Genomic DNA, 57,671 nt, shown 5'->3' with positions numbered 1-57,671 from the left:
AAAAAAGAACATTTAAAATACGATATATATTATAGCAACATTAGTATGGAGGTGGGGAGCTTATGCCAGACATGAGTTTAACATACGAAGAGATGGAAAAAGAAGTAAAAAGACATGAGACTGTAGCTAAAATAGTACAGATGATAGAAGATGACAGTGATTTTGAGATAGTAGCTGGAAAAATACTAAAGTATATGGGAGAGTATCTTGACGTTACAAATGTATGTATCTATCAGCCACAGGGAAAGTGTGAGATGAGTGGATTTACAATACAATGGAGTCCTGATAGTAAGTATGAGATGAATAATGATGCTAAGTATAGCAGATATTTTGGATCACATATATTGTCAGGATGTGCTTGTGATTCTGATGATGATATTAAGTCGTATGTAACTGTGCCAGTAATGATTAATGATAAATGTGCAATGTATCTGTTTGTTGCAGACAAGGAGAAATATATTCAATTTGATGATAAAACTATAGGAGTTATAAAAGATATATCAAAGATTGTTCAAAATATTGCACAGAGAAAAGTTACAAGGAATTCACTGTTCAGATCTTATGGTGCACTTACAGATATACTTGATAATATGGGCTGTGGAGTAATGGTTATAGACAAAGATACTAAGAAAGTTCTATTCACTAATCGTGTAGCAGAAGAATCAATTGATTCGCAGTCAATTACAAGAGAATGTCTTGACAGAATGTATTATGATGGTCAAATGGAGACTAAGATAGAAAAGTTCGATGCTGTAACAGGTGCATGGTATGAGGTGAAACTTGTTGATATAACATGGGTAGATGGACGAAGAGTAAGTCTGTGCACAATTATAGACATAACACAGATTAAGAAAAACCAGCAGAAGATAGAATTTCAGGCTAATAACGACTTCCTTACCGGATTGTGTAACAGAAGAAAATGTGAGAATGATCTTACAGAACTTATTAGAAAAAAAGGCAGCGGCGCACTTATGTTTTTGGATCTTGATGATTTTAAACATATAAATGATGGTCTTGGACATCAATATGGTGATATATTATTAAAACAGATAGCGACAGGATTAAGACATATATCAGGAATCGAGGATACTTGTTATAGGATGGGTGGAGATGAATTCGTTATAATTGTGAGACCGGAAGAGAAAAGCAGGATCAATCAGATAGCAGGTGATATTCTTGTAATGTTCAATAAACCATGGTATCTGTATGAAGCAGAATACTATTGTACTATGAGTATGGGAATTGTTGAATTTCCGGAGAATGGAACAGATGTACACGAACTTATCAAAAAAGCGGATATAGCAATGTATGATGCAAAAAAAGCGGGCAAAAACAGATATGCTTATTATCTTGAAAAAAAGGATAAATCTTCATATAGCAGACTTGATATAGAGAATTCGATGCGTACAGCAATAGCAACTAACTGCAGAGAATTTGAAGTATATTATCAGCCAATTATAGATAATAAGACAGAAAAGTGCATAGGATGTGAAGCACTTGTAAGATGGAATTCAAGAACACTTGGATTTATGACACCAGATACTTTTATTCCGCTTGCAGAATATCTTGGACTTATAACTAATATAGGCGATTATGTTTTTGAAAAAGCATGTATAAAATGTAAAGAATGGAATGAGATGGGATATGAAGACTTCAAAGTCAACGTTAACTTGTCAGTTGTACAGCTTTTACAGAATAATGTAGTCGAGAATATAAGAAAAATCGTCAGACGTGTTGGAATAAAACCGGAAAATTTGGTTCTTGAGATAACAGAGACTCTGGCAATTAATGATATGCAAAAGATAATGAAGATAATTAATCAGATAAAAGCTATGGGAATAAAGATTGCACTTGATGATTTTGGTACAGGATATTCTTCGCTTAATTATATCAAACAGCTATCTCTTGATATAATAAAAGTAGATCAGACATTTATAAAAGATATTACACAAGATGATTATGCAAGAGCATTCTTAAAACTTGTAAGCGATTTATCAAAAACGATAGGTGTTGTTGTCTGCGTTGAAGGAGTAGAAAATAAAGAACAAAAAGAACTTTTAAAACAGATGGATATAGAACTTATACAGGGATATTATTATGGAATGCCTATGCCTGCAGAAAAGTTTGAGAAGAAATTTCTGCATATATCAAAGCTGCAAAAGTAAGTTAGAATATATCAAAGCTAGCGAAGCAAGTGCGAATGTACCAAAGTAAGTTAAAATATACCAAAGTAAGTCAGAACATACTTATAAATAATCTGAGAAATCTTAAGTGATAGATGTATCAAAGCTACAAAGAGCCAAAAGTTTAAGTGTAACATAAAAACTTTTGGCTCTTCTTGGCTCATATATTGATATTGGTCAATATTGTAGTGCTACTACATATAGTAATTAATATTATGTTGTTTTGATAAAAGTCTGACCACACTTTGGACAGCGTATCTGAATACGACCTTTTCCTTTTGGAACACGAATAGTCTGATGACATCCGGGGCAATTATAGAAACGGTGAGTATTTCTCTGAGAGAAACGTGTCTTAATAGTATTGGTATTTTTTAAAAATGGTGCATTTTTTAAAAATGGTACAAACACATTATTGAATTTTTGATTTTCAAGGCTTCTTCTATATGTATCTTTTGAGAGAACCCTAAAGAGAATCACAACAAGAATTATAAGAGAAAAAGTGTAGATAATCGAACTGTGTGTAAAAGTGAATAGTATAAGCAGTATGAAGTATAAAAAGAAAAGCGCATGATTAAGACTATCCATACCATATCTTCCATTAAAAAAATTCCTTAAGTAGTCTTTCATAATTATGTAACCTCCTGTCAATAAAATATATAGCAAAGTATACCACTATTAGAACGAATGTAAAGAAAAATATTATAAAAAATATCTAAAATATGTTAACAAAATTTGAAGAATATGTTATAATGTAACAGTGGTAGGGAATTTTTTATACATAAAGGAGAGAATGTATTATGGCAAACAGAATCGTACTTAATGAGACTTCATATCATGGAGCAGGAGCAATTAATGAAATCGCAGGTGAGGTTAAGACAAGAGGCTTTAAAAAAGCTTTTGTATGTTCAGATCCAGATCTTGTAAAATTTGGTGTTACAGGTAAAGTAATAAAAGTTCTTGAAGATAATAATCTTGAATATGAACTTTATTCAAATATTAAACCAAATCCAACAATTGAGAATGTTCAGACAGGTGTTGAAGCTTTTAAGAATTCAAAAGCAGATTATCTTATAGCTATTGGTGGTGGTTCATCAATGGATACAGCAAAAGCTATCGGTATTATTATTAATAATCCTGAATTTGCTGATGTAAGAAGTCTTGAAGGTGTTGCACCAACTAAGAATAAATGTGTACCAATTATTGCAGTACCAACAACAGCAGGTACAGCGGCAGAAGTTACTATTAATTATGTAATTACAGATGTTGAGAAGAATAGAAAATTCGTATGTGTAGATACACATGATATCCCTGTAGTTGCGATTATTGACCCTGACATGATGTCAAGTATGCCAAAGGGACTTACAGCAGCAACAGGTATGGATGCACTTACACATGCAATTGAAGGATTTACAACAAAAGCAGCATGGGAAATGACAGATATGTTCCATTTAAAAGCAATTGAAATTATCTCTAATTCACTTAGAGGTGCAGTTGCCAATACACCAGAAGGAAGAGAAGGAATGGCTCTTGGTCAGTACATTGCCGGAATGGGATTCTCTAATGTAGGTCTTGGTATTGTACATTCAATGGCACATCCACTTGGTGCAGTATATGATACACCACATGGAGTAGCTAATGCTATAATTCTTCCAACAGTAATGGAATATAATGCACCATATACAGGAGATAAATACAAATTTATCGCACAGGCTATGGGTGTTGAAGGCGTAGAGAATATGTCACAGGAAGAATATAGAAAAGCAGCAGTAGATGCAGTAAGAAAGCTTTCTCAGGATGTAGGTATTCCAGCTAATCTTAAAGAGATTGTAAAACCAGAGGATGTAGATTTCCTTGCACAGTCAGCATATGATGACGCATGCAGACCTGGTAATCCAAGAGATACAAGCGTAGAAGAGATTAAAGAGTTATATCTTTCATTAATGTAATTAATGAAGATATAATTAATAAGTTTTGACAATTAAAGGTGTGAATAAAGACATCTGTAGAGTATAATAAAGACATTAGGCGAACTATTATATATTTATTTGAAGAGTATTAGATTGTAACAATAAAGCGGGTATATACTATTGAGTATGTATCCGCTGTTTTAAAATATCTGCTTCTGAAGCATATGTATATGCCATTTCCTGCGGAGATAATGCTTTAAACCTATCGAATTCGATAGGTTTAAAATTTGGATTGTGAATTTGTTCCCACAAGCCCCAAAATGAAATTATCGTCTTGTTCCATTCTTATTAAAATTCTTTTTTAATGCTATTTCTGTTGGGAGAATAGACCCAATTAAAGGAACAAGTTGAACACCACAGATAATTCCTCCTATACTCCCAACACAATCTTCATTTTTTCCAATCACTAAAAGCATTAATATTACTGTTATTGGCAACATAACCATTCCACAGACATACCAGACTTTACCACAATATTTATGAGCAAATTCCCATGTGTCTTTGTTCTTCATAGACATCGAAGTTCGATATCCAAATACTGAATTTATTTCCTTTGGAGCCTTTTTCATAAAATATCTTCCAAAACCAATCATCGTAAATGGAAGAAGTAAATCCATAATCAACATAAAAATCCAAAAACCCATTGTAAACCTCCGTTACTACAACTTCAAGTTTGTCTCTTTCTTCTCAATTATACATCAACAAATATTATTGTAAAGTGCATTTTGGATTATACTGTTTTATAAAATTTTCTTTCCCTTGTTTTTCCTTTATCAGAGTTCGTAAACACTCATGGGACAATATAATACAAGGGAAACAATAATGGAAAGCTCACCTGCGACAAACTTAGCGTTTTCAAGGGCTTGAGAGATATTTGATAATAAAATGTAACAATTATTAAATCCCCTAGAATATATGAAATCTCAATTCCGGTTTGCAAAAAAAGACAATAATGTATTCAATTATTCTTATTATAGCTAATGTAATTAGTAAATAGAGCATAAGATTATATCAAGAGTCTGTTAGTATATAATCTTATATTGTGTTTATGCATCTTATAAAACAATAGTATTTTTAATATACTATATTGCAATGAATAATAGTATGTGATACAATATACCCAAGATAAAGAACAAGTGGAGGTGAGACAATGAATGCACAGTTTAAAAAAGGAGCACTTGAGATATGTGTATTATCTCAGCTTAAGACCGGTGACAAATATGGTTATGAGCTTACGGAGAACATATCAAAAGAGATGTCAATAGCTACAGGAACATTGTATCCAATTCTTAGAAAACTAAAAGAAGATAATTACGTGGAAACTTATCTTGTAGAATCAGAAGCAGGACCGGCAAGAAAGTACTATCATCTTACAGAGTCAGGATGTAAGTATGAAGAAGAAGTCAGAAAAGAGTGGGATGAATTTGTACAAGCTGTAGGAAGAATTATTGGATAACTCTGTACATGAATTATAATCACATTAAAGATATGAGATACATTTACTAATTGATATTCACTATATTAATCTTAAAGATACTGTGATTATAATGGAATATCTATCGGGAAAGGATGGAAGTTAGTATGAATAAAGAAGTATATATGCAGGAACTTAGAGAAAAGTTATCAAGTGTTGAGGAAACAATTAGAGATGAGATAATCGCAGATTATGAAGAACATTTCTATGAAGGAAGTATGGATGGAAGAAGTGAACAGGACATAATTAACGAACTTGGAAATATTGATGACATGATAGAAGGGCTTAAAGATGCCGGAGTATGGAATAATATAGATAATAATAGGCATAACACTAATGATAGGAATGAATATGCGGATAATATTAATCTTAATGAAGAAAAACATGAAGATAAATGTAGTAGTGGAATGAAAAATGACAGAAGTGAAAGCTCTAAAGAATCTTATGCAGATAGCAAAGAATATGAGGATACTAAAGATGTAGATATTGAATCTATGTGTAAGAAGATTGTTGTAGATGCAGGTAATGCAGATTTACATATAATGCATGGCAGTCAGGCAGGTACAACAGTAAGATACAAAGCCGCAGTACAACCGAAACAGGCAGGATTTTATCATTATGAGCAAGATGGTGTTTTGTATGTTGGAATTTCAAGAAAAGAGAGTTATAAGAGATTATCTTTTTTTGGTAAATTATTAACAGCAGGTACTAGAGAAAGTATAGAGATTAATGTTGCAAACGATGTAAGTGAGTTAGAGATAAAAGCTATAAGTGGCGATGTATACATGAATAATGTTGATATTGATGATATTAGTATAAAAGCTATAACCGGCGATATACAGATGAATGATATGATATCAGCTTATGTTAATATTGAGACAGCAAGTGGAGATATGGAACTTGAGAGAGTTAAGAGTTGTAACTTGAAGATAAAAGCAGCAAGTGGAGATATAGAACTTAGAGATTATATAGCAGATAATATTGAGATATCAACTCAAAGTGGCGACATTGAATGTAGCAATATATTAGCTAATCAGAATATGAGCTTATTTACTGCAAGTGGTGATATAGATATGGAAGAAGTGACATATAATCTTGGCGAATTCAAAACAGGAAGTGGAGATATAGAGATTAGAAGAGAATATAGAGAATCTGATAATAATAGCAATACAAAGTGCAAGACAGGAAGTGGAGACGTAGAACTTGATATGCACAGATGTAGTGGGATAAAGCTTGATATAATGACTGGTTCAGGTGATGCTGATGTATGGTGGAATAACCAGTCTAATAATGATATTAGAAATGGCAGTTATACATTCGGAGATGGCAGATATGATGTGACTGTGATAACAGGAAGTGGAGATGTAGATATAAAAAACTAATTATTGATAAATTGTGAATATGTTCGGTTAATCATAATGTTAACTAGAATGTTAGAGAAGTATTAGACCAATTTAACGGCTTAGATATTAAAATGTGATAGTGGAAAAAATACTTGATTATATAATATTAGTAAGTATAATAAAATATGATATATTCTAGAAAAATATGATAAATAATGAAAAGGGTTAAATATGATATATTCTAGAAATATATATGATAAATAATGAGAATAGCTAAATATGATATATTCTAGAAATATATATGATAAATAATGAAAAGGGTTAAATATGATATATTCTAAGAATATTGATAGCAAATAATGAAAAGAGTTAATATGGAGAAATAATAACATGGATAGAAAAGTTAATTATCAGAAAGAACTTGATAAGACAATAGATAAGATTACAAGAGAAGGAGTTATACCTACACTTTTTTTACATAGCTGTTGTGCTCCGTGTTCGAGTTATGTACTTAAGTATCTGTCAGATTATTTTAAGATAACAATATTCTATTACAATCCTAATATCTCGCCGGAAGATGAGTATAGAGAACGAGTAAGAGAGCAGATTAGGCTTATTAATGAGATGCCGGTTAAGAATAAGGTAGAATTCATGGAAGGAAGATATGAGCCGGAAGTATTCTATGAGATGGCAAAAGGGATGGAAGATATTCCAGAAGGTGGAGAGAGATGTTTTAAGTGCTATGAACTAAGACTTAGAGAAGCAGCAGTTATTGCAAAAGATAGAGGATTTGACTATTTCACAACTACTCTTTCAATAAGTCCACTTAAGAATGCAGCTAAACTTAATGAGATAGGATTAAAACTTGAGAAAGAATATAATATCAAGTATCTTTTATCTGATTTTAAGAAAAAAGAGGGATATAAGCAGTCTGTTGAATTATCAAAAGAATATAATCTATACAGACAGAATTATTGTGGTTGTGCATTTTCAAAAAGAGAGGCACTTTTAAGAGAAGAAACAGTCAATAATTCAAAAAAATAAACTTGGTTAAAATTAGGAAGAATTTGGCTGTTTTTGAGTAGAAAAATTTCTAAAATACATTTATTATATCTACAAGAGATTAAAGAATATATTAGTAGATTATAATATGTATTATATGGAGGTTTTGATATGGAACATAGTAAAAAATATGCATGGACATGGAGAGTAAAAGAAGAATGCCTTGAGGAATATGTTAAGATGCATAATAATCCATGGCCTGAGATAATGGAAGAGCATACAAAAGCAGGATATAGAAATTATTCAATATTCCAAAATGGCAACCAGTTCTTTTATTGTTTTGAATGTGATGATATTGACTATGCCAATAAGTATATTGCCAACAGTGAAGCGTGTCAGCGATGGAATGCGATTACATCTAAGATGGTAGAAGGCTCATTTGATTTTAATGAAGAAGAACCTATAAAGTTTATGCCGGAAGTATTCTATCTAAAATAGTATTCTGGATTTTTAGATTATATATGAATGATTTAGAATGATGATGGATATATATTAATGATGATAAATATATATGAATGATTCAGAATGATGATGAATATATATGAATACACAAGAATTAATGATATCTAATGGTATAAATAAAGATGGTTAGAATAAGCTAATAATCATGTTTTGAAGGTATATAAAAATTAATAAAAAGATAAAAACAGGAATGACGTTTCTAAGTATTATTAGAAATATCATTCCTGTTTTTATGTATAGCATATAAGTTAGTTATATTATATATTTAACTAACTTATATGCTATTAGTATTTGCTTATTTGTTAATTTATCATTTATTACAATTATATAGTATTACAGATTTTATCTACCATGTTATAAACTTTTATCCGTAATATAGTTTTCTTAATTGTTTTTACCAAATTCTGAAAGTTCAAGACCTGGGTTACGATCAAGAACCATATTAACACTCCAGCTATTAATAAAGAGAAGAAGTGGATTGCCTTTAAGATCTTTAATCTTCTTCATATCAGATGTTCCTACAAGACGGTTTAAGTTAACATCTGTAGAAGTGATCCATCTTATATGTTCGTAAGGAAGTGGTTCAAGTCTTATCTCAACACCATATTCATTCTCAAGTCTGAATTTTAATACATCAAACTGAAGAACACCAACAACACCTACGATAATCTCTTCCATACCAGTATTGAATTCCTGGAATATCTGAATAGCACCTTCTTGTGCAATCTGGTTAATACCTTTAACGAACTGCTTACGTTTCATAGTATCTAATTGACGGACTCTTGCAAAATGTTCAGGTGCAAAAGTAGGAATACCTTCATATTCAAATTTTTTATTAGATACGCAAAGAGTATCACCGATAGAGAAGATACCAGGATCAAATACACCGATTATATCACCGGCATAGGCTTCTTCAACAATCTTTCTATCCTGTGCCATAAGCTGTTGTGGCTGAGAGAGACGAATCTTTCTTCCACCTTGTACATGATATACTTCCATACCGGCATTGAACTTACCTGAGCATATTCTCATGAATGCAATACGATCTCTGTGAGCCTTGTTCATATTAGCCTGAATCTTAAATACGAATGCAGAAAAATCTTCCTTGAAAGGATCAATAATGCCTTCATTAGAGCTTCTTGGAAGTGGTGAAGTTGTCATCTTAAGGAAATGCTTAAGGAATGTTTCAACACCGAAGTTAGTTAAGGCTGAACCAAAAAATACAGGACTTAGATTACCGGCACTTACTTCATCCATATCGAATGGAGCAGAAGCACCATCAAGTAATTCAACATCTTCCATAAGCTTGTCATAAAAAGCACTTCCGATTTCATCTTTTATAGAAGGATCATCAATACTTACATTATGAGTCTCAACTTCTTTTTGTCCGTTCATTGCAGCTTTAAAAGTCATGACATGTTTTTCATTACGATCATATACACCTTTGAATTCTTTACCACATCCGATTGGCCAGTTGATAGGGCATGTCGCAATACCAAGTACACTTTCAATCTCATCCATAAGTTCAAAAGGATCATTAGCTTCACGATCCATCTTATTGATGAATGTGAAGATAGGAATGTGACGCATTACGCAGACTTTGAAAAGTTTGATAGTCTGTTTTTCAACACCCTTTGAAGCATCAATAACCATTACTGCAGAGTCAGCAGCCATAAGAGTACGGTAAGTATCTTCTGAGAAATCTTCATGTCCTGGAGTGTCAAGAATGTTAATGCAGTAATCATCGTAGTTAAACTGTAATACAGAAGAAGTAACAGAGATACCTCTTTCTTTTTCAATTTCCATCCAGTCAGAAACAGCATGTTTGGCTGTCTTTTTGCCTTTTACTGAACCAGCAAGATTAATCGCACCTCCGTAGAGAAGAAACTTCTCAGTAAGAGTAGTCTTACCGGCATCGGGATGAGATATAATTGCAAATGTTCGTCTTTTCTTTATTTCACTGGTTATATCAGCCATAGTAAATCCTCCATTATATATAAAATAAATTAATAACTGCTTATACTAATCAATCATTTGTCCTAAACTAAACTAGTTTATAGTATATCAGATATTTTGTCAATATCGCATGAAGAAAATCTTTGTATATTACATAGTGAAAATGCTATATGAATGAATAATGAGGATGAGTAGAAAGTGACTTTTATGGTGAAAAGTATGTAGAAAAATTAACTAAAAAAATATAAAGAAAATATGTAAGAAATAAAGAAAATATGTCGAATATATTAATATAAAAGTTGTGGTCGTGAATGGGGGAATGAAGATGAACGATAAGAAGAAAATGTTCGCATTACTGCTTGTTGCAGTATATGGAATATTGTTTGTGTATGGGAAAGCAAATGAAAGTATTGAAACAGGAACAATGTCAAAAGTTCATAACCGTTATAGTGAAGTGTCAAGCAGCATGATTAGTGAAGCACAAGAAACAAGACCGACACAAGATAAAGAGGTAATGTATGGGGGTACATTATCAGATAGATATAATGTAGATATAAGTGGATATCTTATGGAAGGCAGAGTACAATGTGATTCACAGGAAGAATTTACTAATATTCTTAGGCAGGAACTCATTAAAAAGACAGAAAATATAGAGATATTTTATGCAGGAGAAGAGAATCTAAAGCCTTTTTTAGAGATTGATGCCAAGGAATATGGAATAGATTCAGCGAGCTGTTCATATATACATATGGATAAGATGACCGGAGTTGTTTTTAATATAACTTATGAAATATTGCAATGAATAGCATAGGAATAGCATAACGTTCTAAGGATATTAGAATGTTTGAGTCTTGTTCGGGTTAGAATAGAATGCTTGAGTCTTATTCAGATTAGAATAGGTCAGAATAGAATATGGTAAAGTGCATACAAAAAAATGTTGTCATATTTTTTATATGTGTTATAATATACGAAGTTGATTGCACAAAGGAGAGCTGTCCATTATAGGGCAGCTTTTCTAAGGTTGACGAGTATAAGAGATATGGAGAAAGAATATGTGTGGATTTGCAGGATTTGTAGATACAAATAAAGATAAAGAAAATATACTGACTAATATGTTACAGACAATAGTTCATCGTGGACCAGACAGTGAAGGAACATATCTTGATGGTGATGTAGCATTAGGTTTTCGCCGTCTAAGTATTATTGACCTCGCAGACGGAAGCCAGCCTTTATATAATGAAGATAAGAGTCTTGTACTATTATTTAACGGAGAGATATATAATTATCAGATATTAAGAGAAGAACTTATAAAAGACGGACATGTCTTTAAGACAAAGACAGATTCAGAAGTACTTATTCATGGATATGAAAAATATGGAGAAAAGTTACTTGATAAATTAAGAGGAATGTTTGCATTTGTAATATGGGATGTTAATAAGAAAAAATTATTCATAGCAAGAGATTTCTTTGGAATTAAGCCAATGTATTATGCAAAAATGAATGATACATTCCTATTTGGTTCAGAGATAAAATCATTTCTTGAACATCCGGGATTTAAGAAAGAACTTAATGAAGATATGTTAGAATACTATCTTTCATTCCAGTTCGTTCCAGGAAGCGATACTATGTTTAAGAATGTATATGCACTTCCACCAGCTCATTATCTTACTTATGAGAATGGTAAAGTTGAAGTTACAAGATATTGGGAGCCAGAGTTTAATCCTGATGAATCAAAGAGCTATGAACAATGTGTTGAAGATATAACTAAGATGATGGAAGAATCAGTATCATTCCACAAAATTGCCGACGTTGAAGTAGGTTCATATCTTTCAAGTGGTGTTGATTCAAGTTATCTTGCATGTATGTCAAAAGTAGATAAGACTTTTACAGTAGGTTTTAATAATAATGGTTATAATGAGATATCTTATGCTAAAGAATTATCAGCAGAGATAGGAATTAAGAATTATAGCAAAGTAATTACACCAGAAGAATATTGGAGTGCATTTGGAACAATACAGTATCATATGGATACTCCACTTGCAGATCCTTCAATTGTACCTCTTTATTATCTTGCAAAAGAAGCATCTAAGCAGGTAAAAGTTGTATTCTCAGGTGAAGGTGCAGATGAACTTTTTGGTGGATATAATATATATAGAGAGCCTCTTGAATATACTGGATTTAATAAAGTACCATTATTCTTAAGAAAAGGAATGGCAAAGATTGCAGAATGTTTCCCTGATGTTAAAGGTTCATCATTCTTAATAAGACATTCAAAGAGTCTTGAAGAGAGATATATTGGTAATGCAAATATATTTAGTGAAAAAGAGAAGAAGAAAGTATTAAAAGCACCAGTTAAATCTAATAATATGGCAATAACAGCACCTATCTTTGCAAAAGTTAAAGACAAAGATCCTGTTAATAAGATGCAATTTGTTGATATTAACTTATGGCTGGTTAATGATATTCTTCTTAAAGCAGATAAGATGGGTATGGCTAACTCACTTGAGATACGAGTTCCATATCTTGATAAGGAAGTTATGAAAGTTGCGGCTACTCTTCCATTATCAGCAAGAGTAAGTGGCGAGACAACTAAGAAAGCTTTTAGACAGGCTGCATTAAAAGTATTACCACCTAAGACAGCAACTAAGAAGAAGTTAGGATTCCCTACACCTATTAAAGTATGGCTGCAGGAAGATAAATATTATAACATAGTTAAAGAGAAGTTTAATTCAGATGTAGCAAAACAGTATTTTAATACAGATTATCTTAATAAGATTCTTGATAAATGCAAGAATAACAAAGGTAATTATGCAAGAAGAGTATGGACAGTATATACATTCCTTGTATGGTATGATGAATATTTCGTTAAGAGGTAATAGTATATGATGGTGATATTGTTTGGTATCATGGCATTGTTAAGTGTGGCATATTATATTGTATGTATGTTATATGCCGGAATAAAGTCATCATTCATAACATTTTGGCTTATGATGGCAGTGGTATTTGCAATATTTGCAATTATTGAGCATATGAAGTTGAAAAGTGCAATTTTTATAATTATATATAGAATTGCAAAATGTATGCTTGCACTTGGACTGGCAGTGATTATTATATTATCTGGTATGGTAGTAAGATATATGAATGAGACACCGCAAGAGAAACTTGATTATATAATTGTACTTGGAGCACAAGTGCGTGGAGACAGAATAACAAAGAGCCTTAAGCAGAGACTTGATAGTGCATATGAATATGCGATAGCCAATAATGATACAATAATAATTGTATCCGGTGGTAAAGGACCTGGTGAGAATCTCACAGAAGCAGCTGCTATGAAGAATTATCTTGAACAACGAGGTATAGATAGCAATAGAATTATTATGGAAGATAAGTCAACATCGACGAAAGAGAATCTTGATTATTCTAAGGCTGTTATGAAGAGTGACAGTGATTCTGTAGGAATAGTTACTAATGGTTTTCATGTATTTCGTGCAATTAAGATTGCTAAAAAATGCGGATTTAATAATGTAAGTGGTATAGCAGCACCTACTAATAGAATATTATGGATGAATTATGTAGTTCGAGAATGCTTTGCACTTGTAAAAGAAGCATTAGTCGGTAATATATAAGATACAGGCAGTATATAGAAATAAGCTGTAGCATTAAAAGCTTTTTGATGCTACAGCTTATTCTTTGTATTAGGCTTTTTGATAAGACTAATGGTGGTTCGCATGAATATAATGTTTTATAGCATCGCACTGTGCTTTAGTAATGTCAATGCCATCTTTATATAATGCTTCAATCTTATTTAGATCTTTTTCAACACGACTGAATCCTTTTGTAGAAGTTGGAGTTATAACATATACTTTTCCTTCTTTTTCAAGTTCGAAGAGATGATTGAGTGCGGCATTGTAATTATCAGCACGATCAAGCATAGCTTTGCAGAAATTAGGATATTTTCTGTATTTTCTGGTAGCAATTTTAACTGTTGAATCAGTAGATTTAAGATAACCTCGTTCTCTTGTAAGAACTACAATAAGTTTGTCGCATCCGTCAGCAAGTGCTTTTTCATAAGGGATAGAATCGGATATACCACCATCCATGTATGATTTGCCATTAATATTAATGATAGGAAACATTAATGGTAATGCACAGGTAGCACGAAGAATACGATGAGTATGATCCTTACGGTCAACAGGAAGATATTCTGCTTTACCGGTTTCAACGTTGGTTACAACTGCATAGAATTCACCCGGATACTGTTCAAAAGCTTTATAATCTAAAGGAACTAATTTGTTAGGAATCGTATCATATACATAATCGAGTCCAAAGTAAGATCTGTTCTTAGGGTTAAGAAGATTATTAAGTCCCATATATTTTTTATCAAGAGTATAATGTGTGATTATATCGTAGTTACGTCCAATCTGTCCGGATGCGTATGATACACCGTAAGATGCACCTGCTGATACACCTATTATATAATCTGCCATAATGTTAAGTTCAAGTAAAGCATCCATAACACCACATGAGAATGTAGTTCTCAATGCTCCACCTTCAAATACTATTCCAAGTTTCATGATATAACCTCCAGTAATATATATTTAGAAGAAGTATTAATTAGTTAAAAATATGTTTTAATTTAAGTGTTTCAATACGTCTTTTTCTTCTGTTGATAAAAGCACCAAATTTATTATATAGCCAGTAACCACCGATGCCAAGCTTCTCAATAATAATGTTAACATTTTTGTGAAGACTTTCCATAATATGGCTGCCTGCTTTTGTCTGCCATCGTTTTTTAACAGCATATATAAGATCATCATTGCAATGAATCTTTTCTTCAAATTCAGTAAATGCACTTCCAATAACTGACATACGATGTGCATCAGAACCGGCAAAAAATGTCTTGTTCAGTTTTTTGGCAAGTTCTGATGCTTTTTGATTAGCAAGTGGTTTAGCACATGAGTTAAATATTTCTATAAAATCAAAACGATGAAGAGATTCAGGACTCTTTTTGTATGCACTTGTATTCATATATGCGTAATACCCGGTGTCGTATGGATGTGCAGGACCAAGTATACCACCAAGGCTATGAACCAGTTTTTCGAGTTCGTTAAGAGTCATTCCTCTAAGTTCAAGAAGTTTACAATGGATATTATCAGGTAAAATGGCTATAAAATGTCCACCATCACTTGTGTCATATTCAATACCTTTAAGAACAGTAAAAGGTCTCTTTAATGAGAGTTTAGAAGAGATTTCTTTCCATCTCTCATAACCTTTGTATGAATTATGATCAGTAACTAACATTCCGTCAAAACCTTTGTTTATAAGTGTTTTAATATAAGTTTCTATATCAACTTTTGCATCGATAGAACCTTCTTTGGTATGGCAATGCATATCAAATTTCATAAAAAGCTCCTCCTTATCAAATGGGTTATTTTGATTGCTAATGTAAAGCCGGGATTATTTTCAACGATAATATTATATACCTTTATTTTTTGACAAGCAAATTAAAAAGATGAATAATATATAAAATAATAGGGTGATTAATCAGTACTAATGCTAAAATATAAGCTTGAAATAATGAAAAATGCCGATTAAATGCTTAGCTTTGAAGATTAATATAGACAAAATGACAAAAAAGTTATATGCTAAAAAGAGATTTTTTACAGAATGATTATAAAAAAATTATAAATGCAATTAAAGAAAAAGAGGGGGAAGTTTTATGGCTCTGACTATAATACTTGATATAATACTTGCTATTTTGATAATTTTATTAGTTGTGATGCTTTGGTTAGCAAGCTATATAAACAGGAATAACAGATTTATGGTTCCTAAGGAAGAAAAATATGGTGTGGATATTGGACTTAAAGCACTTATAATATATCAGCCGTCTAAACATAATACAACATACAATATGGTTATGGCAGCAGTTGATGTGTTTGTGAAGAATGGATATGAGGTTACTGTTAATTATCCTAATAAAGGAGTTACATATAATATGTCTGATTATGACATAATTTTATTTGGCTCACCTGTATATTGTGGTGCAGTTTCAAAGAGCCTTTTGTTCTACCTTGAACATTGCATATTTGCAAAGAATAAGATTGGCATATTCTTAACAGGTACATCAGAAGCATCAATAGCAGATTTTGAAGAGATTGATAAGAGAATAGATAACGAAAAAGCAGATGTGAGAAAGATAAAGCTTGGAAAAGGAGAAGAGGAGAATATGCGTAAGTTTGTCAGTGAGATTATTGGATAAAAGAGTATAATTTCATAGCATATACAAATGTTATAGTATATACAAATTTCGCAACATATACAAATGTTATAGTATATGCCAATGTTACAGCATATACAAATATTACAATATATACAAATGTTACAAGACTAAATTCAAAATGAATATCGTAATGCAAAAAAAGACGTAAAAGAATGCAAATTACGTCCTTTTTTTATGCAATATTACTATGTATAATGAAGGAAAGTTGCAAAACATATTGAAATATCTTTATTAGTATTAATAAGAGAACCATGGTTATGTTTTGCAAAATAATAAATATAATACTATAGATAGTCAGGGGGACTAAGATGGAAAAGTATTATTTAGCAGTGGATATTGGAGCATCGAGTGGGCGACATATCCTTGGACACATGGAGAATGGTAAGATTATTCTTGAGGAGATATATAGATTTGAGAACAAACTTATTAATAAAAAAGGGCATTTGTGCTGGGATTTTGAACATCTCTTTAGAGAGATTGTTAATGGAATGAGAGAATGTAAAAAAGTTGGAAAAGTACCTGTGACTATGGGAATAGATACATGGGGTGTTGATTTTGTATTACTTGATGAGAATGATGAAGTGTTAGGAGATACAGTAGCATACAGAGATTCGAGGACAAACGGGGTGGACTTAGAATTATACAAGGTTATATCAGAGAATGAGTTGTATGAGAGAACAGGAATTCAAAAAGCTATATTTAATTCGATATACCAGCTTTATGCGATTAAACTTAGCAATCCAGAGTATATAGAGAGGGCAAAATCTTTTCTTATGGTTCCGGAGTATTTTAACTTCTTACTAACAGGAGTTAAGAAAAATGAGTATACCAATGCAACAACAGGTCAGCTTGTTAATGCAAAGACGAAAGACTGGGATGATGAGATAATTAAACGTCTTGGATTAAACAGAGAGATGTTTGGTAAACTTAATCTGCCAAAGGCGGAAGTTGGAACGTTGACAGATGCAATCAAACAGGAAGTCGGCTATGATCTTACAGTCATACTTCCGGCAACACATGATACCGGTTCAGCAGTTATGGCAGTTCCTTCAGAAGATGAAGATTTTATATTCTTAAGTTCAGGAACATGGTCATTAATGGGAATTGAGAGAAGTGAAGCTGATTGCTCAAAAGAGAGTAAAAAATATAATTTTACTAACGAGGGTGGATATGATTACAGATTCCGTTTCCTAAAGAATATCATGGGATTATGGATGTTACAGTCTGTAAGACGTGAACAAAAAGTAAAATACAGTTTTCCGGAACTGATTAGTATGGCTCAGGAGGCAAAAGATTTTAAATCAGTTGTAGATGTTAATGACCAGAGCTTTTTAGCACCGGTTAATATGGCAGATGCTATTAAAGAGTATTGTAAGAATACTAAACAGGAAGTGCCAAAAGAACTTTCTGAAGTGCTTGCGGTAATCTATAATTCTTTAGCAAAGAGCTATGCAGATACAGTTAAAGAGATAGAAGAGGTTACAGGAAAGACATATTCGAAACTTCATATTGTTGGTGGTGGATGTCAGGATCAATATCTTAATATACTTACTAAGAAGTATACTAATAAAAGAGTATTCGCAGGTCCGGTAGAAGGAACAGCACTTGGCAATATAATGTCTCAACTTTTAAAAGCGGGAGAATATGGCTCACTTATGGAAGCAAGAAGAGCAGTAGCAAGGTCATTTGATATAAGGGAAATATAGGAGGATTAGAGAATGTACGATATAACAAAAGGCTATGAATTGGCAAAAGAATATTATGCACAATATGGAATTGATGTTGATAAAGCAATAAAGATAGCGGATTCAACACCGATATCAATGCACTGTTGGCAAGGTGATGATGTAGCTGGTCTTGAGAAAAAAGATGATGCCGCATTATCAGGAGGTATTCAGACAACAGGTAATTATCCTGGTAAGGCTACTAATGGTGAAGAATTAAGAAAAGATATCGAAGAAGCTATGAAGTTCATACCAGGCGAATTAAAACTTAATCTTCATGCAAGCTATCTTGAAGCAGATACATTTGTTGACAGAGATGCAATAAGACCTGAACATTTTGAAAAATGGGCAGATTGGGCTGTAGAAAAAGGAATAGGACTTGATTTTAATCCTACATATTTTTCACATCCAAAGAGTGAACATGGAACATTATCATCAGCTGATGAAGAAGTAAGACAGTTTTGGATAAGACATGGTATTGCATGTAGAAAGATTGGTGAATATTTTGCAAACAGAACAGGTAAACCATGCGTAATTAATCATTGGACACCAGATGGAGATAAGGAGTTCCCGATTGATACAATAGGACCAAGACTAAGATTAAAAGACAGTTATGACAGAGTATTTGAAGCTACAAAAGATGTAAAAGGTGTAATTGATGGTATTGAATCAAAAGTATTCGGTATCGGTCTTGAAAGTTATACAGTAGGTTCACATGAATTCTGCATGGGATATGTGATGAAAGCTAATAAAGATCATATCATTATGACACTTGATACAGGCCATTATCATCCAACTGAAGTAGTATCAGCAAAATTGGCTGCAATATATACTTTTAGCAACAATGTTCTTCTTCATGTATCAAGACCTGTAAGATGGGATTCAGATCATGTAGTAAGTTTTGATGATGAGACAAGAGCAATAATGTCCGAACTTGTAAAACTTGGTAAATTACAGGATACATTCATTGCGACTGATTTCTTCGATGCTTCAATTAACAGAATTGCAGCATGGGTAATTGGCATGAGAAATACAAGAAAGGCTATTCTTGAAGCTTTGCTACAGCCGGTTGATGAGATGAAGAAGATTGAAGCTGCAGGTGATGTAAGTGCAAGACTTGCATTTAAGGAAGAATTCAAAGCAGCACCATTCTCACTTGTATGGGATTATTACTGTGCTAAGAATAACAAAGGCGTTGGTCTTGAATGGCTTGATGAAGTAAAAGAATATGAAAAAGATGTTCTTTTAAAAAGATAAAAAAGAGATAAAATACAAAAGTGATAAACAAAATGCAAAAATGTAAAGACAGCAAATAAAAGTAAGAAAATGAAATACTAATAAGCTAGATGGAAAATAATATACAGCTAGAAGATAAAATGTAATGTAAGAACAAAAGATAAAATCTAAGACAAAAACAAAAGACAAAAAGGCAATAGACCTAAAAGATAATTATAATTTTACCCTACCACACACAAGAGGCAGCCGGAAGAATTTATACAATGTATAGATACTCCGGTTGCTTTTATCTTCATTAACAGAAGAAAAAGTAAAATTTAATGGTAAAATTAAAGTAGTAAAATCGAATTTAAACATTTAAAGCGATTTAGAGAGGAGCAATTTAGAGATTAAAAAAATGAGCATTAAAAAAATGATTAAAAAAATAAATAAAAAAGTGTTGACAATACATGTTTGATAGTGTATCATATCACTTGTGTTCAGCGGACACGATATGCGCGAGTGGCTCAGCGGTGGAGCACCTCCTTGCCAAGGAGGGGGTCGCGGGTTCGATTCCCGTCTCGCGCTTTTTTTATATTTGAATATAAGAGCAGGTAAGTGTAAGATGATAAGTAATATTTTGTAGGACATCTATAGAATATGGCGCAGATTATATTACCTGCTTTTTTAGTATCATTTGCATTTGGTGATAGTATAGTTGAATGTCAATAGTATATTAAAACGTGTTAGAATGATTGGAGATATTTATGTGAAAAATGATAATGTGGGGTGAAGTAATTGAAGAAAAAAATATTCAATATAATACAGATAGGTGATAAGAGTAATACAATAAGCAGATGTTTTAATATATTTATAACCACACTTGGAAGAGCAATGGCTATATGTATCGCATATCTCGGCGTAGGTGTTGTAGCGATACCTACTGGTATTATAAGTGCAGGTTTTTCTATATTCTTAGTATTGCGTGATGATTTGTCAGTTCTTCCACAGAGAGATACAGTTCTTAAGATGAGAGATATAATAATTATCAGAGCGAATGAAAACTAATACATATATAATCATAAAAAGGCAGGCCAAATAACGTATTGATGGCTTGATAATCACTAACATAGTGCAAAACATTAAACAAAGTGCTTGCAATATACATAAATAATGAGTAACATATATGTTAAGAATTTTTTGCGAACATAAGGGAGGAATTGTCGGAATGATAAATCAGGAATATAAGAAGTTGTTGAATGGCAAATCTGTAATCAGAATGCAGAGTGAATTTGCTACAGAGCGAGGAAAAGAGATTGGATATGAGAATGTATTTGATTACAGTCTTGGTAATCCAAGTGTACCAGTACATGAAGATTTTACAAAAGTACTTATAGATATGCTTGAGAATGAAGATCCGGTAGCGATACATGGATATAGTCCATCGCTTGGCAATACACTTGTAAGAGAAAGAGTTGCAAAGAGTCTTAAAGAGAGATTTGGGCTTGATTATGAGACTAAGCATATATTTATGACATCAGGTGCAGCAGGTGCGATTGCACATGCAGTAAGAGGTGTTACAAAACCCGGTGATGAAGTTATTACATTTGCACCTTATTTTCCTGAATATAATCAGTATATTAACCAGACAGGAGCAAAACTTGTAGTAGTACCAGCTAATACTACAGATTTTCAGATTAACTTTGAACTATTTGAAGAAGCACTTAATCCTAATGTACAGGCTGTGCTTATTAATACGCCTAACAATCCATCAGGAATTGTATATTCAACAGATACAATTAAGAAACTTGCGGATATACTTAGAGTAAAAGAAAAAGAATATGGACATGATATATTCCTTATAAGTGATGAACCATACAGAGAGATTATATTTGAAGGAGCAGATGCACCTTATGTAAGTGCTTTTTATGATAATAGCATATCATGTTACTCATTCTCTAAGAGCCTTAGTCTTCCTGGAGAACGTATAGGATATGTTGCAATTAATCCAAAAGCAACAGATGCAGACATATTTGCAATTATATGTAGTCAGATTAGTCGTGGTATAGGTCATAACTGTCCTGCATCAAGTATACAGCTTGCAGTTTCAAAAGTTCTTGATAAGACAAGTGATCTGTCTGTATATGAGACTAATATGAATCTTATATATAATAAACTTGTTGAATTAGGATTTGAAGTTGTAAAACCAGGTGGAACATTCTATATCTTCCCTAAAGCATTAGAAGAAGATGCTAACGAATTCTGCATGAAAGCCAGAAAATATGATTTGATTCTTGTACCAAGTGACAGCTTTGGAGTAAAAGGATATTTTAGAATGGCATATTGTATAGATACAGAAAAAGTTGAGAGAAGTCTTGTTGCACTCGAGAAATTTGTAAAAGAAGAATATGGAAGATAGAGAATCTTAGAATTATATTTTGAATAAAATCAGATGCTTCTAATATACAAAATAATGTGAGTATATTAGAAGTGTCTTTTTTTGATTTTTTTCGTATTTAAAGGCATTCATTTGTAAAATATAGTGGGTATACAATTATCTCATTGGATTTAAATAAGCAGGGTTATCTATACACTGATCAAATCGTATATTATCTATGTCCTGACTAAGTGGGATCGTCTATAGAATATGAAAAATAGATTATAATTAATGAAAGTATCACAGAAAAATTGACATAAAAAAACATATAAATAAAAGTTTGAAATATAAAAAATGTAAGCAAAATGTAAGCACTTACATAAAAATATACCAATATAAATACTTAAAAATAACCAAATCAAGCCAAAAAGAGTACTGGATTAAGAAAAACTGGTACTCGAATCATGTATACAATCACAAAAACAATTTAGTTTATTACATAAATTAAAGAAAAAATTTAAAAAATGTTTATAAAAAATTCACAAAAACCCATATTTAAACTTGTGTGTAATGCCAAATTTGTTAAAAGTATACAAAAAGTGATTGACTAATTATAATAAATGTAGCATAATTTACTTGTCTTGAAAGTACTTACATTAAAAATACTCATATTTGAATATGATTATTTTTAAGTAGTACATAAATCAAAAAGACAAGGAGGAAATATAATGAAGCTTAGAAGAAAGGAAAGACGCTTTCTTGCCATTATACTTGCATTAGTAATGGTAGTAGGAATGATTCCTGCTAATAAGATTACAGCTTATGCAGGTGAAGTGGTATCAAAAGTATGGAATTTCCGTGGAGGCCAGGATGGAGCTTTTGCTGAGACAGTAGAAGGAACAACTGGTGAATTTGACGGAATTATTATTGATGCGACAAGTGGCAAGTGTAGTGCAAGAACACAGGGAGACACACAGATTAATGCAGGAACAGTACTTAACATACCAGTAAGTGGTAAAGGGACAGTTACAGTTAAGACATATCCTGGTTATCATGGTTATGAGATTAATGGTATGGCAGCAGATGCTGATGACTACACATATACTTACGAGGGAAGCGCAGGTTATGTGACATTAACAGCAACAAGCCAGATGTATCTTTATGAAGTAGCAACACTTTGTGAAGAATCTGATGAGGTAACAACTGAACCTGGTGGGGAAGCTGGAGAAGAAGTAGCCAAAGAAGATAAGATAGATGTCTGGGATCTTGGTGCCGAACAGTTAGATGAGACAAAATATAATAATCTTTTAACAGAAGATATTATTAATGGCTTCTATGAAGGAGTTGCAGCAGGAACAAAGGGAGCAAAACTTCCATCATTCACAGTATATGATGAAGATGGTAATGAAGATTTCTTATTCAATGATGGTGGATATTCATCAACACACAGATTAAGAACAACTAATGCGAATCTTACTCATTATGATGATAAGTCATTAACATTTGGTGGAGTAACTTATACAGGATATATCTATTCTAATAAGTCAGCAACATCAGATGTATATGTAGGAATAAGATTACAGAAGAATGATATTCTTACACTTTGTGTAAGCTCTAACAGTGGTGCTTCTAATATATGTGTTGAATCACCAAGTGGTAAAGTTGATTCACAGGTATATGACAGAAGCGAAAAAGGAACAGTTTTAAATTTCTATGCTTCAGAAGACGGAATATATAAAGTTTATTCATCTAATGAAAAACTATTACTTGCAAGAGCATACAGAGAACATACTAAAACAGTAGAAGTTACAGGTACAGTAACAGCGCCATCAACACTTTCTAATTGTGAGATAGCATTTGAGAATGCTAAGACAGGTGAAGTTACAACAGCTAAAGCAGTAGATGGTAAATATACAGTTTCATTAAATGAACAGTATGATTATAATGTTTCACTTGTTAATGCTAATGGATATGTTATTGCAAGTGATAAGACTCTTGCGATTGCAAAGAATGCAAAAGATGTAACATTTGATGTAGCAGTTAATGCAGTAGAACTTGTTACAGTAACAGGTAAAGTTACAGGACTTGACAGTGATGCGCTTGCAAAACTTGAAGTTACATTAGAATCAGATAATATATATATACCTTCATTCGTACTTGATGGAGATACATATACAGCAGTCCTTGAAAAAGGTGTTGAATATAAGATTGTTGCAAGCAATGTTAATGATTATGAATTTGCAGATACATCAGTACTATCAGCAGAGACAGATAAGACAATCGATATTAACTTTAAAGAAAAAACAAAATATGATGTAACACTTAATCTTGAAGGTGTTGATAATAACACAGTTTCAGAAATTACATTCACTAATTTAAATGAAGATGGATATGTATATACATTTACATCAACAGACAATATCTCATTAAGAGATGGCGTATACAAAGTAGTAATTACAAAAGACGGTTATACACAGAAACTTACATCTAACTTAAAAGTTAATGGAAGTGCAGTTACAAAAACAGTTAAATTTGAAAAAATCACAGAACCTGTTGTTCTTGAATATAAATCAGAGATTACAGTAGGTAAAAATGGTGATTATACAACAATCAATGATGCTCTTGATGCAATAAGAGCAATGGATAGAACAGATGATGAGAGAGTAACAGTTTATATCGAACCAGGCAACTATGAAGAGATGATAGTTGTAGATGTTGACAATGTAACTCTTAAGAACGCAAGCGAGAATCCAAGCCTTGAAGTTATTAATAAAGGTGTTGATATCGCTGATAATGCAGTAAGAATCACATCTTACTACGGACATGGTTATTATTACTACAGTATGGGAAGTGACTGCAAATATGATGAAGAAGTATTAGCAGTTAACAAAGAAAATGGATATTATTCATATGCTAATCCAGGTTCAGGTACAACTAATGGAAGTTATTGGAATGCAACAGCAGTTATCAAAGCTGATGGATTCAGTGCCGATGGAATCATCTTTGAGAACTCATACAACCAGTATATTTCAGAAAAAGAAGCAAATGATATTGTTGTTGAAGGTGCAGGAAGCAAAGGAGACAGAAACTCATTACCAGCAGGTTCAACAGCAGTTCAGGACAAATCATATGTAGAAAGAGCAGCAGCTCTTGCAGTAACAGATAATGTAAAGAAAGCTTCATTTGATAATTGTAAATTTATCGGAAGACAGGATACATTATATGGCGGTAAGAATTCAACAGTAGCATTCAACCAGTGTGATATTCTTGGTGCGACAGATTATATCTTTGGTGGAATGACAGCAGTATTCTTTAAATGTAACCTTGTATTAAATACAAGTGATTCAGCTAATGATGTTGCATATATTACAGCAGCACAGCAGGCTTCAGGAAGAGGATACCTGATGTATAACTGTAATATTACATCAACAACTCCAGGCGTTGATACAGCATCAACAAAAGTATCAAAAGCAGGATATTTTGGAAGACCATGGAGTGCTAATACTTCAGAAGTTGTATATTATTATACAGTAATAGGTGAAGACTCACAGGGAGTTTCACTTGTTGAAGAAGAAGGATGGAATTCATCACTTGGAGGAACATCACCATTATCATATGAATATGGTACATACGAACTTACAGGAGTTGATAATAGTTCATCAAGAGCAGATTGGTCAAAAGTACTTGATACACCTGTATTATCAGATGGTACAGCTATCAGTATAGGAGCATTCCTTGGTAACTGGCAGCCATTTGAAGGTGAAGATTTATCAATAACATTACCTGACGGAACTAAGATTGATGCTAACGAACCAGAGATTGAAGAACCAAAAGAAGATGACAATGAGTTTACAAAACGTGATTGGAACTTCGCAGCATTCGGTACAGGTGTTAACGCATCAACTAATACATATAGTGAGAATGTTGATGGAACAGTAACAGTGGCAAGTACTAATGCAAAAGGTAAACTTGTTCCTGCATCAACAGATGGTCTTGCATTCTACTATACAGCAATCGATGCAGATAAAGAAAATTTTGTATTAAATGCAAAAGTAACAGTAGACAGCTGGACATTATCTAATGGACAGGAAGGCTTTGGTCTTATGGCAGCTGATGCAGTTGGAACTAATGGTGACGCAACAACATTCTGGAACAACGCATATATGGCAGTAGCAACTAAGACAGAATATTATTATGACGCAGATACACAGAGTATTACAGATGATACAACAAAAGCTAAGATGTCAATGAAACTTGGTATCGGAGCACAGGAGAAAAAAGGTGTTACAACAGCTAATATAGCTGATGGAACAGTGGCAAGCGTATTCTCACATAAGATGTCAACACTTGAGACAATATGTGCAGCAAGCGGAGCAGGAACATATAACCTTATTGGCAATTATACTAATGAATCAGCTCCAACAGGAACAATTGCTAATCCTTTAACAACACTTAATTTAACAATAGCAAGAAATAATACAGGATATGTATTAACTTATACAGATGAAGAAGGCAATGAGATGTCAAAATTATATTATGACCTTTCAAGAGATGCCCTTACACAGATTGATAAAGATAACATTTATATTGGTTTCTTTGCTTCAAGAAATGCAACAATAACAGTAAGTGATGTCAAATTAACAGTGACAGATCCAAAAACAGATGCACCTGCAGAGGAAGAAGAGACAACTTATGTTACACCATCTTATGTAGTAACATCACCAACAACATCAGGTAAAGAAGATTACGATTTAACATTCAGAGGTAATGCAGATGGTACTCTTGTAATTACAGATGCAAAAGGTAATGAAGTTAAGAATGAAGCAGTTAAAGCTAATACTAATGTAGTAACAGCAGTAAAACTTACAGAAGGTGTTAATGATTATAGCATAACATTTACACCAGATGCAGATTATGCACCGGGTGCACATCAGAAGTTAACATCATATGATGCAGTAACATTTGCACATTCAGTAACATATAAGACATTCTCTACAGATACTAATATTGTATATGTATCACCAGAGGGCCTTGCAACTAATAATGGTACAAAAGAAAGTCCACTTGATATCTATACAGCAGTAGCATATGCGAGAGCAGGACAGAAGATTGTTCTTGCAGGTGGAACATATAACCTTAACAAGACAATCGTTACAAACAGAGGCGTAGACGGAACAGAAGGATCATTAATCTATATGATAGCTGATCCACAGGCAACAGAAAGACCGGTATTTGACTTTAATTCAGCATGTGCAGGTATGGTACTTGCAGGTGATTACTGGTACTTCTATGGATTTGATGTAACTAAATCAGCAGATGCACAAAAAGGTATTCAGTTATCAGGAAGTCACTGTACATTAGACAGAATTGATGCTTATAAGAATGGTAATACAGGTATTCAGATAAGCAGATATATGACTTATGATAAATTTGAAGATTGGCCATCAGATGATTTAATTCTTAACTGTACATCATACCTTAATGCAGATAAAGGTTATGAAGATGCAGACGGTTTTGCAGCTAAGTTAACAGTTGGTAACAATGTAGTATTTGATGGATGTATCTCATATTATAATGCAGATGACGGTTGGGATCTTTTCGCAAAGGTTGAGACAGGTTCAATCGGAATGGTAACTGTTAAGAATTCAGTAGCATACAAGAACGGATATGTACTTGATGCAGAAGGCAAAGATGTTGATGCAGGTAATGGTAACGGATTCAAACTTGGTGGTTCAAGTATCTCAGGTCATCACAGACTTATTAACTGTGTTGCATTTGATAATAAGTGCAAAGGTATTGATTCAAACAGTTGTCCTGATATTCAGGTAGAGAACTGTACATCATTTAATAATGAATCATTCAACGTTGCATTATATACTAATGATGCGGCTAATACAGATTTTAGTGCATCAGGAATCATCTCATACAGAAGCAATACTAATGTAGCTGAGAACCTTAAATTAAGAGGAACACAGGATGAGACAAAAGTATATGGAACTAATAACTATTATTGGGATACACAGACTCAGACATCTAAGAATACAGAAGGGGTGGCTGTAGCAGATGACTGGTTTGTAAGTCTTGATACAAGCAAAGTTCCAACAAGAAATGCAGATGGTACAATTAATATGAATGGATTACTTGAACTTACAGACAAAGCTCCGGCAGATGCAGGTGCAAGAATGACAGGTACTTCTTCAGTTGATACATCAAAGCTTGTAGATACAGACAAAAAAGATGATGATAACAAAGGTGATATCATAGATCAGATAAAAGATACAATCAAAGATATAGTAACAACAGTTGTTAAAACTGTAGTGACAATTCTCAAAAAAATCTTTGGTTTCAAATTCAGATAATATATATTATTTGCATTACTAATGAATTATTAAGTGTTTATTAGTAATAAGCAGACAATACAATGAGAAGGTAATTATATATAGAGTACACCATAGTGAGTAATTGCTATGGTGTACTTTTTTTGATGACAGGTCAGTTTAAGTATATGATGCTTGAGTATATGATACTTAAGTATTTGGCTGCATAGGTGAACTAAGGTAGTGGTTTTTACACTCTATACTATGGCTTATAAAAGTAAATCTTGCATAGTAGGCTCTGGCACTGGTTCAAGTTTTACACTCTACACTTTGGCTTATAAAAAAGGTATGGATAAAAAATGGAAATAGGTACTAATGTACTATTTTTTATTATGAATTTGTATGGTATTATTACAAAGTTGAAAAAGTTTATATTTAGGAGAAATTAGATATGATTAGGGTCGCTATAGTAGATAACGAATACGATTTTGCAGCAAGAGTTAAACATTTCTTTGAAGAAAACTATCAAGAAGATTTTCTGATTTCAACATTTAATTCCTGTGAAGAACTGGATAGTGCGGAAGAGATAGATATTGCAGTTATTTCAGAGAGATGCATGGCATGCGAAGCAGGTATGAATGATAAATTTGTTCTTATAACAATATTGACAGAAGATACAGTACAGTCAGTTAATAATGGAATTCCAACAATCCCCAAATATCAAAAAGCTGAGAATATGCATATGCAGTTTATTGAATTATATGCACTTAGAGAGAAGAAGAAAGTTGAGAGAGAGATTGAACTTATGCCTCCACAGCTTATAGTATTCTTGTCAGCTTTACCATATTCCGGAACAACAACATTGGCACATGCATGTGCAGTAAGAGCCAATGAACAAGGTAAGAAATCACTTGTTATCAGCATGAAGAATGCAGGTGGTGGCGATATGGCATTTGGAATATCAGCAGATTATACAATGGAGACATATCTTGAATGTGGTTTAACAGGCAGTACAGCTTATGGAGTTGATTATCTGCATGTTAAGAAGAAGTTTGCACACAGTTATAATGAGAGCATAATTAATGGAATCAAGAAGATTATTGATGTTAATGTGTATAAATACATAATACTTGATATTGATTTTGATTACAGTGACTTTACAAAAGATATATTAAAATTATGTAATAAAACTGTGATAACTGTACCTTGTACAATAGCAGGTGTTAATGCAGTTAATGCAGTTGAGAGTGCATTTAAAGATGCAGATAATAATATGGCATATATGATGTCAAAGACAGGAATTGTATATAATGGAATTACGGGGCAGAATAGCCATTATGCAGATAATTCAGAATTCGCTACAGTTGGTGGTATCAAAATGGTCGAGAATTCTGGAGTCAGAGAATGTGTTAGCGAGATTTCATGTATGAAGTTCCTTGATAATATTTTATAGGGTGGTGCAATAGTTGAACAAATTAAAAACAGAATGTATGAATGACAGACAATATGTTATTTACCATTTGAGTGAAGAAGAGAAAGATTCATTTGTTCTTGGAATGATACGCAATAATATTATTGATGGAGTTGTTCCGGTTAATGTAATAGACAATGGTAATTGCTTTGTACTTCAGTATGATATTACAGAATGTACAGATGTGAAGAAATATACAGGTGGAATTACTAACAGAAGATTTTTGCTTGGATTATACAGAGATATATGTAAAGCACTTATGAATGCTGAAGAGTATATGCTTGATTACAACAATTTTATAATAGAAAGCGATAATGTATACATAGATAGCAGACGCAATGCAAGAATATTATGTCTGCCGGTTAAGAATTATGAACATGGTAATCTTTGTGACATATTTAAAGAATTTTTGGTTAATATGCGTTTTGATATGTCAGAGGATATAACCTATGTTGTTGAACTGCTTAATTACTTTAACCAGAATCAGGAAGCAAGCGTGTGTGAGATTGCAAGGAAGATTGATGAACTTATGGAGATTGAGAGTAATAATATAGCAGACAGTGCACATAGTGACATAAGAGATGGTGGAATTCTCATTAATATGAATGGTGATGATAATGATGAGATAGATCTCTATGAAGGAATAGAAGATCAGGAAGTTATACCAACACAGGTTGTTAATCCAGAGACTATAAGTCATATTGAGAATATGATGAACGTTACTAAGAATGAAGAATTAAGACAGGAAGGCGTGTCTTCTGACAGTAGTATGAACGATTCAGATAGTTTAACAGCTAATAATACTATGAAGGATGATTATGATTTTTCTAAGATGTATGAGCAGGATCAGCTTGCTGATGGTTATAATGGTTATAATGAAGCTGATATGCAGAATTTTAATTTTGAAGAGAATGTACAGCTTGAGAATAATATAGATTATCCGGGTGATGACAACTTAGAAGAAGATGAAGCCAATCAGAAAAAAGGTCTTTTTGGATTTGCTTTTAAGAAACACAAGAATAAAGAAAAAGACAAAAAGAAGCATAAAGACAAATCAAAGAATGAAGATGCTTATGATACAGATGAGCAGGCAACAACAGTGCTTAATGATGATTATAGTAATAATATGTCAAATAACGTAATGAGACTTAATGATGTGATGCCAAGACTTATAAGATTATCTAATAATGAGATAATATATATTAATAAGCCGGTATTTAAGATTGGCAAAGAGATAAATTTTGCTGATTATTGTATAGCAGATAATCCTGCTATAAGCCGTGCACATGCAGAGGTTATTATGAATAATGGTAATTATTATGTTATGGATAATAATTCACTTAATCATACTTATGTAGATGGCAACCAGATAGCAAGTCAGATAAGAGTAATGATTACAGATGGTACAAGAATAAAGCTTGCGAATGAAGAATTTGAGTTCAAGATTGCAGGTTAATTGTATTGTTGGTATATAAAATATGATTTTGACAGTATACTGAGAATATGACATATAATATAGAGCATACAATGATAATTATTTCCAGGATATATATTTTTACACATACCCTGGGAATAATTATGTATAAAAGAACATAAATAATAATTATCACGAGAATTGAAAATAAAAAGGTTAATAATATCACAAGAATTAGAAAGTCAGAAACTATAATATCAAATAATAAAAGAATATAAATAGTAAAAGAGCATAAATAATAAAAGAGCATAAATCATAATGTCATAAGATAAAAATATCAAATAAACTAATACCCTTTAGAAAGAGGAAAAAATATATGATACAATTTTTAACAGCGTTGCATACAGATGTCGGAATTATAAAAGAGACGAATCAGGATAGTCTATGTATAAAATCAGCTAAAACAGATATAGGTAATATTCTTCTTGCAGTTGTCTGTGATGGAATGGGAGGGCTTAAAAAGGGCGAGCTTGCCAGTGCAACAGTAATAAGAAGATTCAGTTATTGGTTTGACAACGAGTTACCACTTATAATACATGATATTACAATGGATAGAATCAGGAATTCATTCAGTGCAATGATAGACGAACTTAATAACAGAATAATTGAATATGGAGAGAATAATGGTATAAGTCTTGGAACGACATTAACAGCGATATTTTTTACAGAAGAAGAATATATAGTTGCACATGTTGGAGATTCAAGAGCATATATTATTGATGAAGATACGATTAGAATGATCACCGAAGATCAGACTGTTGTAGGAAGAGAAGTCAGACGTGGATTACTTACTGCAGAACAAGCTAAGACAGATCCAAGAAGAAATATTCTCTTGCAATGTATTGGAGCTACAAGACATGTTGAGCCGGATTATACGACAGGAACATTAACAGGAGAAGTATTATATATGGTATGTTCAGATGGATTTAGACATACTATAAGACCAGAAGAATTGCATGGAGAACTTAAGCCTGGTGTATGTAATGATGAAGATATAATGAGACAAAAAGCGATAGAGCTTGTAGAACTCAATAAAGCGAGAAAAGAGAGAGATAACATAAGCGTTATTCTTATAAGACCGGTGATGGAGGATAAGTGATGCAGCAAAATGGAAAAATTATAGATGGAAAATATGAGATACTTACGAAGATAGGGCAGGGTGGAATGTCAACTGTATATCTTGCAATGGACAAGAGACTTAATAAACAGTGGGCGATAAAAGAGATTAGAAAAGAAAAGCATAATAGCAATAATGCGATAGTAGTGAAAAGTATTTTAGCAGAAGCACAGCTTATGAAAAAATTAGATCATGCAGCACTTCCAAGAATTGTAGATATTATTGAAGATAATGAAGCGATATATGTAGTTATGGACTATATTGAGGGAGAGACGCTTAGTAAGATTCTTAGAGAATATGGACCACAACCGGAAGAAACTGTAATAGAATGGGCAAAACAATTATGTGAAGTACTTGATTATCTGCATACCAGACAGCCGGCAGTAATATATAGAGATATGAAGCCATCTAATGTTATGCTAAAACCGGATGGTAAGATAAAAGTTATTGATTTTGGTATAGCACGAGAATATAAAGAAAATAATAATTCAGATACAGTAAGTCTTGGGACAAGAGGATATGCGGCACCTGAGCAATTTGGAGGTAAAGGTCAGACAGATGCAAGAACAGATGTATATTGTCTGGGAGTTACATTATATCATCTTGTGACAGGAAAAAGTCCATGTGAAGAACCTTATGAGATATATCCGATACGAAGATGGAATCCTGCTCTTTCTGGTGGGTTAGAGAAGATAATTATAAAATGTACAAGGCCAGATCCTAATGACAGATATCAGTCATGTGCACAGATGTTATATGATCTTAACCATTACAAAGAGATTGATGATGAATATACCAGACGACAGAAACAAAAACTTGCAGCATTTGTTACAACTACAGCTATATCAATCATGGGACTTACAACAGGTATTGCAAGTAGTATATATGCCGATAGTGCCAATAATGCTAATTATGATGTAATAGTAGAACATGCACAAAAAGAAAATAATGCAGATAAGAAAAAAGAATATCTCTATCAGGCAATAGATATTAAGCCATCGGATATAAAAGCCTATGAAGAACTTATAGAAGTCTATAAGAGTGATTATATATATTCACTTTCAGAAGAACAAGAATTCATCTCAGTAGTAAATGAACATAATTCCGAATTAAAACAGAATAAAGACTATCTAAAACTTTCATTCCAAATAGGAAAGTTATATTGGTATTACTATGATTATGCATCTTCAGATGGTGATAATGCAGATAATCAGACAGTAAGGATGAAAGCTGCGACAGGGTGGTTTAGAGAAGCATCAGGTAATAATTCAGATTCGAAAAATATATCCTATATAAAAAATCAAAAAGAATTAAATATGGCACAGATATATGCAGACATAGGACAGTTCTATACAGATATAGATAAAGCGGTTATAGAAGGCTGTGATTATGGAATGTATGCGGCTTTATTTGAGAGATTAGAGCAGATGGTTGATATGGCAGAAAAAGACAATGAAACAGAGATAGTATGTCTTGAAGTATATCGCCTTGTAATGAATTCTATTAATGCAAGAGCAGGTAAATTCTGTACAGATAAAGTGCCAAAAGAACGTGTAATAGAATTGTGTAATAATGTAAGCGAACTTACCAAAACAACAGATACGTCAGCACAACTGACAAAAGAGATGAAAGAGTCAATTATAGAGAAGATAGATGATACTATAGAATCAGTAGAACTTGCATATATGGAAAATGAAGAAAAAACAGAATATGTTGAAAATCAATGATGGCAATATGACAGAATATATTAAAAAATAATGATGAGTAATAAAACAGAATATGTTGAAAATCAATGATAGCAATATAACAGAATATGTGGAGAATTAATAATGAATAATACAACAGTATCGGTATTAAGAGACATATCAATAGGTGGATATACGATAGCAGGAATCTTTATGATTATGTCAATAATATTATTTTTTAAATGTCAGATACCTGTAATTATAGGAGAGATGACAGGAAGTACTAAGAAGAAACAGATTAAGCAGATGAGAGAAAAGAATAACTTTGTTAAAAAAGAAGATTCATATCAAAATCTAAAAAAGAATCATGAGAATAATAATATATCAACAATTATTCTTACAGACATAAAACAGGATATTGAACAAGATACAGTATTTTTACAAGATGATTATCATGTTGATGCCAAAGATGAAGAAGCAACAATGGTTCTTAAAGACAATATGGATAGTTTTGTTATGTTAAAGAATATCGTGATTATACATACAGGAGAGATTATAGAGTATTAATAAGGGTTATATATTAGAAATGAGGATAACAGATGAGAAAAAACAATAGTTATGAAATGTATAAGAAAATAAAAAAAACTATGGCAGTTGTGCTATGTGCTGCCATTACAGTTACAACGCTGCCACAGAATATGATTATTATTAAAGCAGATGAGATATCAGATACAATAGATAATAATGATAACGAATGGCAGAGTGAAGAATATACTAACGAACAGGAAGATATATCAGAAGCAAGTAGTGAAGATATCAAAGAGAATACAGATGAAGATATAGTAAAAGATAATGAGCAGACAGATGAGGATATATCAGACAGTGATGTTACAGATGAAGAAGAGATAACAACTGATACAGATATTGAATCAACGCAGGAAGAAACAGAAGATGATATAATAGAAGAAACTATAGAAGAGACTAAAGAAAGCGATATTAAGATAGAAAAGACAATTAATTTTAGTATAAAAAGAGGATTTACAGATGAGAATGGTAAGTTTAGTTCATGGGATTCAAAAGAAGATAGACTAGATGGAGCTGTGATTGAACTTACAGGAGAAGATGGAGATAAGACAGAATTAATTACACATGCCGGAAAAGCAGATATTAAGATTATGTGTAATAAAGATGAAGAAAAAGTATATACATACAGAATATATAAGATTGGATATACAATCGAAGAAGGAATAATACGTCTTAGTGGAGTTGAAGATGAAACAGTTGAGATAATGTTATATCCGGTTGAGACAAAGACAGTAAAAGTTGTTGTAGATGGAGTTGATGAGACAGATCTTATGAAGATAAGACTTGAATCACAGGCACTTAATACAACAGACGTACAGGCAGACAATCTTATATATAATGAAGAAACAGGCAGATATTATGCAGAATTCACATCAGTATATCAGAGCGGTAATTATAGAATTAAGATAGATTCTGATAAATATACAGATATGGTTATCGACAATATATATTATGACAGAATAACAGCAGATGAAGATACAACATGTGTAGTTGCAGTGACAAGAGAAAAATACCATCTTATGTATATGCCTGATGGAGAAGATGTTCATGAATGTATAAATCTTAATGCAGTTAAGAATGATACAACAGGAGAATATGAATATGCATCTGTAGAGTATGGAGATAGAATTGAGATTAGACACATTACAGGTAAACAGATAAGTAGATTAGTAATAGGCGATACTGACTATGCCAGAAAGATTAAGACAGATGAAGATGGCAGCCAGTATATATACTTTGTACCGGCAAGAGAAAGCGAGAACAGATTATATATTGATATTCAGATGCAGGAGCTAAAAGCAGAACAGATTATAATACAATCCAATGCAGATGCGATAATTCCGGCACCGGGAGTTGTATATATGTTTAGAGCTGATATTGCACCACAGGATGCAAGCAGTGAGGCATTTGAATGGAATGTCACAAGTGATGATAGATATGCAGAATACAGATATGAGATATCGGAAGATAAGAAGACACTTATGCTTACACTTGATAAGATTGAATATGGTAAAAAGGTATATGTGAGTATATATGATAATTATTCAGGCTGTAAGAATACAGGAATATATAGAACGCAGAAGAATAGTGTAGATGCTGATGAATATCTTATGATTAGCGGAACGAGATATAATGAAGAATCAGAATGGTATACAAGTGATGTTATTGTAAAAAGCATATCAGACAATAAACAGTTTTCTTTTATGTATCCAAATGGACAATATACACCGATAATGTCAGAATACGTGGAAACTGTAGGTGGTAAAAGAGTCTGCTATATATACAATAAAAGAGGATTTTTTGATATAACTAATTTTTTCAAATTCAATCCGGTAGCAGGCGAAGATATAATAGATATTAAGATAGATAAGATGGCACCGGTATTTAAAGAGATGCAAGAGGAGATTAAGTTTCCATCTAAAGTAACTTTTGGAATATATGATTATGGTACGATTGCTTATGCAGGAACAGATAGAGAATACTATACAGAAGGTTCTGGTATAGTAAGTGTTACTTATGCAAAATGTGATGAAGATGGTAATATCACAGAAGATGAGAGAGAAGCTGAATATAATAATAATGCAGCTACAATAGATATACCTTATGAGAATTATAACGGAATGTATATTATAAAAGCTGCTGATGCGACAGGTCATATAGCAACAACAATGCTAAAAGTGAATACAGATATCACAGCACCTGAGATAGTGGCAATGGTTAATGGAGAAGAAACAGAGAGAGTATACTATAATAATGATACAAGTTTTGTTGCAGACATATCAGATAATCAGGACATTGTGCAGGCTGAGATAACTGTTATAAAAGATAATTCAGATAGAACAACAGAGAATATTAATATTGATGGGAATAAAGCTCATTATGAATATATATTTGTTCAGGATGGGGAATATAATATAACAGTTACAGCTATAGATTCACATGGTAATGATACAGTATATAATAAGACGATAGTTGTAGATAAGACTAATCCACAGGTTAAGCTTAACTATAACAGCCAAGGAAGAGAAAGTGACGGAATAATATTTTTTGACAGTGGTGTTGATATAAGACTTGCGATACATGAGAAAAATTATAATAGTGAAGACACAGTTGTATATGTAAATGACAAGGAGTATGAGAGTCATGTTGATACATACGCAGATGAACATGTGATGCTTCTTCATTTTGCACATGCAGGTGAGTACAAAGTAGAAGTGCGTAGTGTGGATATGGCAGGTAATATGTCGGTAGGAGAGACACAGGCACATTTTATAATTGATCTCGAAGGGCCACAGATTACAGTGGAATATGACAATAACGAATGTAGTAATGAACGATATTTTAAGGAAGAGAGACAGGCAACAGTTACGATAAAAGAAGATAATCTTGACTTGTCAACAGTTGAAGTTAATATATCAGAAGCAAATGGTGAGAAAGCTGATATATCAGAATGGAGACACAATGGTTCTATTCATACAGCTTATATCAGATTCAAAAAAGATGGAGATTATACACTTAATATAAGATGTAGTGATAAAGCCGGACATGAGAATGATGAGCCGGTAAGTTACTCAAAAGCACCATGGCAATTCGTTATAGATACTACTAATCCGGTTGTAACAGTTGAGTATAGTAAGGATGGTTATATTAAGCAAAAAGATGGAATAGATTACTATAATATGCCTGCAACAGCACTGATTACTGTAAAAGAGAAGAACTTTGATGAAGATGCAGTTAAGATAACAATTACATCAAAAGATGCTTATGGTGCTGAACTTGCAATGCCATCAATTGGCAGATTTGAGAAAGACGGAGATGTATACAGAGCTAGTATTATCTATGATACAGAGAGTAATTATACATTTGATATTGAATGTAGTGACAAAGCCGGACTTAAGAATAAAGAGAACAATACTAAAAAACTTACTTTTGATAAGACATCTCCGTCAGGAGTAATAAGTGCAGGACAGTTTGGTTCATTTGCCGGATATGAAGAGATGATAGATTATGGAATGTGGACAAGAGATAATGTTGATATTAAGATTGCATGTAGTGATAATATATCAGGAATCTTATATATAAAATATATAAAAACAGAAAAAGAGATGACACTTGATGAACTTAAAGCTAAGAAAGATACTGAATGGAAAGAATATTCGGAATTCACAGTAGACAAGGATGAGAGATTCATAATATATGCAAAGTCAGAAGATAAAGCAGGCAATATATACTATTTTAATACTAATGGTATCATCATTGATAAAGAAAGACCAGTAGTTGAAAGATTAGCACCGGCAATATCAATGAAAGAACCGGCAAAAGGAATATATAATACAGATATTGAGATGGATATTGCTATAACAGATAAGAAAGTCAATAATTCATATTCAGGAATTAATTATGTTGCATACAAAGTTATAAAAGACGATGCGATTATTACACAAAGCGAAGTTCTATATCAGAATACTAATAAAAAACCAAAAGAAAAAGATCTGAAACAAAAATTCAGTCAGGCAATAATAGTTGATTCAGAACTTAACAATAGTAACAATATAAGAGTAGAAGTTACAGCAGCAGATAATTCAGGTAATGTAATAACAGAGATAAAAGAGTTAAAGATTGATATTACACAGCCTGTAATTAACGTAGAATATGATAATAATAATGTGATTAATGACAGATATTATAACGCAAAAAGAATATCTACAATAACAGTATATGAACGTAATTTTGATGAAAGCGACGTGAATATTGACATAACATCCTCATCAGGGAAAAAACCATATATGAGTGACTGGATTACATATACTGATATACAGAATCCGGATAATACAAGACATATAATGACTATTGAATATAATGATAATTCAGATTATACATTTGGTATATCATATACAGATATGGCAGGTAATGCAGCAAAAGAGACTAATTATAATGGCAGTACAGCTCCTAACGATTTCACAATAGATCTCACAGATCCGGAGATTATGATAACATTTGATAACAACAATTATGTTAATGGTAATTATTATAAAGCAGGAAGAACAGCAGTAATAACGATACTTGAACATAATTTTAATGAAAAAGATGTTGATATGCGAATTACAGCTAATGGAACAATACTTAACAATGTAAACTTTGTAAATGATGGTGACAGACATATAGCAACTGTAAGATTTGACAAAGATGGCTATTACGAGATAGAAGCAGGATATACAGATATGGCAGGAAGAACTGCTATAAGGACAGATAAGCATGATTTCTACATAGATATGACATCACCAGAACTTAGAATAGATGGAATAACAGATAGAGTAGCATATAATACTGAAGTTGTAGCACCGGTTATTACTACATCAGATAATAACTATGATTCTACAATAATAGTACTTACAGATAAGAGTGGAAAAGTAATATCTTTTGCAGGTAATACTGTGAAGAACAATGGAGATAATATATATACATTTGATAACATTGTAGAAGATGGAATATACATTCTTAATGTATCAGTAAGTGATAAAGCAGGTAATAAGACAGAGAAAAATATTGAATTTTCAGTGAACAGACATGGTTCAACCTACAAATTTGACACTAATACAGAGCGTATCAGAAAAAAATATATCAAAGAAGAAACAGATATTGTTATCCATGAGATTAATGTTACAGAGCTTGACAATGACAGTATAAGAGTAAAACTTGTAAGAGATGGAAGTGTAAGGACACTAGAAGAGGGTAAAGATTATAATATCAATAAAGCAGTTACAGGTGATGGCTGGCATGAATATACATATACAATATATAAGAATAACTTCGTGGCAGAAGGCGCATATACTGTAATCGTTCATTCAAAAGACGGAGCTGAGAATGTATCAGAGAATAATCTTTCTAGTAAAGGTGCAGATGTAACATTTGCAGTTGATAAATCACAGCCTGTATGTATTGTATCAGGTCTTAAAGATAATGCAGTATATAAGAGCAGAAAACAGAATGTACTTCTCACAGTCTCAGATAACTTTAGAATAGCAGGTATATATGTATATGTGAATGGTGAATTATATAAACATGCAGATGAGAATGAGAATGTAGATATGCTTAATGAGATCTATGAGAATGGTAAACTTGATTTTGAGATTAGCGATATGGCAAAAAGACAGGATGTTGAAGTTGTTCTTGTAGATATGGCAGGTAATGAGCAAAGAGTAGCAGTTAATAATGTACTTGTATCAACAAGTGCATGGGTAAGATTTGTCAATAACAGACAATTATTCATCGGAACGACAGTTGCATTATCAGCAGCAGTACTTATTGCTATATGTCTTTTTGTAAAAAGCAGAAAAAGACGCAATAAGCAGGAATTATAATATCAAAAAGATATAAAGAATACTTACATAGTATTTAATGGGATATAAAAAGATACAAATAACAGTATCATAAATATCTTGAAATAATATAAAAATACAAAATAACCAAAATCTGGTTATTGACACAATTAATAGAATAAACTATAATTTGAAATTGAGATGCAGTTTCAAATTACAAAAAACGGAATGAAACGCTATCGGCTTTTGTTCCGTTTTTTTATGTCTGGTATAAATTTATGACGAAATCTAGTAGTCCCACTAAGGGATACTAACAGATAAAAGCCATAAGACTTAATGAAAGGAAGAATGACGCATGAATGGTCAGGGAAAATATAAGACTAAACAGAGAGATCTGATACTTGGATATATAGAGCGTAACAAAGATAAACATCTTACAGCAGATGGCATAGCAGATTATATGAAGAATCAGGAGAAGCCTGTTAGCCGTTCAACAGTATATAGATACCTTGATGTATTGGTTAATGAAGGGCATGTAAGAAAATATGTTATAGAAGAAGGCAAATGCTGTTGCTATCAATATATAAGTAAAGAGAATACCTGCTCGAATCATTATCATTTTAAGTGCAGCAGATGTATGAAGTTATTTCATATGGATTGTGAGATGCTTGATAAGATATATGCACATGTTAAGGAAGAGCATGGATTTACAGTTGATAATAGCAAGACTGTATTCTATGGAATATGTAGAGATTGTCAAAAGGAACTAGAAGACAAAGATAGATAATAAGAAGATTAATTATTGAAGCAGATGCAGAAGAATGGAACGAATGCGATAGACAAAGATAGATAATAGTAAGATTAATACCTTATGCAAAGATAATAAAATGGGCAGGCAGGTAGATAATAGAAAGGCAATAAATGGTGATATAAATGTTTAAGAAAAAAGAAATTATCAAAAAAATAGTAAGTATACTAATGTGTACAACTCTTGTAATTGCGATGGCAGGATGTAATAAGACAGAAGAAAGAGATTCTGCAAAAGTACAGATTGTAGCAACTCTTTTTCCACAGTATGATTTTGCAAAACAGATAGGTGGAGATAAAGTTCAAGTGACAATGCTTCTCTCTCCGGGAATGGAGAGCCATTCGTATGATCCTACACCAGCTGATATAGTTAATATCAATAAGTCGGATCTGTTTATCTATACAGGTAAATATATGGAGACATGGGCAGATACTATAATTGACAGTATAGATACTAAGACAGTACATGTACTAGATGTATCACAAGGCATAGAGCTTGAAAAAGAAGAAGACGAACATGAACATGAGGATATTCATGTCGAGGATGAACATTCAGAGGATGAGCATACAGAAGATGAACATACAGAGGAAGAACATAGTGATAGTGAGCATAATGATGAAAAAGATAGTCATAACAGTGAAGGACACAGCCATGAATATGATCCTCATATCTGGACAAGCCCTGTAAAAGCGATGCAGATGGTTAATAATATACTAGAGGCGTTAAAAGAAGTAGATCCTGATAATGCAGATTATTATACAGAGAATGCTAATAACTATATTGAGCAGCTTACTGAGCTTGATACAGAGTTTAGAGATGTTGTTAAGAATGCGAATAGAACAGATATATATTTTGGTGGAAGATTTGCAATGCATTATTTTGCTGAAGAATATGGTCTTACATGCATATCAGCATATGATTCATGCTCATCAGAGACAGAACCAAGTGCAGGTATGGTAGCAGCCATTATAGACAGTATGGAACACACAGGAGCTAAAGTTATATACCATGAAGAACTTGTAGATCCGCAGGTTGCCGAGACAATAGCAGATACTGTTAATGGAAAAACACTCTTATTACATTCATGTCATAATGTATCAAAAGATGATTTTGAAAAAGGTGTAACTTACCTTGATCTTATGAAACAGAATGTTATTAATTTGGAAGAAGGATTGAGATAATGTCAATTTTAAAATGTGAGAACTTATCAGTTGCCTATGAGAATATGGTAGTATTTGAAAATGTTAATTTTGAGATAGAAGAAGGCGATTATGTATGCGTTGTCGGAGAGAATGGTTCAGGCAAATCAACACTTATGAAGAGCATCTTGGGACTTATACCTATTAGAAGTGGCAAAGTAGAATTTCTAAATGGATTATCCAAAAATGAGATAGGATACCTTCCACAACAGACAGTTATCCAGAAAGATTTTCCTGCATCAGTATACGAAGTCGTTATATCGGGGTGTATTAACAGAATGGGACTTAGACCATTTTATACATCTAAGGAGAAAAAGAGAGCAGCAGAAGTTATGGAACGACTTGAGATAACTTCTATTAAGAACAAATCATATAGAGATCTGTCAGGAGGTCAGCAGCAAAGAGTACTTCTAGCGAGAGCACTTTGTGCCACAGATAAGATATTAGTGCTTGATGAGCCTATAACAGGACTTGATCCAATTATGACAGATGAGATGTATAAAATTATCAAAGAGATTAATAAGAAGAATAAGATTACAGTAGTAATGGTATCACATGATATAGAGAGTGCTGTTAATGAGGCAGATAAGATACTTCATATAGAAAAAGGAGTTAAGTTCTTTGGAACAACACAAGATTATATAAATAGTGATATTGGTAAAGTGTTTGTAAGCAGAGAAAGGAACGTGAGATAAGATGTCAACAATAATAGAGATTTTTTCATATCCATTCATGGTAAGAGCGATAATTGTAGGTTCTCTTGTATCACTCTGTGCAGCACTTCTTGGAGTAAGCCTTGTATTAAAGAGATATTCTATGATAGGTGATGGATTGTCACATGTAGGATTTGGAGCATTATCAGTTGCAGCAGCAATGAATGTTGCACCACTTAAGATAGCGATTCCGGTAGTTATAATAGCAGCGTTCTTTTTACTTAGAATAAGTTCTAATAGTAAGATACAGGGAGATGCAGCGATTGCACTTATATCAAGCAGTTCAATAGCTGCCGGTGTAATAGTTACATCAATGACAAGTGGTCTGAATGCAGATGTATACAGTTATATGTTTGGTAGTATACTTGCTATGGGAAAAAGCGATGTATTTATGAGTATAGTACTATCTGTTATAGTATTGCTTATATATGTACTTTTTTATAATAAGATATTCTCAATTACATTTGATCAGAACTTTTCTAAAGCAACAGGAATCAAAACTGATTTTTATAATACACTTATATCAATCCTTACAGCAGTTACAATAGTAGTTGGTATGAGAATAATGGGAACTATGCTGATATCAAGTCTTGTTATATTCCCTACACTTACTTCCATGAGACTATTTAAGAGCTTTAAGTCAGTGGTTATATCATCGGCGATAATATCGATTATATGTTTTACAATAGGAATAATAGTATCATATATTATGAACTTTCCAGCAGGAGCAAGTATAGTTGCAGTTAATCTTGTAGCATTTATTGTATTTGTTATTATAGGGAAGATAAGAGGGTAGATAAGCTAATTATCTACCCTCTGTTGTTTTTATATTTTGCACATAGTCTGCAAGCATAAGATCTACAATTCGTCCATAGCTTAATACACCATCATATTGGTTGTTGGCTTTAAGATAACTGTCATTAACACTTGATGCAACAGCTTTAACCGGTGTCTTATATGCATTCCAAAAACTTGAATCATCTGAATAATCAAGTCTTGTAAGTGGAGATATCTCAGATACCAGGTTAGTATATTCTTCCGAAGATATATAAGGAAGTATAGCTGATAGTGCATAAGACAGGGCATTAGCATATCCACTGTATTGAAATTCAATACAGCTACTCTCTCTACAGGCAAGATAAGCTATGAAGTTAGCTTCATCTTCTCGCATAAATCCACGAAGATGAGATAATTCGTGACATATTGTAAAAGGTATATTAAGATCAGGCATCATATTATTATAATTAGCTTCAATAGTATACGGTGCATAGATTCCTGTTATAAAGCTGTAAGTCATAAACTTTGAACTGATTACAGGCTTTGCATCCGGATAGAAGCCTGATAGAACAGGATATACCATACCAAGTCGTTCAAGTGCAGTCTTAGCTTCGTAAGTATAATCTGTATTATTAAGTGAGAATACAGCATTATCATCTCTATATACATTGGTGGCAGTCTCATTAACATTGTCAATGAGATATTCACAGAATTCCAACAATACATCTGAATCGTATGTAGTAACATTCAGATCCGAATAATGTGAGAATGGAAAACGGTGATAATTAATACCACATGTAGTTGTGAATCCAAACAGGAGGATAACGCTCATGACGAGAATGTATCTGATAAAAAGAGCCAGATAATAACATGAACCAGAAGGCATCTTCTTAATCAGATAACGTATAAATTGTACTAACATATAGATAAATCTTAATATAGTAACTGCAATAAGCATATATAGAAGAATCTCAGCGACAGAAAAAGGAAAGACAGACATTGTTCCACCAATTACATATACAAGATTAGGGTATATATAATTAGAATACCAATTGGCAAATAGAATATTGTGTCTTGCAGCGATGTTAAGCATCAGACTGCATATAAGCATAAGGGAGAAAAAAATTACAAAAAATGGATTAAGCAGTATACGTCTAAAAGGTTTCTCCGGAATAACCTTCACATATTTCTTGTTTCGTAACAAAATAGCACCTCATTTCAAAAAATTAATCTAAACAGTGTATAAACTGAATAATATAAAGCATCAGAATGTCATAAAATATGTATGTCGCACAAAATAGAAAATAATATGACATTTTATTAAAATTATACACTTTATAGCTTTAATATACAATCCTAAATAATTTTTTTTTGGAAAACAGGGGGTAAATTGTGTCAAAAGCCATACTTTTAATATGAAAATTTAAGATGAATAATATACAATTACATATCTACACACTGAATATTCAAATTGTTAGACAATTCAAGAAAAAGTCGTTATTTACAAATTGAAAATAGTGGTGTATATTGTTTTTAACATTTGTTCGACTAATCCTTTCAAGTGGTAAAGCGAATGATTTGGATAAAAAGTACGAAAGTAGAAAGGAAAATGTAGTATGGAAAAAAATAGTGCTGTTAAGGGCCTGTATAGTCCGTCATTTGAACATGATAACTGTGGTATTGGTGCTGTTGTTAATATCAAAGGCATTAAGACACATCAGACAGTAAGCAATGCATTAAAGATTGTTGAAAACTTAGAGCACAGAGCCGGTAAGGATGCAGAAGGTAAGACCGGTGATGGTGTTGGTATCATGCTTCAGATATCTCATAAGTTTTTTACAAAAGTCTGTAAGGAGCTTAACATAGCAATCGGAGGAGAAAGAGAATACGGTATTGGTATGTTTTTCTTTCCGCAGGATGAACTTAAGAGAAATCAGGCTAAGAAGATGTTTGAGATTATAGTTGAGAAAGAGGGTCTTGAATTCCTTGGATGGAGAGAAGTTCCAACTAATGCAACTGTACTTGGACATAAAGCAGTTGAATGTATGCCACATATTATGCAAGGTTTTGTTAAAAAGCCAAAAGATATAGAAAAAGGACTTGATTTTGACAGAAAACTGTATGTTGCAAGAAGAGTATTTGAACAGAGTAATGATGATACTTATGTAGTATCACTTTCAAGCAGAACTATTGTATACAAAGGTATGTTCCTTGTAGGTCAGTTAAGACAGTTCTTTGATGATCTTCGAGCAGAAGAATATGAATCAGCAATAGCAATCGTTCATTCAAGATTCAGTACTAATACTAACCCAAGCTGGCAGAGAGCTCATCCAAACAGATTTATTGTACATAATGGTGAGATTAATACAATAAGAGGTAATGCAGATAGAATGCTTGCCAGAGAAGAGAAGCTTTCTTCTAGATATTTAGAGAGCGATATGCATAAGATTGTACCAGTTGTTAATCAGGAAGGCTCAGACTCAGCTATGCTTGATAATACACTTGAATTCCTTGTAATGAATGGTATGCCTTTACCACTTGCAGTAATGATTACAATTCCTGAACCATGGAGCAATGATGCAAGTATGAGTCAGGATAAAAAAGATTTCTATCAGTATTATGCAACAATGATGGAGCCATGGGATGGACCAGCATCAATTATATTCTGTGATGGTGACAAGATGGGAGCAATCCTTGACCGTAACGGATTAAGACCATCAAGATATTATATAACAGATGATGATTATCTCGTTCTCTCATCAGAAGTTGGTGTTCTTGAAGTTGACCAGACTAAGATTATTAAAAAAGAGAGATTAAGACCTGGTAAGATGCTTCTTGTAGATACTGAAGAAGGAAGACTTATAAGCGATGAAGAACTTAAAGAGACATATGCTAAGAGACGTCCATATGGTGAATGGCTTGATAATAATCTTGTTAATCTTAAGGATCTAAAGATTCCTAATAAAAAAGTACCTGAATATTCAAGAGAAGAAAGAGCGAAGATATTAAGAGCTTTTGGATATACATACGAAGATTATAAGACAAGTATTCTTCCAATGGCACAAAATGGTGCAGAAGCTACAGCAGCTATGGGTGTTGATACACCACTTGCAGTATTATCAGATAAGCATCAGCCATTATTTAACTACTTTAAACAGTTATTCGCACAGGTTACTAACCCACCTATCGATGCGATAAGAGAAGAAGTAGTAACATCTACATCAGTATATCTTGGCGAAGATGGCAATCTTCTTGAAGATTCAGCTGAGAATTGCAGAATACTTAAGATTAATAATCCTATCTTAACTAATACAGATCTTCTTAAGATTAAGAATATGAAAGTTGAAGGGCTTAAAGTAGTAGTTATTCCTATTACATATTATAAGAATACATCACTTGAAAAAGCTATTGATCATCTGTTTGTTGAGACTGATAGAGCATATAGAGATGGAGCTAACATTCTTATCTTATCAGATAGAGGAATTGATGAGAATCATGTAGCTATACCATCATTACTTGCAGTATCAGCACTTCAGCAGCATCTTGTTGTAACTAAGAAGAGAACAAGTGTAGCGATGATTCTTGAAAGTGGTGAACCAAGAGAAGTACATCACTTTGCAACATTATTAGGATATGGTGCATGTGCTATTAATCCATATCTTGCACAGGAGACAATTAAACAGCTTATAGATGATAATATGCTTGATAAAGACTACTATGCAGCAGTAGATGCATATAATGATGCAATACTTCATGGTATAGTTAAGATTGCATCTAAGATGGGTATCTCAACTATTCAGTCATATCAGGGTTCTAAGATATTTGAAGCAATTGGTATTGATTCAGATGTTATTAATAAATATTTTACTAATACAGTAAGCAGAATTGAAGGTATCAGCCTTGATGACATATCAAGAGATATCAATGAACGACATGCAAAAGCATTCGATCCACTTGGACTTGAATTCAATCAGTCACTTGAATCAGCAGGAAGCCATAAGTCAAGAAGTGGTAAAGAAGATCATTTGTACAATCCAAAAACAATACATCTTCTTCAGGAAGCAACATGGACAGATAATTATAGTAAGTTTAAAGAATATACATCAGCAATTGATGATGAGAGCATAGGAACAATAAGAAGTCTTATGGACTTTAATTATCCTAAAAAAGGTGTTCCGATTGAAGAAGTTGAAAGCGTTGATTCAATTGTAAAAAGATTTAAGACAGGTGCTATGTCATATGGTTCAATCTCACAGGAAGCACACGAGACACTTGCTATTGCAATGAATAGATTACATGGTAAATCAAACAGTGGTGAAGGTGGAGAGAGTCTTGAGAGACTTACAATTGGACCGGATGGACTTAACAAATGTTCAGCAATCAAGCAGGTTGCATCAGGACGTTTTGGTGTTACAAGTAAATATCTTGTAAGTGCAAAAGAGATTCAGATTAAGATGGCACAGGGAGCAAAACCGGGTGAAGGTGGAAATCTTCCAGCTGCAAAGGTATATCCTTGGGTAGCTAAGACAAGACATTCAACGCCAGGTGTAGGTCTTATATCACCACCACCTCATCATGATATATATTCAATCGAAGATCTTGCACAGTTAATATATGACCTTAAGAATGCTAATAAGAATGCTAGAATATCTGTAAAACTTGTATCAGAAGCAGGTGTAGGAACAGTTGCAGCCGGTGTTGCAAAAGCAGGTGCACAGGTAATTCTTGTATCAGGTTATGATGGAGGAACAGGTGCAGCACCTAGAAACTCAATTCATAATGCCGGACTTCCATGGGAACTTGGTGTAGCTGAGACACATCAGACACTTATTATGAATGACCTTCGTAATAAAGTAATAATCGAGACAGATGGTAAGTTAATGACAGGTAGAGATGTAGCAATAGCAGCTATGCTTGGTGCAGAAGAATTTGGTTTTGCAACAGCACCACTTGTAACACTTGGATGTGTAATGATGAGAGTATGTAACCTTGATACTTGTCCTGTTGGTGTTGCAACACAGAATCCTGAACTTAGAAAACGTTTTAAAGGTAAACCTGAATATGTAATGAACTTTATGAAGTTTATCGCAGAAGAATTAAGAGAATACATGGCAAAACTTGGTGTGAAATCAGTTGATGAACTTGTAGGACGTACAGATCTCTTAAAACAGAGAGATGACATTCATAAAGGTAATGCAGATAAAGTAAGTCTTCAGAGAATACTTAATAATCCATTTGCAAAACCAGGTCAGAAGTTTGAATATAATAAGAAGAATGTATATGACTTCCAGCTTGAAAAGACAATGGATGAGAGAGTTATCTTAAAGAAATTAAAGACTGCATTAGAATCAGGACAGAAGAGAAGTCTTGAGATAGATGTAACTAACACAGACAGAACACTTGGAACAATATTCGGTGCTGAGATAACAAGAGAATATGGTGATACACTTGCACAAGATACATTCACAATCAAATGTAATGGTGCAGGTGGACAGAGCTTTGGTGCATTCATACCTAAGGGACTTACACTAGAACTTGTAGGTGATAGCAATGACTATTTTGGAAAAGGACTCTCAGGTGGTAAGCTTATCGTATATCCACCAAGAGGAATTAAGTTCAAACAGGATGAGAATATAATTATCGGTAACGTTGCATTATATGGAGCAACAAGTGGTGAAGCCTATATTAATGGTGTTGCAGGCGAGAGATTCTGCGTAAGAAACTCAGGAGCAACAGCAGTTGTAGAAGGTGTTGGTGACCATGGCTGTGAATATATGACAGGTGGACGAGTTGTAGTTCTTGGTAAGACTGGTAAGAACTTTGCAGCAGGTATGAGCGGCGGTATTGCGTATGTACTTGATGAAGATTCAGATCTGTATAAAAAACTTAATAAAGACATGGTTTCTTCAGAAGCTTTGACTTCTAAATATGATGTATTAGAGCTTAAAGAGATAATCCAGCAGCATGTAGCATATACTAACTCAGAAAAAGGTAAAGAGATTCTTGATAACTTTGGAGATTATCTTCCAAAATTCAAGAAGATTATGCCACATGATTACAAACGTATGTTGAATGCGATTGTTCAGATGGAAGAAAAAGGTCTAAGCAGTGAGCAGGCGCAGATAGAAGCATTCTACGCTAATACAAGAAAGTAGGAGGAAAAGAATTATGGGAAAGCCAACTGGATTTTTAGAATATAATCGTGAGACAAGTAAAGCAGTTTCACCAAAAGAAAGAATTAAAAATTTTAATGAATTCCATACTCCTCTTTCAAGAGAAAAACAGCAGTGCCAGGGTGCACGCTGTATGGACTGTGGAGTTCCATTCTGCCAGTCAGGAATGATATTAAATGGGATGGCATCAGGCTGTCCACTTAATAATCTCATTCCTGAATGGAATGACCTTGTATATACAGGTAACTGGGAGCAGGCATATAACAGACTTAAAAAGACTAATAATTTTCCGGAATTTACATGTCGTGTATGTCCTTCACCATGTGAAGCTGCATGTACATGTGGACTTAATGGAGACCCTGTATCTATCAAAGAGAATGAGATGGGAATTATAGAATATGCGTATGAAAATGGACTTGCAAAAGCTAATCCACCTAAAGTACGTACAGGTAAGAAAGTAGCTATTATAGGTTCAGGCCCATCAGGACTTGCAGCAGCAGATCAGTTAAATAGAAGAGGTCATGATGTAACAGTATTCGAGAGAAGTGACAGACCGGGCGGATTATTAATGTATGGTATTCCTAATATGAAGCTTGAGAAACGTTTCATCGAGAGAAAGATCAACATAATGAAAGAAGAAGGAGTAAAATTCGAACTTTCAGCTAATGTTGGTGAGAATGTAAAAGCATCAAAGATATTAAAAGAGTTTGACAGTGTTGTACTTGCATGTGGAGCATCTAATCCAAGAGATATCAATGCACCAGGACGTGATGCAAAAGGAATATATTTTGCTGTAGATTTCTTATCACAGACAACAAAAAGTCTTCTTGATTCTAACCTTGCTGATGGTAAATATGTAAGTGCCAAAGGTAAGAAAGTAATCATTATCGGTGGCGGTGATACAGGTAATGACTGTGTTGGAACATCAATAAGACATGGCTGTGCATCTGTTACACAGCTTGAGATGATGCCAAAGCCACCAGTTGAGAGAACTGCCAATAATCAATGGCCAGAGTGGCCAAGAATTCTTAAGACTGATTATGGTCAGGAAGAAGCAATAGCAGTATTTGGCAAAGATCCAAGAGTATATCAGACAACAGTTAAGGAATTCATCAAGGATAAGAGTGGTAATCTTACAAAAGTAAAACTTGTAAAACTTGAGAGTAAAAAAGATGAGAAAACAGGAAGAATGATTATGGCTGAAGTTGAGGGAAGTGAATATACAGTCGAAGCAGACCTTGTATTTATAGCAGCAGGATTCCTGGGCTCACAAAAATATGTCACAGATGCATTTGGTGTAAAACTCAACGAGAGAACTAACGTACTTACAGAGCCAGGCAAATATAATACTAATATTAACAAAGTATTTACAGCAGGTGATATGCACAGAGGACAGTCACTCGTAGTATGGGCTATAAGAGAAGGTAGAGAAGTAGCCAAAGCAGTTGATACATTCCTTATGGGATATACTAATCTGTAGAGATGAATTAAAAAAAGTACAGTATAGAGTAAAGAGTGCAATAAATGTATATTCATATATAAAATCCTTTCGTTTGTCATAGGCGGAAACCCACTACATTTAGGAGGTGGGTAGTTGACAGTGCGAATTAGATTATGGTGAATCAAAATATATTGGCTATATGATGATAGCGTACTATAAATAATATATTTCAGACAACACATTACAGATAATATATAATATGCGATAGTATGATATTAGACTGATATCTGTTGTAATAAAACAGTATCGATAATATTATAAAGTATGAAAAATAAAGACAGGATACGATTTAGTAGCTGCATAATATGCGAAGCTATAACTAAATCATATCCTGTTTTTTGATTAAGACTATTTGAATTAAGATTAATTGAATCAAGGCTAATGAATCAAGATTAATTAGCTCAAGACTAATTGGAACAAGATTAATTGTATTAAGATTAATTAGTTTAAGATTAGTTATAAAAAGCTAGTTGTATAAAACTAATTAGCAATTGAATGTCAATAAGAGGTTAATAACTAAATATTTACAAGGTTGCTTGCAAGTAATAATCAAGCTGTTCATATATCTCAAATCCAAGTTTGAGATACAAGTGACAAGCAGCAGGATTCTTAGAACTTACTTGTAATATTATGCTATATGAAGAATCATATTGAACCTGAATAAAATGTATTATATGACACAAAAGCTTATATCCATATCCTTGATTACGGTAATCTTCATATATAAGAACGTCACATATATTAATAAGATTGCCATCAATAACAATATGAGCCTCTCCGACATCTGAGAGTTTATCAGATATATAGAAGACATATTCGGAGTGTTTTACAACTTCATGCTGACATATACTGATATTGCGGATATTTTTGTTAAGACGTATTTTTTTCTTAATATGCATGATATATTCACTGTGGGAATAAGAAGCATTAACTGATGCAAGAATATGCTTTGCGGCAGGTGAATTATCACATATAGAGTAGTAGAATGGCATGTTGTACATATCAGAAGCTTTTTTTAGAAGTGTATGAAAATATCCATGGTTAAAATGTTCAGGGTGTGTATAACCTGTGATCTCAACGCCGTCATCAAATGGAGCAAATATAGCAAGATATGATACAAGAATATCATTGTCATACATAAGTAAAAAAGCGTCATAGTCATTGGATTGATTATCAATGTAGGCATTATATGAACTTTTAAAAAAAAGATTGTTATAGTGCTTAAGAGATAGTATATCAAGGTATTCTTTTGGTTCTAATTGTTTTCTTATAATAATATTCATAAAAAATCCTTTCCGTTGTCATATATGCGTACTAAAAAATGTTAGTGTAACGATTTTAAATCAATTACTTATATTAGTATTGTACTTTTATGAATGGGTTGTCAATATAAAAATGAAGAAAACATCAAAGCATATGTAAAAATTACGGATTTATATAAAAAGTAGGAATAATTATATTTTGAATGAATATAAATATAATGTTTACTAATAACATAGAACATAAATATTGGATGAGATGAGGTAATAAGAATGGACAACACAGATAATGTAGTTAGTAATGATACAGGTTTTTTGTTAAAAGTAGTACAGGGTGCATTGATAGGTCTTGGTGGTGTGCTTCCAGGAATATCAGGAGGTGTATTATGCGTTATATTTGGAATATATGGAGAGATTATGGAACTGCTTGCAGATCCGATTCATAGATGGAAGACGCATATAAAGAGTCTGTTTCCGATTATCATTGGTATAGGAGCGGGTTTTGTTGGAATAGCAGGGCTATTGTCGATGTTGCTTGAGAGATATGAGGCACAGTCAATATGTCTTTTTGTGGGACTTATAGGCGGGATGTTTCCGTCACTTTGGAGAGAAGCCGGAAGAGAAGGAAGGACAGGAGCATCATATATAGCGACAGGTATGTCTACACTGATAGTGTCGGCAATTCTCATAATAGCAGGAATATTTGCTGTCAGGATTGTACCTGATACCGGATGGTATGTGTTCTGTGGATTTTGTCTGGCACTTAGTGTCATAGCACCAGGAATGAGTTTTTCAACCTTGCTTATGCCACTAGGATTATATGAACCATTTATCGCTGGAATAAGCCATATTAATCTTACAGTGCTTATACCCGCAGGGATTGGTGCACTTGCGACTATGATATTGTTGTCAAAAGCTGTAGATATGCTTTTCAAAAAACATTACAATATCGCTTTTCATATAATAATAGGAATTGTAGCCGGAGCAACTATAATGATAATACCGGCAGATGATTTTCTTGCTTCACCAATGAATTTTATTGTAGATACATTATGTACGTTGCTAGGCGTAATGGCGGCATTGCTCTTAGATAAGTTTAATAGTAAGTATCAAGATTGATTAAGATAATGTAAGTAGTAATGAATGTAGTGATATATGCCTGCAATTATAATATGGAAGGGCTACAACGGTAAGTGAGAATAATAAGCGAAAATAATGAGAGAGCAGCTACAAAAAGAATAAGGGAGAATAGCAAGAGAAAGCCGCAAAAGAATAAAGGAGAATAGCAAGAGAAAGTCGCAAAAGAATAAAGGCGAATAGTGAGAGAAAGTTATAAAAAGAATAAAGAATAATACAAGAGAAAGTCGCAAAAAGAATAAAAACAAAACAATAGAGCAAATGACACACAGATATAAAATACGCAGTAAAAATAAAAAATGGTTGACATAATAAAAAAAGTATTATAAAATATTACTTGTGTTCGCAAGAACATAAGTAATGCGCGAGTGGCTCAGCGGTGGAGCACCTCCTTGCCAAGGAGGGGGTCGCGGGTTCGATTCCCGTCTCGCGCTTTTCTTTTGCTTTTATGTTAAAAAGTGCCAGTCCTTATAGACTACGAACTATAAGACTGGCACTTTTTGCGTATCTGAATAATTTAGCTATATTAAAGTTGTAACACCTTGTTCGAATAATATAGTATAATATTATTCGAATAAGGCGAATGTTATTATATCAGTAATGATTGTTAATGTTGATGAATAAAATGATAACGTTGTCTGTTGTGTGAAAGGAGTATCTTGAATGATAAATATATATACAGATAAAAAAGAATCAAAAGATTGGATACTGCAAAACGATTTGTATTTCAATTTGAACACAAGTAATGAAGAAATGTCTCAAAATGAAATAAAACTTATTCAGCAGGTAGATGAGGCAAAGTTGACATCGGATAAGCATATTGAAACAAAATATGGATTAGGTACAATCCGTAATTTGTCATCTGGTTGCAAGACATTACTTAATATTGTAAAGCACCCTGATAAGGTGGTGAATGTAGAAGAATGTGGTCCGAATGTGCTTAAAATCATTTTTACTATGGATAATATAAAGATTTATATGTCTAGACCAACACTTTTTGATATTCCGGATGATGTACAAATCAGATTTAATGATTCTGATATAGTTATTGGTGGCAGAGGTTATAATGCCTGGTGGAGTAAGGAGTATGAAAGGAGAGAAGTAGATGATTTATAAAAATATTAGATTCAAAACAGCTCCATTTTCATATGATTTAGTGTTTGATGACAGAATAACTCTTGTTGGTGGAGATAGTGGTACCGGTAAAACTGTGCTTTATGAAATGTTAGAAGATTTAAGATTAACTGATGAATACAAGGCCATAAAACTGTTTAATTACAAATCAGATAATTTCTCAGAATCGATTGAACAGTGTAGAGATAGTTTTATTGTGGTGGATAATGCAGATTCTCTGATTAATGATGAGGTCAGACGTTTTATTAATTTTGAGTTGTCAAATCAATATATGCTTTTTTTGCGAAATTGCGATGGTCTTAATGTTTCTGATAAGAGCTTTAAAGTGTTGGAGTTTGATAATAATAAAATAACACTAGAAGAGGAGCTGTGATATGAAATATTTGTGGACAGAAGATACCGGTGCAGGACTTCACTTTTGGAAATTAGTTAACCAGCTTTTCTTTAATAATGCACTTGTAGTCGAAAGTAAAGAAAACAATCAGAACTTATTGGATGCGTTATTAGATATAGATATGAAAGAGGACGATGAGTATTATATTGCATTTGATTATGTGGTTGATAATCAGGATATTCGTAACAAATATCGTATGTTGAAAACGATGGAAAATAAGGCAGAAGGAAAAGTTATAATTCTGGATATGATTTGTTTTGAATATCTAATTCTTGCTTTTGATAAGCTGGTGGAATGGACAGGTACTGGAAAGACAGATAAAATCAAGATTCGTGAAGAAGTTTTATCAGTAATTGAGGATCATAGAATTAACTTATCAAAGATTGAGGATGAGAAGACATTACAGTATTTGGCAGGTTTTAAAAGATACTCTACAGAACGAGTGATGAAATCGTTGGTGGGTGAATTTACACAAAATGAAAAATGGTCTATTAAGGGTTCGCTTATGGGCGAGTGCTGGTATAAAGATTGTTGCGTGTCGGAATATATGGAGAGTCTTAGGTGTGGTAAGCCTGAGGTTGAAGGTGGAAATGAGAAGATAGCACATGTAAAAATATGTGATTATAGAAATCAAAAATTGTCGCGTATATGATAAAAAAACACCGAGATTGATACAATTTAATTATTCCTCCGCTGTTTTGCCGCTTGAAGGGTAAGTTGGCGTTTGAGGGGTAAGTTGTGGAAGTCGGGGCGTCCCAGCTGTTTTTGTCAGTAAAAAAGTTTATACTTCGTCGGTATAATAGGTGGAGAAAGCGAAGGGCCACGTCCAGTTGCCGGATACCGTCCGGTTCATCTGCGAGGCCAACGACTATGACGCAGAAAAGATCGGGCAGCACATTCTTGAAATCCTCCCGAAGCTCTGTCACAATGACGGCAAAAAAATCTTCTGAAAAATTTTCTAAAAAGGTATTGACCTTACAGTTTACTGCAATGATATAACGGGTTCAGAAAGGAGGTAAATGATATGACAATTAAGGAATTCGCCCGTCTCTGCGATTGTAATCCTCAGACACTTCGTTATTATGATCATGTAGATCTACTGAAACCGGTTAAGGTGGATCAATGGTCCGGATACCGTTATTACGATGAGGATCAAGCTCTTGCATTTGTGAGGATCAAAAATCTTCAAAAAGCTGGTTTTACCATCGATGAGATAAAGGGACTCCTTGATAAGGATAATCATGTGATCTACAAAGCCTTCGATGCAAAAATCGCTGAAGAGGAGAAAAGATTGCAAGAAATCAAAGCTATCCAAAAGTCATATCAGACCGAAATGGATCAAATTCAAGAAAAGATCAACGAAGCAAAAAAGAAAATCACTCAGGCAATGTATGAATATGACCCGACAGAGGAATTTGGAATCAGTAGTGACGAGTATGCCAGTATTATTGGTAACGTGAACAGGCACTTTGATAACATTGTTGTTTCTGACATAAACCAGTTCGATTTTGAAGCGTTCCATCACGGAGAAGGTGTAGCAGAAGAACAAGAGTATCTTAATTTTCTTCACAATCCTGAATACGAGGTGGTTTTTGAAAAACATGGCTGGTCAAATGTCAAGGATTTTATTGATGAGTTCATTAACCTTGAGGACGGCGCAGAATATGCTCTATACATTCGTGTGAACGAAGAGAAAGCACCTCGTAATATTGCTTTTGCCAATATTATCCTCGGAGTATTACTTGCGAGAAATCCTGAGAAGAAAAAGAGCCTTGCATGTGATATTGAAAAATCCGAGGATGGTCAAAACCACTTTTGGGTCTTAAAACGCAAAAAATAAATGATTAATAGTAGCGCATAAACAATTTAAAAAGAAGAGAAAATGGTTTATTAAAAAGGTTCTAAACTTTACTTGGGGGTAGAGTTTAGAACCTTTCATTTTTATAAAAAAAGATAGGCATAAACAATCCCATAAGTTATAATTAAATCACCACAAAATAATCAACAAAGGAGAATGCTTATGCCTAATACTAATTTTATATCAAATCTTCTAGAAATTAAAGAC

At 33.0% G+C, this 57,671-nt stretch carries 39 protein-coding genes and 2 tRNA genes; 34 read left to right on the top strand and 7 right to left on the bottom strand.

The window, feature by feature from the left end; translation table 11 throughout:
* Window positions 1–62: 62 nt before the first annotated feature.
* Window positions 63–2,165 carry an EAL domain-containing protein gene (locus tag KQI85_RS01285; RefSeq protein WP_216574248.1) on the top strand — a complete coding sequence of 701 codons (2,103 nt, stop codon included), beginning with the start codon at window positions 63–65 and terminating at the stop codon, window positions 2,163–2,165.
* A 231-nt stretch (window positions 2,166–2,396) separates the two neighbouring features.
* Here KQI85_RS01285 and KQI85_RS01280 read toward each other — a convergent pair whose 3' ends face one another.
* Entirely contained in the window at window positions 2,397–2,810 is a 414-nt protein-coding gene (locus KQI85_RS01280; protein ID WP_216574247.1) for a zinc-ribbon domain-containing protein, read from the bottom strand.
* Between the two features lie 170 nt (window positions 2,811–2,980).
* On the opposite strand from KQI85_RS01280, the gene fucO reads away from it, so the two are divergent.
* Window positions 2,981–4,129 carry a lactaldehyde reductase gene (gene fucO, locus KQI85_RS01275; protein WP_216574245.1) on the top strand — a complete coding sequence of 383 codons (1,149 nt, stop codon included), beginning with the start codon at window positions 2,981–2,983 and terminating at the stop codon, window positions 4,127–4,129.
* Window positions 4,130–4,416: 287 nt separating this feature from the next.
* On the opposite strand, the gene KQI85_RS01270 is transcribed toward fucO, so the two are convergent.
* The gene (locus tag KQI85_RS01270) at window positions 4,417–4,794 is read right to left on the bottom strand and encodes an SdpI family protein (protein WP_216574243.1); all 378 of its coding nucleotides are present in this window, start codon (window positions 4,792–4,794) and stop codon (window positions 4,417–4,419) included.
* 506 nt (window positions 4,795–5,300) lie between these two features.
* Here KQI85_RS01270 and KQI85_RS01265 point away from each other — a divergent pair.
* The 4 genes from KQI85_RS01265 (at window position 5,301) to KQI85_RS01250 (ending at window position 8,467) form a co-directional block, all read left to right on the top strand.
* Window positions 5,301–5,606 (top strand): PadR family transcriptional regulator, encoded by a 306-nt coding sequence (locus KQI85_RS01265; RefSeq protein WP_216574242.1) that lies wholly within the window; start codon window positions 5,301–5,303, stop codon window positions 5,604–5,606.
* Window positions 5,607–5,731: 125 nt separating this feature from the next.
* Window positions 5,732–7,006, top strand: a complete 1,275-nt coding sequence (locus tag KQI85_RS01260; protein WP_216574241.1) for a DUF4097 family beta strand repeat-containing protein — start codon at window positions 5,732–5,734, stop codon at window positions 7,004–7,006.
* A 351-nt stretch (window positions 7,007–7,357) separates the two neighbouring features.
* Complete coding sequence (locus KQI85_RS01255; protein ID WP_216574239.1) at window positions 7,358–8,011, top strand: epoxyqueuosine reductase QueH; 654 nt, start codon at window positions 7,358–7,360, stop codon at window positions 8,009–8,011.
* 129 nt (window positions 8,012–8,140) lie between these two features.
* Window positions 8,141–8,467, top strand: coding sequence for an L-rhamnose mutarotase (locus tag KQI85_RS01250; RefSeq protein ID WP_216574238.1), 327 nt, complete (start codon window positions 8,141–8,143; stop codon window positions 8,465–8,467).
* 408 nt (window positions 8,468–8,875) lie between these two features.
* Here the strand turns inward: KQI85_RS01250 and KQI85_RS01245 are convergent, their stop codons facing one another.
* Window positions 8,876–10,468 carry a peptide chain release factor 3 gene (locus KQI85_RS01245; RefSeq protein ID WP_216574236.1) on the bottom strand — a complete coding sequence of 531 codons (1,593 nt, stop codon included), beginning with the start codon at window positions 10,466–10,468 and terminating at the stop codon, window positions 8,876–8,878.
* A 304-nt stretch (window positions 10,469–10,772) separates the two neighbouring features.
* Here KQI85_RS01245 and KQI85_RS01240 point away from each other — a divergent pair, with 304 nt between their 5' ends.
* The 3 genes from KQI85_RS01240 (at window position 10,773) to KQI85_RS01230 (ending at window position 14,073) form a co-directional block, all read left to right on the top strand.
* Window positions 10,773–11,249 carry a hypothetical protein gene (locus KQI85_RS01240; RefSeq protein WP_216574235.1) on the top strand — a complete coding sequence of 159 codons (477 nt, stop codon included), beginning with the start codon at window positions 10,773–10,775 and terminating at the stop codon, window positions 11,247–11,249.
* Between the two features lie 250 nt (window positions 11,250–11,499).
* A complete protein-coding gene (gene asnB, locus KQI85_RS01235) occupies window positions 11,500–13,323 on the top strand; it encodes an asparagine synthase (glutamine-hydrolyzing) (protein ID WP_216574234.1) in 1,824 nt (607 codons plus the stop codon).
* 6 nt (window positions 13,324–13,329) lie between these two features.
* Window positions 13,330–14,073 (top strand): YdcF family protein, encoded by a 744-nt coding sequence (locus KQI85_RS01230; protein WP_216574233.1) that lies wholly within the window; start codon window positions 13,330–13,332, stop codon window positions 14,071–14,073.
* 87 nt (window positions 14,074–14,160) lie between these two features.
* Here the strand turns inward: KQI85_RS01230 and KQI85_RS01225 are convergent, their stop codons facing one another.
* Window positions 14,161–15,021 carry a patatin family protein gene (locus KQI85_RS01225; RefSeq protein ID WP_216574231.1) on the bottom strand — a complete coding sequence of 287 codons (861 nt, stop codon included), beginning with the start codon at window positions 15,019–15,021 and terminating at the stop codon, window positions 14,161–14,163.
* Between the two features lie 40 nt (window positions 15,022–15,061).
* Window positions 15,062–15,850: a PHP domain-containing protein gene (locus KQI85_RS01220; RefSeq protein ID WP_216574230.1), complete on the bottom strand. Its 789-nt coding sequence runs from the start codon at window positions 15,848–15,850 to the stop codon at window positions 15,062–15,064.
* A 316-nt stretch (window positions 15,851–16,166) separates the two neighbouring features.
* On the opposite strand from KQI85_RS01220, the gene KQI85_RS01215 reads away from it, so the two are divergent.
* The 17 genes from KQI85_RS01215 to KQI85_RS01135 all read left to right on the top strand — a co-directional run bounded on the left by KQI85_RS01215 (window position 16,167) and on the right by KQI85_RS01135 (window position 44,027).
* Window positions 16,167–16,706: a hypothetical protein gene (locus tag KQI85_RS01215; protein WP_216574229.1), complete on the top strand. Its 540-nt coding sequence runs from the start codon at window positions 16,167–16,169 to the stop codon at window positions 16,704–16,706.
* A gap of 329 nt (window positions 16,707–17,035) precedes the next feature.
* On the top strand, window positions 17,036–18,433 hold the full coding sequence (rhaB, locus tag KQI85_RS01210) for a rhamnulokinase (protein WP_216574227.1): 1,398 nt from the start codon (window positions 17,036–17,038) through the stop codon (window positions 18,431–18,433).
* Window positions 18,434–18,445: 12 nt separating this feature from the next.
* Complete coding sequence (locus KQI85_RS01205; RefSeq protein ID WP_216574226.1) at window positions 18,446–19,708, top strand: L-rhamnose isomerase; 1,263 nt, start codon at window positions 18,446–18,448, stop codon at window positions 19,706–19,708.
* A 474-nt stretch (window positions 19,709–20,182) separates the two neighbouring features.
* Window positions 20,183–20,254, top strand: a tRNA-Gly gene (locus KQI85_RS01200).
* Window positions 20,255–20,464: 210 nt separating this feature from the next.
* Complete coding sequence (locus KQI85_RS01195; protein ID WP_253293706.1) at window positions 20,465–20,734, top strand: hypothetical protein; 270 nt, start codon at window positions 20,465–20,467, stop codon at window positions 20,732–20,734.
* 160 nt (window positions 20,735–20,894) lie between these two features.
* The gene (locus KQI85_RS01190) at window positions 20,895–22,085 is read left to right on the top strand and encodes a pyridoxal phosphate-dependent aminotransferase (RefSeq protein WP_216574225.1); all 1,191 of its coding nucleotides are present in this window, start codon (window positions 20,895–20,897) and stop codon (window positions 22,083–22,085) included.
* A gap of 686 nt (window positions 22,086–22,771) precedes the next feature.
* Window positions 22,772–28,402 (top strand): pectinesterase family protein, encoded by a 5,631-nt coding sequence (locus KQI85_RS01185; RefSeq protein ID WP_216574224.1) that lies wholly within the window; start codon window positions 22,772–22,774, stop codon window positions 28,400–28,402.
* Between the two features lie 409 nt (window positions 28,403–28,811).
* Complete coding sequence (locus KQI85_RS01180) at window positions 28,812–29,813, top strand: hypothetical protein (RefSeq protein ID WP_216574223.1); 1,002 nt, start codon at window positions 28,812–28,814, stop codon at window positions 29,811–29,813.
* 13 nt (window positions 29,814–29,826) lie between these two features.
* Window positions 29,827–31,287, top strand: coding sequence for a DUF6382 domain-containing protein (locus KQI85_RS01175; protein ID WP_216574222.1), 1,461 nt, complete (start codon window positions 29,827–29,829; stop codon window positions 31,285–31,287).
* A gap of 334 nt (window positions 31,288–31,621) precedes the next feature.
* The gene (locus KQI85_RS01170; RefSeq protein WP_216574221.1) at window positions 31,622–32,404 is read left to right on the top strand and encodes a PP2C family serine/threonine-protein phosphatase; all 783 of its coding nucleotides are present in this window, start codon (window positions 31,622–31,624) and stop codon (window positions 32,402–32,404) included.
* The gene (locus tag KQI85_RS01165; RefSeq protein ID WP_216574220.1) at window positions 32,404–34,149 is read left to right on the top strand and encodes a serine/threonine-protein kinase; all 1,746 of its coding nucleotides are present in this window, start codon (window positions 32,404–32,406) and stop codon (window positions 34,147–34,149) included. The genes KQI85_RS01170 and KQI85_RS01165 overlap by 1 nt, the downstream gene beginning before the upstream one ends.
* A gap of 102 nt (window positions 34,150–34,251) precedes the next feature.
* Window positions 34,252–34,674 carry a hypothetical protein gene (locus KQI85_RS01160; protein WP_216574219.1) on the top strand — a complete coding sequence of 141 codons (423 nt, stop codon included), beginning with the start codon at window positions 34,252–34,254 and terminating at the stop codon, window positions 34,672–34,674.
* 32 nt (window positions 34,675–34,706) lie between these two features.
* Window positions 34,707–40,553, top strand: a complete 5,847-nt coding sequence (locus KQI85_RS01155; RefSeq protein WP_216574218.1) for an Ig-like domain-containing protein — start codon at window positions 34,707–34,709, stop codon at window positions 40,551–40,553.
* Between the two features lie 313 nt (window positions 40,554–40,866).
* Complete coding sequence (locus KQI85_RS01150) at window positions 40,867–41,298, top strand: Fur family transcriptional regulator (protein ID WP_216574217.1); 432 nt, start codon at window positions 40,867–40,869, stop codon at window positions 41,296–41,298.
* Between the two features lie 146 nt (window positions 41,299–41,444).
* A complete protein-coding gene (locus KQI85_RS01145; RefSeq protein WP_216574216.1) occupies window positions 41,445–42,500 on the top strand; it encodes a metal ABC transporter substrate-binding protein in 1,056 nt (351 codons plus the stop codon).
* Window positions 42,500–43,213 carry a metal ABC transporter ATP-binding protein gene (locus KQI85_RS01140; protein ID WP_216574215.1) on the top strand — a complete coding sequence of 238 codons (714 nt, stop codon included), beginning with the start codon at window positions 42,500–42,502 and terminating at the stop codon, window positions 43,211–43,213. The genes KQI85_RS01145 and KQI85_RS01140 overlap by 1 nt, the downstream gene beginning before the upstream one ends.
* A 1-nt stretch (window position 43,214) precedes the next feature.
* On the top strand, window positions 43,215–44,027 hold the full coding sequence (locus KQI85_RS01135) for a metal ABC transporter permease (RefSeq protein ID WP_216574214.1): 813 nt from the start codon (window positions 43,215–43,217) through the stop codon (window positions 44,025–44,027).
* A 9-nt stretch (window positions 44,028–44,036) separates the two neighbouring features.
* Here KQI85_RS01135 and KQI85_RS01130 read toward each other — a convergent pair whose 3' ends face one another.
* Window positions 44,037–45,212, bottom strand: coding sequence for a DUF3810 domain-containing protein (locus KQI85_RS01130; protein WP_216574213.1), 1,176 nt, complete (start codon window positions 45,210–45,212; stop codon window positions 44,037–44,039).
* Window positions 45,213–45,624: 412 nt separating this feature from the next.
* Here KQI85_RS01130 and gltB point away from each other — a divergent pair, with 412 nt between their 5' ends.
* Both gltB and KQI85_RS01120 read left to right on the top strand, forming a co-directional pair.
* A complete protein-coding gene (gene gltB, locus KQI85_RS01125; RefSeq protein WP_216574212.1) occupies window positions 45,625–50,163 on the top strand; it encodes a glutamate synthase large subunit in 4,539 nt (1,512 codons plus the stop codon).
* 13 nt (window positions 50,164–50,176) lie between these two features.
* Complete coding sequence (locus KQI85_RS01120; RefSeq protein ID WP_216574211.1) at window positions 50,177–51,661, top strand: glutamate synthase subunit beta; 1,485 nt, start codon at window positions 50,177–50,179, stop codon at window positions 51,659–51,661.
* Window positions 51,662–52,206: 545 nt separating this feature from the next.
* Here KQI85_RS01120 and KQI85_RS01115 read toward each other — a convergent pair.
* On the bottom strand, window positions 52,207–52,965 hold the full coding sequence (locus KQI85_RS01115; protein ID WP_216574210.1) for an N-acetyltransferase: 759 nt from the start codon (window positions 52,963–52,965) through the stop codon (window positions 52,207–52,209).
* Window positions 52,966–53,214: 249 nt separating this feature from the next.
* Here KQI85_RS01115 and KQI85_RS01110 point away from each other — a divergent pair, with 249 nt between their 5' ends.
* The 6 genes from KQI85_RS01110 (at window position 53,215) to KQI85_RS01085 (ending at window position 57,446) form a co-directional block, all read left to right on the top strand.
* Window positions 53,215–54,060: a DUF368 domain-containing protein gene (locus KQI85_RS01110; protein WP_216574209.1), complete on the top strand. Its 846-nt coding sequence runs from the start codon at window positions 53,215–53,217 to the stop codon at window positions 54,058–54,060.
* Between the two features lie 380 nt (window positions 54,061–54,440).
* Window positions 54,441–54,512, top strand: a tRNA-Gly gene (locus tag KQI85_RS01105).
* 229 nt (window positions 54,513–54,741) lie between these two features.
* Complete coding sequence (locus KQI85_RS01100) at window positions 54,742–55,194, top strand: DUF4869 domain-containing protein (protein WP_216574208.1); 453 nt, start codon at window positions 54,742–54,744, stop codon at window positions 55,192–55,194.
* Window positions 55,184–55,585: an ATPase gene (locus KQI85_RS01095; protein WP_216574207.1), complete on the top strand. Its 402-nt coding sequence runs from the start codon at window positions 55,184–55,186 to the stop codon at window positions 55,583–55,585. The genes KQI85_RS01100 and KQI85_RS01095 overlap by 11 nt, the downstream gene beginning before the upstream one ends.
* 1 nt (window position 55,586) lies before the next feature.
* Entirely contained in the window at window positions 55,587–56,258 is a 672-nt protein-coding gene (locus tag KQI85_RS01090; RefSeq protein ID WP_216574206.1) for a hypothetical protein, read from the top strand.
* 372 nt (window positions 56,259–56,630) lie between these two features.
* Window positions 56,631–57,446 (top strand): MerR family transcriptional regulator, encoded by an 816-nt coding sequence (locus KQI85_RS01085; protein WP_216574205.1) that lies wholly within the window; start codon window positions 56,631–56,633, stop codon window positions 57,444–57,446.
* Window positions 57,447–57,671: the final 225 nt, after the last annotated feature.

This window comes from Falcatimonas sp. MSJ-15, from assembly GCF_018918265.1.
Lineage (GTDB): Bacteria > Bacillota > Clostridia > Lachnospirales > Lachnospiraceae > Falcatimonas.
The sequence above is the reverse complement of the archived record's forward strand: the minus strand, read 5'-3'. Positions and strand labels throughout refer to the sequence as shown.

Excerpts from the sequence above, each read along its gene's own strand:
- KQI85_RS01165 (WP_216574220.1), top strand. The coding sequence starts at position 32,404 with ATGCAGCAAAATGGAAAAATTATAGATGGAAAATATGAGATACTTACG.
- KQI85_RS01220 (WP_216574230.1), bottom strand. The coding sequence starts at position 15,850 with ATGAAATTTGATATGCATTGCCATACCAAAGAAGGTTCTATCGATGCA.
- KQI85_RS01140 (WP_216574215.1), top strand. The coding sequence starts at position 42,500 with ATGTCAATTTTAAAATGTGAGAACTTATCAGTTGCCTATGAGAATATG.
- rhaB (WP_216574227.1), top strand. The coding sequence starts at position 17,036 with ATGGAAAAGTATTATTTAGCAGTGGATATTGGAGCATCGAGTGGGCGA.
- KQI85_RS01135 (WP_216574214.1), top strand. The coding sequence starts at position 43,215 with ATGTCAACAATAATAGAGATTTTTTCATATCCATTCATGGTAAGAGCG.
- KQI85_RS01185 (WP_216574224.1), top strand. The coding sequence starts at position 22,772 with ATGAAGCTTAGAAGAAAGGAAAGACGCTTTCTTGCCATTATACTTGCA.
- KQI85_RS01160 (WP_216574219.1), top strand. The coding sequence starts at position 34,252 with ATGAATAATACAACAGTATCGGTATTAAGAGACATATCAATAGGTGGA.
- KQI85_RS01225 (WP_216574231.1), bottom strand. The coding sequence starts at position 15,021 with ATGAAACTTGGAATAGTATTTGAAGGTGGAGCATTGAGAACTACATTC.
- KQI85_RS01280 (WP_216574247.1), bottom strand. The coding sequence starts at position 2,810 with ATGAAAGACTACTTAAGGAATTTTTTTAATGGAAGATATGGTATGGAT.
- KQI85_RS01090 (WP_216574206.1), top strand. The coding sequence starts at position 55,587 with ATGAAATATTTGTGGACAGAAGATACCGGTGCAGGACTTCACTTTTGG.
- fucO (WP_216574245.1), top strand. The coding sequence starts at position 2,981 with ATGGCAAACAGAATCGTACTTAATGAGACTTCATATCATGGAGCAGGA.
- KQI85_RS01170 (WP_216574221.1), top strand. The coding sequence starts at position 31,622 with ATGATACAATTTTTAACAGCGTTGCATACAGATGTCGGAATTATAAAA.
- KQI85_RS01240 (WP_216574235.1), top strand. The coding sequence starts at position 10,773 with ATGAACGATAAGAAGAAAATGTTCGCATTACTGCTTGTTGCAGTATAT.
- KQI85_RS01085 (WP_216574205.1), top strand. The coding sequence starts at position 56,631 with ATGACAATTAAGGAATTCGCCCGTCTCTGCGATTGTAATCCTCAGACA.
- KQI85_RS01110 (WP_216574209.1), top strand. The coding sequence starts at position 53,215 with ATGGACAACACAGATAATGTAGTTAGTAATGATACAGGTTTTTTGTTA.
- KQI85_RS01150 (WP_216574217.1), top strand. The coding sequence starts at position 40,867 with ATGAATGGTCAGGGAAAATATAAGACTAAACAGAGAGATCTGATACTT.
- KQI85_RS01145 (WP_216574216.1), top strand. The coding sequence starts at position 41,445 with ATGTTTAAGAAAAAAGAAATTATCAAAAAAATAGTAAGTATACTAATG.
- asnB (WP_216574234.1), top strand. The coding sequence starts at position 11,500 with ATGTGTGGATTTGCAGGATTTGTAGATACAAATAAAGATAAAGAAAAT.
- KQI85_RS01155 (WP_216574218.1), top strand. The coding sequence starts at position 34,707 with ATGAGAAAAAACAATAGTTATGAAATGTATAAGAAAATAAAAAAAACT.
- KQI85_RS01100 (WP_216574208.1), top strand. The coding sequence starts at position 54,742 with ATGATAAATATATATACAGATAAAAAAGAATCAAAAGATTGGATACTG.
- KQI85_RS01265 (WP_216574242.1), top strand. The coding sequence starts at position 5,301 with ATGAATGCACAGTTTAAAAAAGGAGCACTTGAGATATGTGTATTATCT.
- KQI85_RS01250 (WP_216574238.1), top strand. The coding sequence starts at position 8,141 with ATGGAACATAGTAAAAAATATGCATGGACATGGAGAGTAAAAGAAGAA.
- KQI85_RS01180 (WP_216574223.1), top strand. The coding sequence starts at position 28,812 with ATGATTAGGGTCGCTATAGTAGATAACGAATACGATTTTGCAGCAAGA.
- KQI85_RS01115 (WP_216574210.1), bottom strand. The coding sequence starts at position 52,965 with ATGAATATTATTATAAGAAAACAATTAGAACCAAAAGAATACCTTGAT.
- KQI85_RS01190 (WP_216574225.1), top strand. The coding sequence starts at position 20,895 with ATGATAAATCAGGAATATAAGAAGTTGTTGAATGGCAAATCTGTAATC.
- KQI85_RS01205 (WP_216574226.1), top strand. The coding sequence starts at position 18,446 with ATGTACGATATAACAAAAGGCTATGAATTGGCAAAAGAATATTATGCA.
- KQI85_RS01215 (WP_216574229.1), top strand. The coding sequence starts at position 16,167 with ATGGCTCTGACTATAATACTTGATATAATACTTGCTATTTTGATAATT.
- KQI85_RS01120 (WP_216574211.1), top strand. The coding sequence starts at position 50,177 with ATGGGAAAGCCAACTGGATTTTTAGAATATAATCGTGAGACAAGTAAA.
- KQI85_RS01285 (WP_216574248.1), top strand. The coding sequence starts at position 63 with ATGCCAGACATGAGTTTAACATACGAAGAGATGGAAAAAGAAGTAAAA.
- KQI85_RS01260 (WP_216574241.1), top strand. The coding sequence starts at position 5,732 with ATGAATAAAGAAGTATATATGCAGGAACTTAGAGAAAAGTTATCAAGT.
- KQI85_RS01255 (WP_216574239.1), top strand. The coding sequence starts at position 7,358 with ATGGATAGAAAAGTTAATTATCAGAAAGAACTTGATAAGACAATAGAT.
- KQI85_RS01230 (WP_216574233.1), top strand. The coding sequence starts at position 13,330 with ATGATGGTGATATTGTTTGGTATCATGGCATTGTTAAGTGTGGCATAT.
- KQI85_RS01245 (WP_216574236.1), bottom strand. The coding sequence starts at position 10,468 with ATGGCTGATATAACCAGTGAAATAAAGAAAAGACGAACATTTGCAATT.
- KQI85_RS01270 (WP_216574243.1), bottom strand. The coding sequence starts at position 4,794 with ATGGGTTTTTGGATTTTTATGTTGATTATGGATTTACTTCTTCCATTT.
- KQI85_RS01095 (WP_216574207.1), top strand. The coding sequence starts at position 55,184 with ATGATTTATAAAAATATTAGATTCAAAACAGCTCCATTTTCATATGAT.
- gltB (WP_216574212.1), top strand. The coding sequence starts at position 45,625 with ATGGAAAAAAATAGTGCTGTTAAGGGCCTGTATAGTCCGTCATTTGAA.